This window comes from Nocardia bovistercoris (assembly GCF_015674855.1).
GTDB classification, from domain to species: Bacteria; Actinomycetota; Actinomycetes; order Mycobacteriales; family Mycobacteriaceae; genus Nocardia; species Nocardia bovistercoris.
The window spans coordinates 806303-863973 of record NZ_JADMLG010000002.1; the positions used below are offsets into that span (position 1 = coordinate 806303).

The 57671-nt window shown below is 68.4% G+C and carries 51 protein-coding genes and 1 pseudogene (2 of these 52 running past the window's edge); 30 read left to right on the forward strand and 22 right to left on the reverse strand.

The features are described 5' to 3' along the window. The 4 genes from IT779_RS07790 to sucC all read right to left on the reverse strand — a co-directional run. Positions 1-936, reverse strand: the 5' portion of a protein-coding gene (locus IT779_RS07790; protein ID WP_196148442.1) for a cell division protein PerM. Its footprint begins 909 nt before the window's first position; 936 of the gene's 1845 nt are visible here — the first part of the coding sequence; it begins with the start codon at positions 934-936; the stop codon falls past the left edge of the window. A gap of 404 nt (positions 937-1340) precedes the next feature. Further along, a complete protein-coding gene (locus tag IT779_RS07795; RefSeq protein WP_196148443.1) occupies positions 1341-2438 on the reverse strand; it encodes a DUF5336 domain-containing protein in 1098 nt (365 codons plus the stop codon). Positions 2439-2614: 176 nt separating this feature from the next. After that, positions 2615-3529: a succinate--CoA ligase subunit alpha gene (sucD, locus tag IT779_RS07800; protein WP_196148444.1), complete on the reverse strand. Its 915-nt coding sequence runs from the start codon at positions 3527-3529 to the stop codon at positions 2615-2617. Positions 3530-3542: 13 nt separating this feature from the next. Continuing rightward, on the reverse strand, positions 3543-4709 hold the full coding sequence (sucC, locus tag IT779_RS07805) for an ADP-forming succinate--CoA ligase subunit beta (protein ID WP_196148445.1): 1167 nt from the start codon (positions 4707-4709) through the stop codon (positions 3543-3545). Positions 4710-5787: 1078 nt separating this feature from the next. Between sucC and IT779_RS07810 the strand changes: the two genes are divergently transcribed. From IT779_RS07810 to IT779_RS07820, 3 genes and pseudogenes are all read left to right on the forward strand, one after another. Continuing rightward, positions 5788-6714 carry a M23 family metallopeptidase gene (locus IT779_RS07810; protein ID WP_232541557.1) on the forward strand — a complete coding sequence of 309 codons (927 nt, stop codon included), beginning with the start codon at positions 5788-5790 and terminating at the stop codon, positions 6712-6714. A gap of 648 nt (positions 6715-7362) precedes the next feature. Further along, positions 7363-8070: pseudogene (locus IT779_RS07815) on the forward strand (M23 family metallopeptidase); the annotation flags it as partial. Positions 8071-8129: 59 nt separating this feature from the next. Beyond that, complete coding sequence (locus tag IT779_RS07820; protein ID WP_196148447.1) at positions 8130-9512, forward strand: DUF1731 domain-containing protein; 1383 nt, start codon at positions 8130-8132, stop codon at positions 9510-9512. Between the two features lie 164 nt (positions 9513-9676). On the opposite strand, the gene IT779_RS07825 is transcribed toward IT779_RS07820, so the two are convergent. From IT779_RS07825 to pcrA, 4 genes are read right to left on the reverse strand one after another with little or no spacing between them, the layout of a single operon-like run. Further along, a complete protein-coding gene (locus IT779_RS07825; protein WP_196148448.1) occupies positions 9677-9820 on the reverse strand; it encodes a hypothetical protein in 144 nt (47 codons plus the stop codon). Next, positions 9820-10395 (reverse strand): ADP-ribosyltransferase, encoded by a 576-nt coding sequence (locus tag IT779_RS07830; protein ID WP_196148449.1) that lies wholly within the window; start codon positions 10393-10395, stop codon positions 9820-9822. Before IT779_RS07830 ends, IT779_RS07825 begins: the two co-directional genes overlap by 1 nt. Positions 10396-10447: 52 nt before the next feature. Further along, positions 10448-10873 (reverse strand): hypothetical protein, encoded by a 426-nt coding sequence (locus tag IT779_RS07835; RefSeq protein WP_196148450.1) that lies wholly within the window; start codon positions 10871-10873, stop codon positions 10448-10450. A gap of 58 nt (positions 10874-10931) precedes the next feature. Continuing rightward, on the reverse strand, positions 10932-13595 hold the full coding sequence (pcrA, locus tag IT779_RS07840; protein ID WP_196148451.1) for a DNA helicase PcrA: 2664 nt from the start codon (positions 13593-13595) through the stop codon (positions 10932-10934). Positions 13596-13978: 383 nt separating this feature from the next. Here pcrA and IT779_RS07845 point away from each other — a divergent pair, with 383 nt between their 5' ends. Next, positions 13979-14272 (forward strand): chorismate mutase, encoded by a 294-nt coding sequence (locus IT779_RS07845; RefSeq protein WP_196148452.1) that lies wholly within the window; start codon positions 13979-13981, stop codon positions 14270-14272. Positions 14273-14387: 115 nt separating this feature from the next. Here IT779_RS07845 and IT779_RS07850 read toward each other — a convergent pair whose 3' ends face one another. Continuing rightward, the gene (locus IT779_RS07850) at positions 14388-15842 is read right to left on the reverse strand and encodes an NAD-dependent succinate-semialdehyde dehydrogenase (RefSeq protein WP_196148453.1); all 1455 of its coding nucleotides are present in this window, start codon (positions 15840-15842) and stop codon (positions 14388-14390) included. A gap of 180 nt (positions 15843-16022) precedes the next feature. On the opposite strand from IT779_RS07850, the gene pgi reads away from it, so the two are divergent. Continuing rightward, positions 16023-17660: a glucose-6-phosphate isomerase gene (gene pgi, locus IT779_RS07855; protein ID WP_196148454.1), complete on the forward strand. Its 1638-nt coding sequence runs from the start codon at positions 16023-16025 to the stop codon at positions 17658-17660. Here pgi and IT779_RS07860 read toward each other — a convergent pair. Continuing rightward, the gene (locus tag IT779_RS07860) at positions 17632-18198 is read right to left on the reverse strand and encodes a potassium channel family protein (protein ID WP_196148455.1); all 567 of its coding nucleotides are present in this window, start codon (positions 18196-18198) and stop codon (positions 17632-17634) included. The two genes, pgi and IT779_RS07860, sit on opposite strands and share 29 nt — an antisense overlap. A 269-nt stretch (positions 18199-18467) precedes the next feature. Here IT779_RS07860 and IT779_RS07865 point away from each other — a divergent pair, with 269 nt between their 5' ends. After that, the gene (locus IT779_RS07865; protein ID WP_196148456.1) at positions 18468-18767 is read left to right on the forward strand and encodes a hypothetical protein; all 300 of its coding nucleotides are present in this window, start codon (positions 18468-18470) and stop codon (positions 18765-18767) included. 20 nt (positions 18768-18787) lie between these two features. Here IT779_RS07865 and IT779_RS07870 read toward each other — a convergent pair whose 3' ends face one another. Together IT779_RS07870 and IT779_RS07875 are read right to left on the reverse strand one after the other, a co-directional pair. Beyond that, positions 18788-20410: an acyl-CoA dehydrogenase family protein gene (locus IT779_RS07870; RefSeq protein ID WP_196148457.1), complete on the reverse strand. Its 1623-nt coding sequence runs from the start codon at positions 20408-20410 to the stop codon at positions 18788-18790. After that, a complete protein-coding gene (locus tag IT779_RS07875) occupies positions 20397-21029 on the reverse strand; it encodes a TetR/AcrR family transcriptional regulator (RefSeq protein ID WP_196148458.1) in 633 nt (210 codons plus the stop codon). The genes IT779_RS07870 and IT779_RS07875 overlap by 14 nt, the downstream gene beginning before the upstream one ends. 242 nt (positions 21030-21271) lie before the next feature. On the opposite strand from IT779_RS07875, the gene IT779_RS07880 reads away from it, so the two are divergent. The 4 genes from IT779_RS07880 to IT779_RS39040 are packed head-to-tail and all read left to right on the forward strand — an operon-like array spanning position 21272 to position 24188. Continuing rightward, entirely contained in the window at positions 21272-22021 is a 750-nt protein-coding gene (locus IT779_RS07880; protein ID WP_332838703.1) for a crotonase/enoyl-CoA hydratase family protein, read from the forward strand. Positions 22022-22026: 5 nt separating this feature from the next. Continuing rightward, positions 22027-23493 (forward strand): condensation domain-containing protein, encoded by a 1467-nt coding sequence (locus IT779_RS07885; RefSeq protein WP_196148460.1) that lies wholly within the window; start codon positions 22027-22029, stop codon positions 23491-23493. A 57-nt stretch (positions 23494-23550) separates the two neighbouring features. Continuing rightward, entirely contained in the window at positions 23551-23871 is a 321-nt protein-coding gene (locus IT779_RS07890) for a hypothetical protein (protein WP_196148461.1), read from the forward strand. Further along, positions 23868-24188 (forward strand): CopG family ribbon-helix-helix protein, encoded by a 321-nt coding sequence (locus IT779_RS39040; protein ID WP_408637730.1) that lies wholly within the window; start codon positions 23868-23870, stop codon positions 24186-24188. Before IT779_RS07890 ends, IT779_RS39040 begins: the two co-directional genes overlap by 4 nt. A gap of 44 nt (positions 24189-24232) precedes the next feature. Here the strand turns inward: IT779_RS39040 and IT779_RS07895 are convergent, their stop codons facing one another. Beyond that, a complete protein-coding gene (locus IT779_RS07895; protein WP_196148589.1) occupies positions 24233-24916 on the reverse strand; it encodes a pyridoxamine 5'-phosphate oxidase family protein in 684 nt (227 codons plus the stop codon). Positions 24917-25007: 91 nt separating this feature from the next. On the opposite strand from IT779_RS07895, the gene IT779_RS07900 reads away from it, so the two are divergent. From IT779_RS07900 to IT779_RS07915, 4 genes are read left to right on the forward strand one after another with little or no spacing between them, the layout of a single operon-like run. After that, positions 25008-26417: an aminotransferase-like domain-containing protein gene (locus IT779_RS07900; protein ID WP_196148462.1), complete on the forward strand. Its 1410-nt coding sequence runs from the start codon at positions 25008-25010 to the stop codon at positions 26415-26417. A gap of 10 nt (positions 26418-26427) precedes the next feature. Further along, positions 26428-26673, forward strand: a complete 246-nt coding sequence (locus IT779_RS07905) for a DUF2630 family protein (RefSeq protein ID WP_196148463.1) — start codon at positions 26428-26430, stop codon at positions 26671-26673. Next, positions 26670-28103: a dihydrolipoyl dehydrogenase family protein gene (locus tag IT779_RS07910; protein WP_196148464.1), complete on the forward strand. Its 1434-nt coding sequence runs from the start codon at positions 26670-26672 to the stop codon at positions 28101-28103. The genes IT779_RS07905 and IT779_RS07910 overlap by 4 nt, the downstream gene beginning before the upstream one ends. A 13-nt stretch (positions 28104-28116) precedes the next feature. Further along, complete coding sequence (locus IT779_RS07915) at positions 28117-29628, forward strand: carboxylesterase/lipase family protein (protein WP_196148465.1); 1512 nt, start codon at positions 28117-28119, stop codon at positions 29626-29628. Between the two features lie 4 nt (positions 29629-29632). On the opposite strand, the gene IT779_RS07920 is transcribed toward IT779_RS07915, so the two are convergent. Together IT779_RS07920 and cobF are read right to left on the reverse strand one after the other, a co-directional pair. Continuing rightward, the gene (locus IT779_RS07920) at positions 29633-30502 is read right to left on the reverse strand and encodes an Fpg/Nei family DNA glycosylase (protein WP_196148466.1); all 870 of its coding nucleotides are present in this window, start codon (positions 30500-30502) and stop codon (positions 29633-29635) included. A gap of 51 nt (positions 30503-30553) precedes the next feature. Continuing rightward, complete coding sequence (gene cobF, locus IT779_RS07925) at positions 30554-31291, reverse strand: precorrin-6A synthase (deacetylating) (RefSeq protein ID WP_196148467.1); 738 nt, start codon at positions 31289-31291, stop codon at positions 30554-30556. Between the two features lie 138 nt (positions 31292-31429). On the opposite strand from cobF, the gene IT779_RS07930 reads away from it, so the two are divergent. The 7 genes from IT779_RS07930 (at position 31430) to IT779_RS07960 (ending at position 37230) form a co-directional block, all read left to right on the forward strand. Then, positions 31430-32230, forward strand: a complete 801-nt coding sequence (locus IT779_RS07930; RefSeq protein WP_196148590.1) for a thymidylate synthase — start codon at positions 31430-31432, stop codon at positions 32228-32230. Further along, positions 32227-32712, forward strand: a complete 486-nt coding sequence (locus IT779_RS07935) for a dihydrofolate reductase (RefSeq protein WP_196148468.1) — start codon at positions 32227-32229, stop codon at positions 32710-32712. Before IT779_RS07930 ends, IT779_RS07935 begins: the two co-directional genes overlap by 4 nt. 122 nt (positions 32713-32834) lie before the next feature. After that, positions 32835-33161 (forward strand): cupin domain-containing protein, encoded by a 327-nt coding sequence (locus tag IT779_RS07940; protein ID WP_196148469.1) that lies wholly within the window; start codon positions 32835-32837, stop codon positions 33159-33161. An 85-nt stretch (positions 33162-33246) separates the two neighbouring features. Next, a complete protein-coding gene (locus tag IT779_RS07945; RefSeq protein ID WP_196148470.1) occupies positions 33247-34311 on the forward strand; it encodes a Dyp-type peroxidase in 1065 nt (354 codons plus the stop codon). Then, on the forward strand, positions 34308-35108 hold the full coding sequence (locus tag IT779_RS07950) for a family 1 encapsulin nanocompartment shell protein (RefSeq protein ID WP_196148471.1): 801 nt from the start codon (positions 34308-34310) through the stop codon (positions 35106-35108). The genes IT779_RS07945 and IT779_RS07950 overlap by 4 nt, the downstream gene beginning before the upstream one ends. Positions 35109-35161: 53 nt before the next feature. Further along, positions 35162-35692, forward strand: coding sequence for a hypothetical protein (locus tag IT779_RS07955; protein WP_196148472.1), 531 nt, complete (start codon positions 35162-35164; stop codon positions 35690-35692). A gap of 80 nt (positions 35693-35772) precedes the next feature. Further along, positions 35773-37230: a TerD family protein gene (locus tag IT779_RS07960; RefSeq protein ID WP_196148591.1), complete on the forward strand. Its 1458-nt coding sequence runs from the start codon at positions 35773-35775 to the stop codon at positions 37228-37230. A gap of 7 nt (positions 37231-37237) precedes the next feature. Here IT779_RS07960 and IT779_RS07965 read toward each other — a convergent pair whose 3' ends face one another. Next, the gene (locus tag IT779_RS07965) at positions 37238-37921 is read right to left on the reverse strand and encodes a TetR/AcrR family transcriptional regulator (RefSeq protein WP_332838704.1); all 684 of its coding nucleotides are present in this window, start codon (positions 37919-37921) and stop codon (positions 37238-37240) included. A gap of 184 nt (positions 37922-38105) precedes the next feature. Here IT779_RS07965 and IT779_RS07970 point away from each other — a divergent pair, with 184 nt between their 5' ends. The 4 genes from IT779_RS07970 (at position 38106) to IT779_RS07985 (ending at position 43459) form a co-directional block, all read left to right on the forward strand. After that, positions 38106-39635: an amino acid permease gene (locus tag IT779_RS07970; protein WP_196148474.1), complete on the forward strand. Its 1530-nt coding sequence runs from the start codon at positions 38106-38108 to the stop codon at positions 39633-39635. 268 nt (positions 39636-39903) lie between these two features. After that, positions 39904-40662, forward strand: coding sequence for a DUF1989 domain-containing protein (locus IT779_RS07975; protein ID WP_196148475.1), 759 nt, complete (start codon positions 39904-39906; stop codon positions 40660-40662). After that, a complete protein-coding gene (locus IT779_RS07980) occupies positions 40659-41279 on the forward strand; it encodes an urea amidolyase associated protein UAAP2 (protein WP_196148476.1) in 621 nt (206 codons plus the stop codon). The genes IT779_RS07975 and IT779_RS07980 overlap by 4 nt, the downstream gene beginning before the upstream one ends. Then, the gene (locus tag IT779_RS07985) at positions 41276-43459 is read left to right on the forward strand and encodes a 5-oxoprolinase/urea amidolyase family protein (RefSeq protein ID WP_269781539.1); all 2184 of its coding nucleotides are present in this window, start codon (positions 41276-41278) and stop codon (positions 43457-43459) included. Before IT779_RS07980 ends, IT779_RS07985 begins: the two co-directional genes overlap by 4 nt. Here IT779_RS07985 and IT779_RS07990 read toward each other — a convergent pair whose 3' ends face one another. Beyond that, positions 43460-44611 carry an epoxide hydrolase family protein gene (locus IT779_RS07990; protein ID WP_196148477.1) on the reverse strand — a complete coding sequence of 384 codons (1152 nt, stop codon included), beginning with the start codon at positions 44609-44611 and terminating at the stop codon, positions 43460-43462. It lies immediately after the preceding gene. Between the two features lie 61 nt (positions 44612-44672). Here IT779_RS07990 and IT779_RS07995 point away from each other — a divergent pair, with 61 nt between their 5' ends. After that, positions 44673-45620 (forward strand): helix-turn-helix transcriptional regulator, encoded by a 948-nt coding sequence (locus IT779_RS07995; RefSeq protein WP_196148478.1) that lies wholly within the window; start codon positions 44673-44675, stop codon positions 45618-45620. 21 nt (positions 45621-45641) lie between these two features. Here the strand turns inward: IT779_RS07995 and IT779_RS08000 are convergent, their stop codons facing one another. Further along, entirely contained in the window at positions 45642-46289 is a 648-nt protein-coding gene (locus IT779_RS08000; RefSeq protein WP_196148479.1) for a TetR/AcrR family transcriptional regulator C-terminal domain-containing protein, read from the reverse strand. Between the two features lie 71 nt (positions 46290-46360). Here IT779_RS08000 and IT779_RS08005 point away from each other — a divergent pair, with 71 nt between their 5' ends. Next, positions 46361-46936, forward strand: a complete 576-nt coding sequence (locus IT779_RS08005; protein WP_196148480.1) for a peroxiredoxin-like family protein — start codon at positions 46361-46363, stop codon at positions 46934-46936. A gap of 203 nt (positions 46937-47139) precedes the next feature. Then, the gene (locus tag IT779_RS08010; protein ID WP_196148481.1) at positions 47140-47880 is read left to right on the forward strand and encodes a DUF3800 domain-containing protein; all 741 of its coding nucleotides are present in this window, start codon (positions 47140-47142) and stop codon (positions 47878-47880) included. Positions 47881-47958: 78 nt separating this feature from the next. Here IT779_RS08010 and IT779_RS08015 read toward each other — a convergent pair whose 3' ends face one another. Further along, positions 47959-49161 carry an RNA polymerase sigma factor gene (locus IT779_RS08015; RefSeq protein WP_196148482.1) on the reverse strand — a complete coding sequence of 401 codons (1203 nt, stop codon included), beginning with the start codon at positions 49159-49161 and terminating at the stop codon, positions 47959-47961. After that, positions 49158-49565 (reverse strand): YciI family protein, encoded by a 408-nt coding sequence (locus IT779_RS08020; RefSeq protein ID WP_196148483.1) that lies wholly within the window; start codon positions 49563-49565, stop codon positions 49158-49160. Before IT779_RS08020 ends, IT779_RS08015 begins: the two co-directional genes overlap by 4 nt. Before the next feature lie 240 nt (positions 49566-49805). On the opposite strand from IT779_RS08020, the gene IT779_RS08025 reads away from it, so the two are divergent. Together IT779_RS08025 and IT779_RS08030 are read left to right on the forward strand one after the other, a co-directional pair. Further along, on the forward strand, positions 49806-50045 hold the full coding sequence (locus IT779_RS08025; protein WP_196148484.1) for a hypothetical protein: 240 nt from the start codon (positions 49806-49808) through the stop codon (positions 50043-50045). Further along, a complete protein-coding gene (locus tag IT779_RS08030) occupies positions 50042-50392 on the forward strand; it encodes a type II toxin-antitoxin system PemK/MazF family toxin (RefSeq protein WP_196148485.1) in 351 nt (116 codons plus the stop codon). The genes IT779_RS08025 and IT779_RS08030 overlap by 4 nt, the downstream gene beginning before the upstream one ends. 109 nt (positions 50393-50501) lie before the next feature. On the opposite strand, the gene IT779_RS08035 is transcribed toward IT779_RS08030, so the two are convergent. Then, positions 50502-51077, reverse strand: a complete 576-nt coding sequence (locus IT779_RS08035; RefSeq protein WP_196148486.1) for a Uma2 family endonuclease — start codon at positions 51075-51077, stop codon at positions 50502-50504. A 94-nt stretch (positions 51078-51171) separates the two neighbouring features. Continuing rightward, on the reverse strand, positions 51172-57671 hold part of the coding region annotated (locus tag IT779_RS08040) for a non-ribosomal peptide synthase/polyketide synthase (protein WP_196148487.1) (this coding region is incomplete at its 5' end). Its footprint extends 18976 nt past the window's final position; 6500 of 25476 annotated nt are visible.

A 57671-nucleotide genomic window follows, 5' to 3' on the forward strand; every position in this document is an offset into this window, starting at 1 on the left:
GGGGATCGGTCCGCCCGTTACCGCGAAGATGTTGACGGAGGCGTCGCCGAATTCGACGCCGGACCCGACAAGCACGCCGACCGTGCCGAGCACCGCGTTCGGCAGGTACGCCACCGACAGCAGGGTCAGGCCGAGGGCGCCGACGGCGTTGCCCGAGGTCGCGTAGGTGTCGCCGAGCCGCGACCAGTGCGCGAGGAACGAGATCAGCGTCACCGCCGCCGCGCAGCCGAGCAGCCGCGCCACCGTGCGGCCCGCGGTGTAGGCGCCCGCCACCGCCCACTCGGGTGCGCGCAGCGCGACGGCTACCGCGCGTGGGTCACGGCTCGCGATACCGGCGACGGCCGCGACCAGGTACAGGCCGCTCACCCACGCGAAGGCCGCGAAGGTGTTCGGCGGCTGCAGGGCGATCACCGCCGAAGCGTCCTCGGCGACCGCGAGGCAGACCGCGGTCACCAACAGCGGACCCGAGAGCGCGGCGGCGGCGATCCGGCCCAGGTCGGCGCGGGTGCTGTCGGGTTCGACCGCGCGGGCGCAGTCGCGGGCGGTCAGCCACAGCAGCAACGCGGTCGGCAGCAGGGGTAGCAGCCCGAGCGAGGTCTTCCCGATGACCAGCGGAACCTGGTGCACGGCAAGCCAACTCGCGGCGATGGCGCCGGAGAAGCCGTCGAGTCCGCTGTTCGCGCTCAACAGCACGACCAGTACCGTCGCCGTGCCGAGCGCGAGCGCGATGGTCGGAGTGCGCGCCGCGACGAACAGCAGCGCCCGCGCGCGTTCGGGGGTCAGCCACAGGAAACCGGCGTCGTCGCCGTCGGTATCGCGTCCGCTCCGCCGCGTCCCCCGGCGCGATTCCCGCGCGGTACGTCCCCGCACCCCGTCCGCCGCGGCGCGACGTCCTCCCGCGGCCCGGCGGACAAGGGAATTCCTCGTGGAGCTCATGACATTCGAGCGTGTCAGCTCGGCCCCCGCCGGTGGTGAAGGCGCGCCGTGACCGGCCGGGGATGACCGGGACACGCCGCAAATCACGCCTCACCAGCCGCGACTGCCCGCTCCTTCGCGCAGCCCGCCCGCGACACAGAACGACTCCGGCCACGCAACACCGACACACAGCCCACGAAGCCGATCCCGGTTCAGTAGACCGCCGCCCCCTTACTCAGCGGCAACTCGACCCACGAGCGGCAACTCGACCCACGAGCGGCAACTCGACCCACGAGCGGCAACTCGACCCACGAGCGGCAACTCGACCCACGAGCGGCAACTCGACCCACGAGCGGCAACTCGACCCACGAGCGCCCGGAATCGCTGCGGATTCCGGGCGCTCGTGGGTCGTTGTCGAGTTACGACTACTTGTTGTCCTCGGAGGGACGGAACGCGCGTGTGGCGTCGGCGGACGGGTCTTGACCCTGCTCACCGCCGAAGGGCTGGGCCTGCTGACCGCCCTGCTGGGCGGGACTCTGACCGTAGCCCTGCTGGGGCGCGCCGTACTGCTGTCCTTGGCCGCCGGTGCCGAAGTGCTGGGTGGCGCTCTCGTCGGGACGCGGCTGGGCGGAGGGGCCGCTCGCGTACGGCGAGCCCTGCTGCGGCGCGCCGTACCCGGGCTGCTGACCGTAGGACGGCTGCTGGCCGAACGGCGACTGCGACTGCGGCGGCTGACCGTAGCCGGACTGGCTCGGCTGACCCTGACCGTACGGCTGTTGACCGTAGGGCTGCTGCTGCACCGGGTACTGCGGCGCGGACTGCTGACCGCCGTAGGAGGGCTGGCCGTACTGCCCTTGCGGCTGGCCGTAGGAGCCGCCGGGCTGGCTCTGGCCGTAGGGCTGTTGACCGCCGAATCCGCCCTGGTTGTATCCGCCCGTCGGCGGCGCTTGCGGGGTGGCAGGTTTCGGCGCGGGCGGTTTGAGGATGCCCGCCTCGAACAGCACCGCCGCGACGGCGAGCCCGGCCTGCACGAGGGAGAGCAGGATCAGCAGGTAGGCGCCCCACTTCAGCTCGAAGCCCTCGGGCAGGTAGAAGGAGGTGAACAGCACGCCGAGGAATCCGGCGAGCGCGGCGGCGGCCGCGACGCCCTTCCAGTTCTGCTTGGGCAGCAGTGAGAGACCCGCGAGCACGCCCGCGAACAGCAGGACCGTCAGCAGTCCGGTGATCACCTCGAAGCCGGAGGCGTTATCGCCCGAGATGGTCTCCCCGTTGACGGGATTGACGAATTCACGCGCCGCGTAGGGCAGGAATCCGATCAGGAAGTTGATCGCACCGAGCGCCGCGACCGCGACCACCAGGATGAAGGGCAGTCCGCCCTTCGGGGTCGAATCGGCGGTGGAACCAGCGTCGGAACCCGAAGCACTCGCCCCGGAGGTGGCACCACCCGGCGTCTGGCCGGGGTTCGATGCTGCGGGGGGCGTCGCGGGCGTGTTGTACCCGGATCCCCCGGTCGGGTAGGACATGTCGTCGTCTCCTACTAGGTCGAGTCGTACGTCGTGTTCGGCTGGATCACTTCTGACGCTACTGCACGTCACCGTTCGGGTCACCCTCGACGAACTGGCCGTACGACCACGGGCCTCGAACGCAAGAGACCGCCGCGGACGCAGCCGCGACGGCCTCCGGTATCCGACCGCTGGGATCAGGCGCTGATGCTCGCCTTCTCCAGGATCTCGCGCGCGAGCGCGGCGGTCTCGGACGGGGTCTTGCCGACCTTGACGCCCGCCGCCTCCAGCGCGTCCTTCTTGGCCTGCGCGGTGCCGGCGGAACCGGACACGATGGCGCCCGCGTGGCCCATGGTCTTGCCCTCGGGGGCGGTGAAGCCCGCGACGTAGCCGACGACCGGCTTGGTGACGTTGGCCTTGATGTAGGCCGCGGCCCGCTCCTCGGCGTCGCCGCCGATCTCGCCGATCATCACGATCAGCTTGGTCTCGGGATCCTTCTCGAACGCCTCGATGGCGTCGATGTGGGTGGTGCCGATGACCGGGTCGCCGCCGATGCCGATGGCGGTGGAGAAGCCGAAATCACGCAGCTCGTACATCATCTGGTAGGTCAGGGTGCCGGACTTGGACACCAGGCCGACCGGGCCCTTGCCGGTGATGTTGGCCGGGGTGATGCCGACCAGCGACTCGCCGGGGGTGATGATGCCGGGGCAGTTAGGGCCGATGATCCGGGTCTTGTTGCCCTTCTCGACGTTGTAGGCCCACGCGTAGGCGGTGTCCTGCACCGGGATGCCCTCGGTGATGACCACGAGCAGCGGGATCTCGGCGTCGATCGCCTCGATGATCGCGTCCTTGGAGAACTTCGGCGGCACGAAGGCGATGGAGACATCGGCGCCGGTGGCCTTGATGGCCTCGGCGACGGTGCCGAAGACCGGCAGCTCGACCGCGTTGCCGTCCTTGTCGGTGTGCGCCACGGTGGTGCCCGCCTTGCGCGCGTTCACGCCGCCGACGACCTGCGTGCCCGCCTTCAGCATCAGCGCGGTGTGCTTGGTGCCCTCGCCGCCGGTGATGCCCTGGACGATGACCTTGGAATCCTTGTTGAGGAAGATTGACATTTCAGGGTTTCCTTTACTTGGCCGCGGCGAGTTCGGCGGCCTTGTCGGCGCCTTCGTCCATTGTCTGCGCGAGGGTGATCAGCGGGTGCGCGGCGTCTACGAGGATCTGGCGACCCTCGTCCACTTTATTGCCGTCGAGGCGAACGACGAGCGGCTTGTTGGCTTCGTCACCGAGGATCTCCAGGGCCTTGACGATGCCGTTGGCGACCGCGTCGCAGGCGGTGATGCCGCCGAAGACGTTCACGAACACGCTCTTGACCTGCGCGTCGTTCAGGATGACGTCGAGACCGTTGGCCATCACCTCGGCCGAGGCGCCGCCACCGATGTCGAGGAAGTTGGCGGGCTTGACGCCGCCGTGGTTCTCACCGGCGTAGGCGACCACGTCGAGGGTGGACATGACAAGGCCCGCGCCGTTGCCGATGATGCCGACCTCGCCGTCGAGCTTGACGTAGTTGAGGTCGTTCTCCTTGGCCTTGAGCTCGAGCGGGTCGGTGGCGTCGACGTCGGCGAAGGCGGCGTGGTCGGCGTGCCGGAATTCGGCGTTCTCGTCCAGGGTGACCTTGCCGTCGAGCGCGAGGATCTCGTCCTGCGGGGTGCGCACCAGCGGGTTGACCTCGACCAGGGTGGCGTCCTCGGCGATGAAGACCTCCCACAGCTTCTGGATGGTCACGGCCGCGGCGTCGAGCACGTCGGCGGGCAGGTGGCCCTGTTCGGCGATGGAGCGCGCGAACGCGAGGTCGACTCCGGTGACGGCGTCGACGGGGACCTTGGCGAGGCGCTCGGGCTTGGTCGCGGCGACCTCTTCGATCTCCATGCCGCCTTCGACCGAACACATGGCCAAGTAGGTGCGGTTGGAGCGGTCGAGCAGGAAGGAGATGTAGTACTCCTCCGCGATGTCCTTGGCTTCGGCGACAAGGATCTTCTTGGTGATGTGGCCCTTGATGTCGAGGCCGATGATGTTCTGCGCGTGGGTGAACGCGTCGTCCGGGGTGGCGGCGTACTTGACGCCACCGGCCTTGCCGCGGCCACCGACCTTCACCTGGGACTTGATCATCACCGGCTTGCCGATTTCCGCCGCGATGGCGCGGGCGTCCTCGGCCGTGTCCGTGACGCGGCCCTCGGACGAAGGCACTCCGTGCTTTACGAAGAGCTCCTTCGCCTGATATTCGAAGAGATCCATGTACTCACCGTCTCGTCTGCGTTGTCATGACAACGTCTTTGTTGGCGGCCCGACGTCGGAAGCGGGTCGGGTCGGACTCTAACCAGTCACATGGAGGGCCAATCGGCCACGTTCATCCTAAGTGGCGCAGGTCACGGGCCGATACTCGAGCGCGGAAAAACCCCCGGTCATCACTACCGGCGAGTAGCTTGTGCGCGTGCGGCAGGTCGGACCGGATAACGCCGCACGGCCCACACCTCTACTACGAGACGTCGTCGCCGAACCTCACCCGAACACCCGAATCACGGTGAGAAATTCCGTTCCCCTATCGTGATCAATGTCACATGTTTGAATACAGCGAGTGCAGCGCTTGCGGGCGGCTCAATCGTTTCGTTACCGTCATTGCGGTCGATGTCACAACTAGATCACGCTCCGTTGTCCCAAAGACTCCGTTGTTCCCAGAAGGAGGACGGCAAGCCTTGATGCAGCACCGCAAAGCTCCGCAGGTGGTGAGCCGTTTCTCTGTGGATCAGCCGACATCGCTCTCATGCCGGATCCCCTCGTGCCGGATCTCCGGCGCCCCGACCGCCCGGTCCCTCAGCTTCACGATGTGGCACAGCCGATGAACAATCGCTCCACCCTCGCCGCCGGTAGTCGCGCCAAGCGGGGACATCGCTATCGCGATGACGACGAACCCTTCGCCCACGCCGATCACACCGGAACGCGGTCGAATTCGTCAGGTCATCACTACGCCCAAGGCGCTGTCGGCGCCGCCGGTGCCGTAGCCGGATTCGAGGCCGCACCGGGCTTCGATGCCACGCCGCAGGGCGGTCACCACGCCGATGCGGTCGAGAACACCGGTTCGTGGGCCGTGAACACCGATTGGTCACAGCAGGCAGCCTGGTCCGATGGCGCCGCGTGGTCCGACGGACCGGCCTGGAACAACTCCGCCGAAGCGTGGACCCCCGACGCCGACGGCTCCTGGAACGACGCGAACCCCACCTGGAGCGCCGACACCGACGATTCCTGGACTCCGGAATCGAACGCGTCATGGGCGCCCGAGACCGACGGCTCGTGGACACCGGGCGACAACAACCCGTTGACCCCCAACGCGCAGGGCTGCTGGGCCCCTCCCCAGCAGTCGTGGACCTCCGACGCCGACGGCTCGTGGACCTCCGAAGCCGAAGTTCCGTGGGCCCCCGACGCCGACGGCTCCTGGACCGAGAGCGCCGCCGATTCCGACAAGGTCACCCCGACCATCATCCCGGCGCGCGACCCGCACCGCCGCGGCGGCGCGCACCGGATGCCGGCACCGCCCGCCTCGTTCAAGGGCCGCGCCGCGGTCGTCGCGGTGGCCGCGGGCGCGGTCGTCGCCGCCGGGCAGGCCGCCTTCGCCTCGCCGGAGCTGCCGACCTCCTCCAACACCATCGACTACGAGGCCGCCGGGCAGGTCCACGAGATCGCCGCGCAGTCCATGAGCGTCGCCGACCCCTCGATCGAGCCGGGATCGCCGCAGGTGCTCAACGTCTCGTCACCGGCGAATCTCGGCCAGTTCAACGACATGTTGCAGAAGGGCCAGAAGTACGCCAACGACCTGGCCGCCCAGGAAGCCGCCAAACTGCGGCCGCTGTTCACCAAATTCGCGGCGGGCACCTTCACCTCCGGCTACGGCGCCCGGTGGGGCGTGCAGCATCTCGGCGTCGACATCGCGGGCCCCATCGGCACCCCGATCTACGCGGTCGCCGACGGCACCGTCATCGAAGCGGGTCCGGCTGCCGGATTCGGCATGTGGGTGCGCCTGCTGCACGACGACGGCACGATCACCATCTACGGCCACATCGACACCTCGACGGTCTCCCAGGGCCAGCGCGTCACAGCGGGCGACCAGATCGCCACCATCGGCAACCGCGGCTTCTCCACCGGCCCGCACTGCCACTTCGAGGTGTGGCAGAACGGCACCGACAAAGTCGATCCGCTTCCGTGGCTCGCCAGTCGCGGTATCAGCCTCGGTCCGCGCGGAGACTAGGAATCCGGGCGGACACCGGGGATACGGCTCACGGGATACCGAGAGCCGTCCGGTCGAGCAGGCTGCGATCCGCGTTCCGACCGTACAGCGCCCTTCCGGCGTGAGCCGCGCTCACAGGTGACTCCCGGCCATGCGACCGTCGATTCGCCTGGCGCACAGCTCGACTCACCACCGATCAGCGCCGGCGACACGCCGCTATCGAACGTGCCCATCGCGCACTTTCGTGCCGTCGCACCCGTCGAGACGTAGATGATCCGCAAGCCGCCACGTGTCCTCGTGGGCGCCATGTCTCAACTCGCTTGCACCGAATCCGATTCTCCGTGCATTCCAAGGAGATTCACAGCCGGCGCGCATTGATATCGAGCAATTCGATCGTTACCGTCGATTTCTCGACAGGTCGATGAACGGTCACACTCGGAGGACGAAAAGCTCGATGCGCGTGGCGAATACCGCACTGATCGCGATACTCGAACGAAGACCAGCACGTATCGGACGATATGCAGGTTACCGACATTCCGGACATAACGCGCGAACAGTGCGGTCGGCGCTATGACAGGGTTCGCAGACTGGGAAGCAGACGCGTGGGCGCACGAGGAGCCCTGGGATCAGCAATATTTCAGTTACCCAGAGGAGCCGCGCCGACCCCGCCGCCGCGGCGCGCATCGCACACCCCCGCCCCCGCACTCTCTACGCGGCCGGATCGTCGCTTTCGCACTCGCGGCGGGTGCGTTCACCGCGGCCGGACAACAGCTGTGGCCCTCCGCCGAAGAGCCCGCTCCGACAGTGGAATACGAAGCGCTCGGACAGGCGGACGCCCCCGCGCCGCTGCCGCCCGACAGCCCGGAACTCCTGGACACCGTGCGGCCGACCGATCCCGACCGGTACGCCGACCTGATCGACAGCGGCGCCCGCTACGCGGAAGAACTCGCCGCCGAACAGGCCGCGAAACTGCGTCCGCTCTTCATGAAGTTCACCTCGGGAACCTTCACCTCCGGATACGGCGCGCGGTGGGGCACCCTGCATCCCGGCGTCGACGTGGCGGCCCCCATCGGCACGCCCATCTACGCCGTCGAGGACGGTACGGTCATCGACGCGGGTCCGGCCAGCGGTTTCGGCATGTGGGTGCGGCTGCGCGGCGACGACGGCACCGTCACCGTGTACGGGCACATCAACACCGCACTCGTGGCGGTCGGCGACCACGTGACCGCGGGCGACGAGATCGCCACCGTCGGCAATCGGGGCGAATCCACCGGTCCGCACTGCCATTTCGAGGTCTGGCTCAACGGCACCGACCGCATCGATCCGATCCCGTGGCTCGCCACCCGAGGCATCAGCCTCGGCCCGGAACGCGACTGACCGGCGAGGTGAGCAAGCGCACGCTGTGCCGTGTCACCGCACCCGATTAGCGTGAGGGCATGGCCCGTACATCGACGTACACCCAGTTCATCGCACTGCCGCCGGAAACGCTGTGGCAGGTGGTCGGCAATCCGGGGCATTGGTCACGGTGGAATCCGGCGGTCACCTCGGCGGTGCTCGACGGGCCGGTCGCGGTGGGCGCCGGCGGGCGGTACATGCCGCGCGGGCCGGTGGCGGAACGGGTGCACCGGTGGACGAGCACGCCATTCCGAATCACCGAGGTGACGCCCGGCCGCAGCCTCACTCTCGAACAGCCCGAACCGCCGTCCGGCGTGATGCGTGTGACGTGGATGCTGGAACCGCACGGCACGGGCACCCTGGTCACCCAGGCGCTCACCTTCACCGGCGTCGCGGGTCCCGCGGCGCGAGCGGTGGCCGGGGCGCGACTCGAGGCCGACGGCCGCGTCATGTTCGCCCGCCTCGCCCTCGCCGCGGGCATCACCCCCGACGCCGACGCGCTCGCCGTCGTGATCGCGGGCGGCAGCGGCGCACTCGGCCGCAACCTCGCCGCCGACCTGGTCTGCCGCGGCCTCGGTGTCACCGTCCTCACCCGCCGCCACGATCCGAAACTGCCCTTCGCGCAGGTGGAATGGGACGGAAGGACCGTCGGCGACTGGGCCCGCGCGCTCGACGATCCGACCGAGACCGCGATCGTGAACCTCGCGGGCAGAATCGTCGACTGCCGCCCAACCCCGCGCAATATCGCCCGATTGCGCGACAGCCGAGTCGAATCCACCCGTGCGCTGGTCACCGCCGTAGCCGCCCAACCGGAGCCCGTGGCCCGCTGGATACAGGCGAGCACCACGGCCATCTGGTCGGACGCGGGCGAACTCCGCTGCACCGAGACAACCCCGCTGCCGGAAGGACTTCCGCAGATGACGGGCGTCGCGCGACCGTGGGAGGAAGCTTTCGACGGCGCGAAGGCCGACCACTCGACCATCCTGCGCACCTCGATAGTGCTGGACAGGCACGCCCCCGCCTTGCGACGGCTCGTCCAACTGACCAAGGCCGGACTCGGCGGCCGAGTCGGCAGCGGCGCCCAATGGTTCAGCTGGATCCACATCGAAGACTGGCTGGCCATAGTCCGCGCCGCCCTCGGCCTCGACCCCGACATCACCCTCCCGAACGGAATCCTGGTAGCCGCCACCGACTCCCCCGTCCGCAATCACGAACTCATGTCCACCCTGCGCCACCACCTCCACCGTCCCCCCGCACCACCGACCCCAACCCTCGCCCTCACCCTCGGTGCGATCCTCCTCCGCACCGACCCAGCCCTTGCCCTCACCGGCAGACACACAACCTCCCCCGCCCTCCGCGACGCAGGCTTCACCTTCCGCTACCCAACCCTGCCCGAAGCCCTCACCGACCTCATCCCCCGATGACCGAAACTCCCAGCATGGCTCGAGCGCCGGGTGCCTTTGGATGATCGGTGACCGGCGAAGACATCGAGCGGGCCAGTTGTAGATCGAAGACACAGATACGCTGGCTCTTCGCACTCGAGCGGGCACGTCTCTCGCCGGTATCGCGCCCCCACGGCATACGGCTACTACTTGGGCACGTTGGATTGCGTGGGGCGTGGTGGGAGGCGGCGCCCGAGGATCTTCTCAGCCTCCCGGCGACGCTCGGCGATCTGCTCGGGGGTGAGTTTCACCCGGGTAACGCGCATGGTTCCCCGTGTCAACGCACTCATCACTCGCCTCCTCGTACGATCGCCTTGATTCGCCATATGCTACGCGCTGCGTCCCACTCGACGCCAACGACGAACAGGGTACGAGCGTCGATCACCAGGACTTCCTTTTCGGCGGGCTCCTCGGCGAGGTCTCCCAATCGCAGGGCCGGGACTCCCGCCTGAACGATCAGATCCAAGATCACCGGATTGACGCGCGTGTAGGAGTGCGGTGGGTTCGCCGCGCCGGAGGTCGACAGAAACCCGTGGTGGATGATGTCTTCATCGATCAACTCGTACAACGAATCATCATCGACGATGCCCAAGTCCGCAGCCTCGGCCTCACGGGTAACCCGCACCGCAGTTTCGAGGGGGTATTTGGCGAGCCCCGATCTGATCAGGCGTACACGACGCTCGTTCGCGGGTGTCATCTCGATATGGCCCCACAACGACTTGTTGATCATCTCGTGCGCGTTGTACGTATAGGCACGAATAACATCGGCTTCGCTCGCGGTGAGCCGGTCGGGCCGCTGTCCCGCCAATGCTGTTTCCGCAAGCGGAATCTCATCGAAGCCGAACCGGTCGCCGTCATCCGTCACTCCCGGATTCTGACGTACTGCCCTGCTCGTACCGCAAACAGACAGGAAAGGCTTATGGGGCGGCGGCGATGGCCAGGCCGATTAGGGTTGCCACCTTGGTGATCTCCAAGCCGACGTACCAGAGGTGGGCGTGGGAGCGGGGGAGGTCCTCGCCTGCCAGGACGCGGTTGGAGCGGCGGGTCAGCGGGGGGCGTATCGCGAGGATTTGGATGGCGAGGACGGCGATGGTGGCGCCGAGCCATGCCCAGTTCGCTCCCGATGGGGTGAGTACGAGGAAGGCTGCGAGCAGGAGGAGCGCGAGGACGGACTCGACGGTGTTGAGGGCGCGGAATACCAGGCGGCCGATGCCGAGGCCGAGGGGGACGGTGATGCCGGGGGCGCGGAATTTGAGGGGCGCCTCGAGGAAGGAGATGGCCAGCACCATCCCGAGCCAGAGCATCGGGAGGAACCACACCACATGTTGTGCGAGATTCTCCATACCTCGGGACCATACAGACCGATGGGTCCGTACAGCAGGGCCGTTTGACCCGAAAAGTTCAGAGTTTCACCAGTGTCCTGCTGTATTGCGGGATGAGCCGGATCTTGCCCGCGGTGCCGAAATCGATGGTGACCGTGGCCAGCGGGCCGAAACCTTCGGCGGCGATCACCCGGCCGAGGCCGTACTTGTCGTCGCTGACCCTGTCGCCGACCGCCAACACCAGATCGGTGTTGTTGCGGGTGGCGCCACCGGGCGCGGGACGGCGCGGCCCTCGACCCTGGACGCCGGGTCGCTGCGGTTGCGCCCAGCCGTCGCCGCGGGTCCAGTCGCGTTCGAGTCCCTCGTCCTCGCCGCGCCGCCGCATCCCGCGCGGCGCCGACGAATTCGCGGGCTCCAGCCTGCGCCAGTCCATGAGATGTCCGGGAATCTCCTGGAGGAAACGGGATTCCGGATTGGAGACCGGTTGCCCCCACCCCGACCTGACCACCGCGCGCGTGAGATACAGCCGCTGCCGAGCGCGGGTGATGCCAACGTAGGCGAGGCGCCGTTCCTCGGCCAGTTCGGTGGGATCGCCGAGGGCGCGCATATGCGGGAATTGGCCGTCTTCCCAACCGGTCACGAAGACCACCGGGAACTCGAGCCCTTTCGCCGTGTGCAAAGTCATCATGGTGACCACGCCCGAACCCTCGTCGGGAAGTTGATCGGTGTCGGCGACCAGTGACACCCGTTCCAGGAACGCCGCGAGCGAACCCGGTTCGGGTTCGCCTTCGCCCGCCTCGGGCACCAGGCCCTCCTCCCGGGCCGCCTCCGCGTTGTTGTGCGCCTCTGAGCTGAATTCCCGCGCCACGCTGACCAATTCGTTGAGGTTGTCCAGCCGCGCGCCGTCTTGCGGGTCGTCGGAGGATTCGAGTTCGGCGCGATAGCCGGTGCGATCCAGTACCGCCTCGACCACATTGCCGACGTCGGGATAGGCGGTGTCGGCGCGCTCGCCCGCGGCCCTGATCTGTTCGAGCAGGTCGAGGAATCCGGCGATGGCCCGCTGCGCCCTGGTGTTGAGCAGGGCCACCTTGCCGTCGGCCGCGTCGCGCAACGCGGCGGCGAAACCGATATCGCGCTGTTCGGCGTGCACCGCGACGCAGGCCTCGGCGCGGTCGCCGATGCCGCGGCGCGGGGTGTTCAGGATGCGGCGCAGGCTGACCGCGTCGTCGGGATTCTCCAGCACGCGCAGGTAGGCGACGATATCGCGGACCTCCTTGCGCTCGTAGAACCGCACGCCGCCGACCACCTTGTACGGCAGTCCCATGCGGATGAAGATCTCTTCCAGCGCGCGGGAATTGTTGTTGGTGCGGTAGAAGACCGCGACATCGGCGTAGTTCGCCTCGCCGTGATCGACCAGCTTGTCGATCTCCTTCGCCACGAAGGACGCCTCGTCGTGTTCGTTGTCGGCGACGTAACCGACGATCAGTTCACCCTCCCCCGAATCCGTCCACAGCCGTTTGTCGCGCCTGCCTTCGTTGCGGGAGATGACGGCATTGGCCGCGGACAGGATGTGCTGGGTGGAGCGGTAGTTCTGTTCGAGCAGGATGGTCTCGGCGTCGGGGAAGTCGCGCTCGAATTCCTCGATATTGCGGATGGTGGCGCCGCGGAAGGCGTAGATCGATTGGTCCGCGTCGCCGACCACGCACAGTTCGCTCGGCGCCACCGCGTCGGCCCGCTCGGCCTCGGCGAATTCGGGATCGGCCGCGGCCGCGCCCTCGGCGGCGTCGTCGGCCTCCCGCGGCGCCGCGTGATGCCCGACCAGTTCCCTGACCAGGATGTACTGGGCGTGATTGGTGTCCTGGTATTCGTCGACGAGCACGTGGCGGAACCGGCGGCGGTAGTACTCGGCGACCTGGGGATGCCGTTGCAGCAGCGCCACCGTCTCGCCGATCAGGTCGTCGAAGTCGAAGGCGTTCGCCCCGCGCAACCTGCGCTGGTACTCGGTGTAGACGCGGGCGACCAGCACGGGCAGTTCGGTGTCGTCGGTTTCGGCGTCGGCGGCGGCCTGCTCGGGACCGACGAGTTCGTTCTTCAGATTGGATATCGCGGTGGCGAGCAGGCGCGCGGGATATTTCTTGGTGTCGATGTCCAGGTCGCGGCTGATCATGGTGAGCAAACGCCGCGAATCGTCGGCGTCGTAGATCGAGAAATTCGAATTCATTCCGGGCAGCAGCGCGGCCTGCATTCGCAGGATGCGCACGCAGCTGGAGTGGAACGTGGACACCCACATGCTGTTCGCGCGCGGACCGACGAGCCCGGTGACCCGTTCCCGCATCTCGGCGGCGGCCTTGTTGGTGAAGGTGATGGCCAGGATCTGCCCCGGTGTGACGCCGCGCGCGGCGAGCAGATACGCGATGCGCCGCGTGAGCACGGCTGTCTTGCCGGAGCCCGCGCCCGCGACGATCAGCAGCGGGGCGCCCGCGTGCGTGACGGCCGCGCGCTGCTGGGGGTTGAGCCCTTCCAGCAGACGTTCGGACTCCTCGGCGCGCCGCTGTTCGTGTTCGAGACGGCGGCGCTGCTGATCGTCGGCCCGACGCTGGGCCTGTTCGAGCAACGACGGCGACGCGGACGCGCCAGGAACCTCGCCCGACCCGCTACCACCCGGATCGACCTGCGGTTTCGTGGATGCGTCCGTGCGCCGGTCCCGACCGGCCTGCGTCTGGGGAGCCACCGTGATGTCCATTGTCCGTCCACGCTACCGGCGCCCACCGACAGAGTTGAAGCAGGCGATGACGGTCACCACCCGCCGAGCCCGGCGGCAAACACCCGGTGAACTGCGCGTGCAGCGAGGTCGGGCGCATATCACGGCGCGCTTCTCAGGTAATTCATAAAATCAATCGTTTTGCAGACCTTCGGGCCCGTGGCAGACTGACGTCATGATCAGCGCTGCCGCGATATGTCGGATTCGGCTATCCGCCGGATACCGTAGATCGCGATCCCGCAGCTGAGCGCACTTCTCTGGGGGACCATGGAAGAGCCCCACCAGGTCTGTTTCACGGTGAAAGAACGGACGGTAACGAGCGTGCCTCGCTTCCCGATCCAAGTTCTGACACGAGGAGATGAATGATGAGCACCCCTGCGACGACCACCGGTTCCGATGCGGCTCTGCCGCAGACCGAGGCGGAGATCGACACCCTTCGCAAGGAGATCGACCAGCTCGATGCCGAGATCCTCGCCGCGATCAAGCGTCGTACCGAGATCTCGCGCATGATCGGCCGGACCCGCATGGCCTCCGGCGGCCCGCGTCTGGTGCACAGCCGGGAAATGAAGGTACTCGAGCGTTTCAGCGAGCTCGGTCAGGAAGGTCACACCCTCGCCATGCTGCTGCTGCGCCTCGGTCGCGGGCGCCTCGGTCACTGAACTTCCGGCGACGCCCCGCCGACAGTCTTCGCGGTGATCTCGCGACCACCGCTTTCCACCGGCCGCCCCGTGGTGTTCACACCCCGCGGGGCGGCCGTCGTCTTCGGTGTCCCGCTCAGGTCAGGGCGATGTATTTGGTCGAGAGGTACTCCTCGATCCCCTCGCTGCCGCCCTCACGCCCGAAACCCGACTCCTTGACGCCGCCGAACGGCGCGGCCGGATCGGATATCACCCCGCGGTTGACGCCGACCATGCCGGATTCGAGTCCTTCGGCGACGCGCAGCGCCCGGTCCAGATCGCGGGTGTAGACGTAGCTGACCAGGCCGTAGCGGGTGTCGTTGGCGGCGGCGAGGCCCTCCTCCTCGGTGTCGAAGCCGATCACCGGCGCCACCGGGCCGAACACCTCCTCGGTGCGGATGCGCGCGTTCGGCGGCACATCGGAAAGGATCGTCGCCGGATAGAACCAGCCGGGGCCGCCGGGCGCCTTGCCGCCGAGCCGCACCGTCGCGCCCGCGGAGACGGCATCCTCCACCAGTTCCGACACGGTGTTCAGCTGGTCCTCGTTGATGAGCGGGCCGAGCGTGGTCGACGGATCGGTGCCGGGGCCGAGGGTGACCGAATCGCTCATCGCCGTCACCAGTTTCGCAGTGAACTCCTCGAGCACCCCGCGCTGCACGTGGAAGCGGTTGGCCGCGGTGCACGCCTCGCCGCCGTTGCGCAGTTTCGCCAGCATCGCGCCCTGCACCGCCGCATCGACGTCGGCGTCGTCGAAGACCACGAACGGCGCGTTGCCGCCGAGTTCCATGGACGTGCGAAGCAGGCGGTTCGCCGAGGACGCGACGAGTCGCTTGCCGACCTCCGTGGATCCGGTGAAGGTGAGCTTGCGCAGTCGAGGATCGTCGATCAGCGGGCCGGTGACGGCGCCGGAACGCGAGGTCGTGATCACCGAGAGCACCCCGTCGGGTAGGCCCGCCCGACTGCACAGTTCGGCGAGCAACAGCATGGTCAGCGGGGTCTCGGACGCCGGTTTCACGATCATCGTGCACCCCGCGGCGAGCGCGGGACCGATCTTGCGGGTGCCCATCGCCAGCGGGAAATTCCACGGTGTGATGGCCAGACACGGTCCGACGGGCTGTTTGTGCACGACGATGCGGCCGGTGCCGGACGGCGCGTGCAGGTAGCGGCCGTGCACGCGCACCGCCTCCTCGCTGAACCAGCGGAAGAATTCGGCGCCGTAGCGCACCTCGTTGCGGCTCTCGGGCAGTGCCTTGCCCATTTCCAGGGTCATCAACAGCGCGAACTCCTCGGCGCGCGCGGTGATGCTTTCGAAGACGGCGCGCAGGATCTCGCCGCGCTCGCGTGCGGGCGTCGCGGCCCAACTCTCCTGGGCCGCGACGGCCGCGTCCAGCGCGCGCATCGCGTCCTCCGGCGAAGCGTCGGCGACCCGCGTCAACACCTCCCCGGTCGCCGGATCGTGCACCGGGAAGGTGGCGCCTCCGGTCGCCTCGACCGGGCCGCCGATCCACAGCGCGGTTGGTACGGATTGCAGGATTTCGCTTTCGGACGCCATGCGGTCAGCCTAATCCGACGCTGCCGGGGGGAGAACCACGTTTCCGTGTGCTCGAGACCGCATCTGTCGCGGTTCGCGCAGGTCGGCGCTATGAGAATGGGGAAACTAAACCGATCTGCCCGCGCTTCGGGGTGGTGTCGCCCGTGCGGGCGCGGCGATGCCCTTGTAATCTCGGCGGACGTGAGCAGCGACATCACCGCGACGGCGGCATGGCGAAAACTGCACGAGCACTTCGGCGATGTCTCCCGCCTGCACCTCAGGGAGATCTTCGCCGCCGACCCGTCGCGCGGCGGTGAGTTGACGCTTTCCGTCGGCGATCTGCACATCGACTACAGCAAGCACCGCGTCACGCGGGAAACCCTCGGCCTGCTGGTCGAATTGGCGCGCACCGCCGGTGTCGCCGAACACCGGGACGCGATGTTCGCGGGCGCGCACATCAACACCTCCGAGGACCGCGCGGTCGGCCATGTCGCGCTGCGGCTGCCCGAGAGCGAGTCCATGGTGATCGACGGCGCCGAAGCGAGTGTCGAGGTGCACGAGGTGCTGCGCCGGATGGGCGAATTCAGCGACGCCGTGCGCTCGGGCGCGTGGCGCGGGGCCACCGGTGAGCGCATCACGACGGTGGTCAATATCGGGATCGGCGGATCGGATCTCGGTCCGGTGATGGTGCATCAGGCACTGCGCCACTACGCCGACGCCGGAATCGCCGCGCGTTTCGTCTCCAATGTCGACCCGGCCGACCTGGTCGCGAAACTCGACGGCCTCGACCCGGCGACCACGCTGTTCATCATCGCCTCCAAGACCTTCTCGACCCTGGAGACGCTCACCAACGCCACCGCCGCCCGGCGCTGGCTGGTGGCCGCGCTCGGCGAGGACGCGGTGGCAAAGCATTTCGTCGCGGTCTCCACCAACGCCGAACGGGTGGCGGGCTTCGGCATCGACACCGCGAACATGTTCGGCTTCTGGGACTGGGTCGGCGGACGCTACTCGGTGGATTCCGCGATCGGCCTTTCGGTGATGGTCACCATCGGCCGGGAACGCTTCGCGGAATTCCTCGCCGGAATGCACGCCGTCGACACCCATTTCGCCACGGCGCCGTTGGAATCGAACGCGCCGGTGCTGCTCGCTCTGCTCGGCGTCTGGTACTCGAACTTCTTCGGCGCGGAATCCCGTGCGGTACTGCCGTATTCGAATGATCTGGCGCGCTTCCCGGCGTATCTGCAGCAGCTCACCATGGAGTCCAACGGCAAATCGGTGCGCGCCGACGGCACTCCCGTCACCACCTCGACCGGCGAGATCTTCTGGGGCGAGCCAGGCACCAACGGCCAGCACGCCTTCTACCAGCTGCTGCACCAGGGCACCCGGTTGATCCCCGCCGACTTCCTCGGATTCGCCCGCCCCACCGACGATCTCGCGACCATCGACGGCAGCGGCAGCATGCACGACATCCTGATGAGCAACCTGTTCGCCCAGACCAAGGTGCTCGCGTTCGGCAAGACCGCCGAGGAGATCGCGGCCGAGGGCACCCACCCGGCGGTGGTGCCGCACAAGGTGATGCCTGGCAACCGCCCCAGCACCACGATCCTGGCGCCGCTGCTCACCCCCTCGGTGGTCGGCCAGCTCATCGCGCTCTACGAACACCAGGTGTTCGTGGAGGGCGCGATCTGGGGTATCGACTGTTTCGACCAGTGGGGCGTCGAACTCGGCAAACAGCAGGCGCTGGCCTTGGAACCGCTGCTGACCTCGGCCGAGGAGCCCGCGCCGCAAGACGATTCGTCCACCGACGCGCTCATTCGCTGGTATCGCGCGCACCGTTGACAGCGCGACCCTCGCCCGCGGCGGCCTCCAGCCTGCGGGTGACGCCACTGCTGACGATGGCGAGCAAGGTGCCGATGACGATCAGGTCGAACACGATCTGGACCATGGTGGCGATCCGCGCGGCCTGACCGGTCGCGTGGATGTCGCCGTAACCCACGGTGCCGAGGGTGACCACGGTGTAGTAGAGGGCGTCGGTGCGGGTGACCAGCCCGTCGAACTGATCCGGATAGCTGACCGCGAGACGGTAGTAGTAGATCGCGAAGAACATCGCGACCACGCAGAGCAGCAGTAGGACGCCGTCCACCCGCCCGCCGGTCGCCGCCGGATTCGCCATCAGGCGGCCGAGCCGTCGCCAGGTCAGCCAGATCAGACCGCCGACGCCGACCAGGAACAGGATCAGTCCGACGACCCTGCTCGCCGTCGAATCGTCGGCATTCCAGTTCAGCGGTATGCCGTAGAAGATGAGCAGCGCGCATCCCACGCTGAGCAGGTTGTGCTGAGCGTGGACGCGACCGGTGGTTCGCCGAGGCTCTCTCATCCGTCCATGATCACCCCGCGCAGGCGCCGCGCTCGTGTCGCACGCGCCGAAGCGGTCGCGGAATTCCCTTCCGCACACCGCGCGATGACCGCATATGTTGATGGCTGTTCCAGCAGTCGGCACCAGATGGACCGGCCCGAACAGATGCGACCCTCAGCCCGCAAGGCCGAATCCGCCTATATGGCATAGAGAGACGTTCACATATCCAACACAACGAGACGATCGCGCCTATTATGTTAATACTGATTCACAACTAGAGGAGCGCAACGATGCGTACACCCCTCCGCCTGACCGCCGCCACGATCGCAGCCGCCACCCTCATCGGCGCCGCCGCAGCCGCGACAGCCGAACCCGCGACCCCATCCCCGATCGCCGACGGAACCGGCTCGTCAGCCCTGGACTCCGGATCAACAGCCGCAGGCACAGCGGTCTGGTACGCCCAACACGGCGACATCATCGGCCTGCTCGTCCTCCTCGCAAGCACCCCCTTCGGAATCCTCACCAGCGGAATCTGCGACCTCGCCAGCATCTCGGGCCTCAGAAACCCCTGCTCGACGGCGACACGATGACATATCCTCGCGATCCGCGATCAGGCTACGAAAGCGCGTTGCAGGATGGGGGCGGTGTGCACGCCGGTGGGTAGGGTGCCGAAGGCTATGCCCCAGTCGTCGCCGAGTCTGGTGGCGCAGAAGGCGTCCGCTATCGCGGGGTGTCCGTGGCGGACCAGTTGTGCGCCTTGTAGGACGAGGGCCATCAGTTCGACTACGCGTCGGGCGCGGTATTCGATGTCTGCGAGGTCGGCTAGTTCCTTACCTAGTTTCGCGATGGCGTCGTCCAGGCGCGGGTTCCCGCCTTTCGCGCGGCCGACCTCATCGAAATAGGCTTCCACCGTTTCGGGTTGGCGGCCCATGGCGCGCAGTGCGTCGAGTGCGGCGACGTTGCCCGAGCCTTCCCAGATGGACATGAGCGGGGCCTCGCGGTACAGGCGCGGCATGCCGGATTCTTCGGCGTAGCCGTTGCCGCCGAAGCATTCCAGCGCTTCGGCGGCGTGGGCGGGTGCGCGTTTGCACACCCAGTATTTGGTGACCGCCAACGCGATTCGACGCAGGGCGGCCTCGGCCGGGTCGGCGCCCGCGCGGTCGGTGGCGCCCGCGAGACGCATCATCACCGTGGTCGCGGCGTCGGATTCGATGATCAAGTCGGCCAGCACATTACGCATGGCGGGCTGGTCGATCAGCTTGGCGCCGAAGGCTTCTCGATGGCGCGCGTGATGGGTGGCGAGCACCGCGCCCGCGCGCATGCCGGTGGTGGAGCCGATGACGCAGTCGAGGCGGGTCATGTTGACCATTTCGATGATGGTCTTGACGCCCGCGCCTTCCGCGCCGACCAACCAACCGGTGGCGTCCTCGTATTCGATCTCCGAGGAGGCGTTCGACTTGTTGCCGAGTTTGTCCTTGAGACGTTGGATGCGGATCGGGTTGCGGGCGCCGTCGGGCAGTACGCGGGGCAGCAGGAAACAGGACAGGCCGCCCGGCGCCTGCGCGAGGGTCAGAAACAGGTCCGACATGGGTGCGGAGGTGAACCATTTGTGCCCGACGACGCGGTAGCTGCCGTCGGACCGCGGGGTGGCGCGGGTGGTGTTGGCCCGCACGTCGGAGCCGCCCTGCTTCTCCGTCATCGACATGCCCGCGATGAGACCGGATTTGGTGGACGGTTCGCGCAGGCCGAAATCGTAGGACCGGCTCGCCAGCAGGGGTTCGTAGGCGGCCGCGAGATCCGGATTGTGGCGCAGAGCGGGAATCACCGCGTAGGTCATGGAGATCGGGCACATGTGGCCCGCGTCGGCGAAGCCCCATGTGGCGAATTTTGCGGCGCGTGCGGTGTGCGCGCCGGGGCGCTCGTCCGTCCACGGCGCGCCGTGCAGACCGTTCGCGACCGCGACGCGCATCAGTTCATGCCAGTACGGGTGGAATTCGACCTCGTCCACGCGGCTGCCGTAGCGGTCATGGGTGCGCAAGACCGGTGGGTACTCGTTGGCGAGACGGCCCCAGTCCTGCGCGCGCGCCGCACCCGCCAGCGCGCCGAGGGCACGCACTTCGGGCTCGGCCCAGCCTGCGCCTTCCCGGTGCAGGCCCTCGATCATGGCCGGGTTGCGGGAGAAGTCGAACGGGACGATATCGGGGACCTGGTTGAACACGTCATGCGTCGACATCGGGAGCTCCTGGATTCCGTGCGTCCTCGCGCCCGCCGAGGGCGCGCAGGGCGAACGAGATGAGTTCGGGGATAACGGATTCGCCGTGCGGCGCGGTGACGAGCGGGCCGACGAGCACCTCGCCGATGGCGCCGACCAGCGCCGCCGCGGTGGTGCGCGGATCCTGGGCGGGCAGTTCGCCGCCTGCGACGCCGTGCGACACGGCCGCTTCGAAGGATTCGGCGAAGGCGACCCGGAAGCGCAGGCGTTCCGCGTCGACCGCGGCGTCGACGGGTTCGGCGAGCAGGACGTAGGCGAGTTTCGGATTCTTCAGCGCACGGCCCGCGAAGGTCTCCACGGCGGCGACGACCCGCTCGACCGCGCCGCCCGTCGCCACGGCCGCCGACACCGCGGCGACCTCGCGCGCCACCACCGTGCGGAAGACCGCGGTGACCAGGTCCGCCTTGCCGACGTAGTGCTTGTAGACGGTGCCGGTGGCGACGCCGGCCTCCTGCGCGACGGCCGCCATGGACAGACCGGCGAAGCCGTGGCGCGACAGCACCGCGGTGGCCGCGTGCACCAGTTGCGCGGCTTGGGCGTCGAGGCGGGCTTGTACGGCCGGTGTCCTCCGGTAGACCATGCAAGAAGTGAATCACGATTCATTTCTTCACGCAAGGGGCGTTACGGCGTAAGGTCGGGTCGAACGCTGCGAGGTACGGCACGGCTGAGGTGCGACGATGCGGCGGCGCGGTCCAGTGCGGCAGTGCGGCAGTGCGGCAGTGCGGCAGTGCGGCAGTGCGGCAGTGCGGCAGTGCGGCAGTGCGGCAGTGCGGCAGTGGATGATCACAGGTCGGCGGGGTGAACGCCGAGCGGAGACTAGGAGTGAGCATGTCCGTGCGAGTCGAGCGATCCGGTGCGGTCACCACCGTGATCCTGCACCGACCCGAAGCGCGCAACGCCGTCGACGGTCCGACCGCCGCGGCGCTCGCCGATGCCTTCCGCGCCTTCGACGCCGATCCGGATGCGTCGGTGGCGGTGCTCTGGGGCGAAGGCGGCACTTTCTGCGCGGGGGCCGATCTCAAAGCGCTCGGGACCGAGCGGTCGAACCGGGTGACCGAGGACGGCGACGGTCCGATGGGGCCGACCAGGATGACATTGAGCAAACCGGTGATCGCCGCTGTCGCGGGTTACGCGGTGGCGGGCGGGCTCGAACTGGCGCTGTGGTGTGATTTGCGAGTTGCCGAACAGGACAGCACATTCGGGGTCTTCTGTCGGCGCTGGGGTGTGCCGCTCATCGACGGCGGCACCGTTCGGTTGCCGAGGATCATCGGGCACGGTCGGGCCATGGATCTGATACTCACCGGTCGCGCGGTCGGCGCGCCGGAGGCATCGCGGATCGGGCTGGTCGACCGCGTGGTGCCGACCGGAGACGCGCGTCGTGCCGCCGAGGAACTCGCCGCGCAACTCGCGACCCTGCCGCAGACCTGTCTGCGCAGCGACCGCATGTCGGTGCTCCAACAGCACGACATGGACGAATCCGCCGCTCTGGCAAACGAACTGCGGCACGGGATGGCGGCGCTCGCCGACGGCGCGGCCCGTTTCGCGGCGGGTGCGGGCCGCCACGGGAGTTGAGCGCCGTGCACGGGTACGAACGGCACCCGAGTCGGGTAAGTGAGTCTCGGCGGAAACCGAGCACCACGAACGAATCCGCGCACCAACCGAACGGCACGAACGAGACCGAGCCCCGACCGAACACGTCCGATCGACTCACGGTCGTCGATGAGATCTTCCTGCGCACCCATCGTGGTTACGGCATTCCGATCGCGCTGCAAGGGCTGTGGCGTACCGCCGATCGAGTGGACCGGGATCTGCTCGAAGCCGTGCACGCGGCGCTGCGGGCAGGGCCGCTCGGGCGCAGGGTGGTTCGTCCCTCGGTGCCCGGCGCGCGCCGACGCTGGCAGTCCAGCACTCGCGCGCATCCGCTGGAATACGGCGATCAGGTGATCCCGGTGTCCGGGTTGCTCGACTGGGCCGAGACCACCGGCGACGACCTCGACCCCGAGTTCGGGCCGGGCTGGCGACTCGCGGCGGTCCCGCTCGATGACGGCGGTTCGGTTGTGTCCCTTACCTGTTCGCACGTACTCGCGGACGGGCGGGCTCTGGCGATCGCGGTCGACGACGCCCTCCGCGTCGCCGCGAACGGTGACCGGAGTCGCGTCCGCGCCGACCACCTGCGGCCCACCTCCGACTGGGCCGACGCACGTCGACAATGGACCACCGTCCTCGGCGGTACCGCACGCGCGGCGCTCGACGGGATTCCGCACGGCCTTCCCGACAAGATCTTGCGCAAGCTTTCCGACACGTCTCCGCGTGCGACTGCACCCCGACCTATGAACCAATCCGCTTCGAAGCCTTCATCGCAGCGCTCCGGACCATCAACCCGGGAGCATTCATCGGCACGTAAGATCACTAATCATGCTGCGGTAGTGCAAATTCCAGTCGACGCATGGAACCTGACCGCGCAGGAACACGGCAGCACCCCGAACAGCCTGTTCATCTGGACGATCGCACGAATACTGTGGGACGCAGGCTTTCCCGAGCCTAGGATCGAAGCCAGCCTCCCGGTCGACACCCGCGCCGAACCCCGCGTGAACAATGACCTCGCCGTGACCTCGGTGACCCTCACCCGCACCGATACCCCTGCCACGATCCGCGAAAAGTCGCGCGCCGCATACGAATACCGCATGACAAGCCCGGCGGGACTCCCCGAGGAAATCCTCCAGGTCATCCCGGACCGCTTGGCCGCGACCCTCTCGGCGGGCGCGGGCGAACGAGACATCCTGTGTTCCAATATCGGCCAGCTCCCACTCACCCTGAACAACCTCGGCCCACACCACTGCACCGGCGTAGCCGCCCGAGCCATCCACCCCGGCCTGACAACCCTCCCCCGCACCCGCCTGTCCGCCTACCTCTGCACCACCGGATCCCTGCACACCCTCGCCCTAACCGCCCTGGACCACACCCACTTCCCCACGCCCTATGAACTGCACAAACACCTGAAATCGGCAACGGCGCTCCTGAGCCTCCCGACCCACTTCTGGTGACCCGGAGTCCCGGCTCAACGGGAGATCGACTACGTCCAAAAAATGTAATACACTTTCTTGGCGCGAATCACCATCGTCGAATCCGCGAGAAAGCACGGTATATCCGACGACGAGATTCGGGCCGTGGTGTCATACCCGATGCTGCGCACGCGATTGACCCAACGCCTACCAGAGACCTTGCCGTACCCCTTCATCGGCAACTTCGACCAGGACGAACCGCCGATAGAGGTGATCGCAGACTTGGTCGACCCAGCCGAATGGGTGGTCTTCCATGCGATGATGCTACGACCTCAGATGATCAGACAGCTTCAGCTCGAAGAATTGTTCGAGTTCGGAGATCTTGCCTACCAGCGGCCCGGAAAGGAGAGCTGGTCATGAGTACAAACAGACGCGGGACTCCCGAAGGCTCTGACCGTAAGCGGCCGAGCGTCGCCGACTACGAGCGCTTGGCCGAAGACTACGCGGCCAATCCTGTGCGAGATACCGAGATTGTCGGCCCGATAGAGATAGGTACGACCGTCCTGCGAAAAGGGCGTCCCGCCGGGGTGCGAAAGGGGAATACGCCGGGACACTCGGTACGGCTTCCCGATGCATTGCGGGAACGCTTGGTCGCTCAGGCCGAGCGAGAAGCAGCACCTCCCAGTGAGCTGATCCGCCGGGCGGTCTCGGAGTACCTGGATCGGCACTCCGCGTAATCGACTCGTGCCCAATGGTTGTCGGCCTTTTGGCACGTTGTCGGTTAATGGGTGGCGATCACCGTTGCGGCGCGGGTGAGTACGTCGGTGGGGGTTTCGATTCCGGGTTCGAGGTCCTCGGAGGGGATGGGGGTGTCCCATACCTGGCGTAGGGGGAGGACGCCCGCCCATGTGCCGCCGGTTTCGATGTCGGCGGGGTCGTCTTTCGGGCCGCCCGTGCGGATTTTCACGGAGGCTTCGGTGAGGTCGAGGGCGAGGACCATGGTCGCGGCCATTTCCTTCTTGTCCGGTGCGCGGACCCTGGTCCATGCGCCGGGGGCGGAGTGTTCGACGACGACCCGGAGGCCGTGTAGGCGGTGGTCGGGGTCGGTGATCTCGATGGCGCGGCCGCGTATCACCGCGGAGCGGAAGTTCATCGAGAAATGCATGGCGGAGCGGGCGTAGACGAGGCCGTCGACGTGGGTGACCGCGACCGAGATGTCGCTGGTGACTGCGGCGCGCAGGTTGCCCGCGCCGGTGGATCCGTGCAGGTAGAGGGTGTCGCCGTCGCGGCCGTACACGGTGGGGATGACGACCGGGGTGCCGCCGAGCAGCACGCCGAGATGGCAGATCAGGCCCGCGTCGAGGACCGCGTCGAGTTCGGCGCGGTCGGCGCGGCCGCGTTCCTTGCTGCGGTTCAGCGTCGACCTGGGGGTCGGCGACAGTGGCGGGCGGTGGCTCGTGGTCATATTCTCAGCTTCGGCCATGAAGTGGCATTATCGAAGAGCCAATTCGAGTGAATTCGTACAGTCCACTTTCGCCAGGTGAGGAGCGGGTGCCGTGCTCGACGATCTTCCGCTCGCCCTCGATCGCGACCTCGCCGTCCCGCTGTCGGTGCAAGTCGCCGACGGCCTGCGCGCGGCCGCGGCCACGGGGATGCTGCGCGCCCGCGACCGCCTGCCCGCCACCCGGGCCCTCGCGCTGCGGCTCGGCGTGAGCCGCACGGTGATCACCGCCGCTTACGATCAACTGCACGCCGAGGGCTGGATCGCGGGCCGCCGCGGCTCCGGCACCTACCTCACCACCGCGCCCGCCACCGTCCCCGCGCCGCTGCCGGCTCGGCACGGCGTCGACGAATACTCTGGGCTTTACGACCTGCTGCCGGGCGCGCCGTGCGTCGAGGCCATCGACCGCCCCGCGTGGCGACGCGCTTGGCGGGCGGCCGCCGATTCCGCGCCGCTGGTGCGCAAGGATCGCGCGGGCGACCGGGAGTTCCGCGCCGCCGTCGCCGAACATCTGCTGCGCCACCGCGGACTGGCCGCGAGCAGCACAACCACGGTCCTCGCGACCGCCGGAACCAGTTCCGCGGTAGGCGAACTCGCGGCCGCGCTGATGCGGCCCGGTGACGCGGTCGCGATCGAGGATCCGGGCTATCAGCGGGCCGCGGGCGCTTTTCGCGCGGCGGGCATCGCGGTGCGGCCCATCCCGGTGGACGCCGACGGGCTGCGGGTCGATCTGCTGCCGCGCGATATCGCCGCGGTGTATTGCACTCCGGCGCACCAGTATCCGATCGGTTCGCGAATGCAGGCCGAACGCCGGGTGCGGCTGATCGAATTCGCCAGGGAAGCGGGCATTCCGATCTTCGAAGACGACTATGACGGCGAATTGCGTTACGACACCGCGCCGTTGCCGTTGTTGGCCGCCATGGCGCCCGATGTGGTGGTCCATCTCGGCACCACGAGCAAGATCCTCACGCCCGCACTCGGCGTCGGCTGGCTGGTCGCCGCGCCGTGGATCGCCGAAGCCGTTCTCGCGCACCGAGATCGCACCGGAACCGGCCCTGGGCCCGCCGGGCAGCGGGTGGTGACCGAACTCGCGCGCACCGGCGACCTGTCGCGGCACCTGCGCAGGCTCCGCCGCATCCTGCCGCCACGCCGGGAACTGGCCGTGCGCACGCTGCGCGCGAGCGGACTCGCGGTACTCGGTGACGACGCGGGCTCCCACGTGGTGGTCCCGCTGCCGAACGCCGAGACCGAAGCGCGCGCGATAGCGGCGGGCCGCGTCGCCGGTGTCGCGCTGGACGGACTGGCCCGCCACCACCTCGACGTCCCCGGCCACCGCCCGCACACCTTCGGCATCACCCTCGGCTACACCGCATTGGATCGGTCCGATCTGGCGGTCGCGATGCCGTTGGCGGCCCGATGCCTGGCCGAGCAGGATCACGCCGACTCCGGGACCGCGCGGTCGTAGCATGGTCCGCATGACCGAACAGGACATCCTGGCACGCATCAAGCAATTGGTCGACGACGAGCACGCCCTACGGTCCAAGGCGACCTCCGGTGAGGTGGATCCCGTCACCGAACGCCAACGACTGGCCGAGTTGGAGGTCATGCTCGATCAGTGCTGGGATCTGCTGCGCAGGCGGCGGGCCCGCATCGGCGCGGGCGAATCCCCCGACGACGCGCAGGTCAGTTCGCCGCGCCAGGTCGAGGGCTATCTCCAGTGACGACACCCGCCGCCGAATACGACGTGATCGTGATCGGCGGTGGTCCGGCGGGCGAGAACGCCGCCGACTACGCCATCGCGAACAGCACGCGCACCGCGGCCATCATCGAACAGGAACTCGTCGGCGGCGAATGCTCGTATTGGGCCTGTATGCCGAGCAAGGCGCTGCTGCGGCCAGGGCACGTGCTCGCCGCGGCGAAGAATATGCCGGGGGTCACCGCGCACGGCCTCGATGTCGAAGCGGTGCTGCGTCGCCGCGATGGGTTCGTCCACGATCACGACGACAGTTCGCAGGTCGAGTGGGCACGCGACAATCGCATCGAGGTGATCCGAGGGCGCGGCCGTCTCGCGGGTGAACGCCTGGTCGAGGTCGGCGGCCGCACGCTGCGCGCCCGCCACGCCGTCGTGCTCGCCACCGGCACCCGCGCCGCGATCCCCGACGTGCCGGGTTTGCGCGCGGCGCGGCCGTGGATCTCGCGCGACGCGACGAATCTGCACGAGGTGCCGGCGCGGGTGGTGATCGTCGGCGGCGGTGTTGTGGCCTGCGAGGCCGCGACCTGGCTGCGCTCGCTCGGCGCCGAGGTCACCATGCTGGTGCGCGGACCGGCGCTGTTGGCCGCCTCGGAACCCTTCGCGCGCGATCGGGTCGCCGAGGGACTGACCGCGGCGGGTGTGCCGATCCTGTTCGGATGTGAGCCCGCTGCGGTGCACAGGCCGGAGGTCGCCGACACCGGTGAGGGACGCGTCCACGGCGGTCCGGTGACGATCGAGGTGCGGGGCGCCAAGCCTGGCACGCTCGAAGCCGACGAGATCGTGGTCGCCGCCGGACGTGCGCCCGCCACCGAGGAACTCGGCCTGGATTCGGTGGGTCTGCCGCCCGGCTATGTCGAGGTCGACGACCAGCTCACGGTGCGTGGCGTCGAGGGTGATTGGCTCTACGCGGTGGGTGATGTGAATCACCGTGTCGCGCTCACCCACATGGGCAAGTACCAGGCGCGGGTCTGCGGCGACGTGATCGCGGCGCGCGCGGAGGACCGGCCGCTGGACGGTCCGCGATTCGCCGCCTCCGCCGATCACGCGAAGGTGCCGCAGGTGATCTTCACCGATCCCGAAGTCGCCTCGGTCGGGCTCACCGCGGCGGCGGCGCGCAAGGCCGGATACCCGGTCGACACAGTCGAACTCGATATCGCGGTGGCCGGTTCGGCACTGGCCCGCGACGACTACGCGGGGCGCGCGGCGCTGGTGATCGACACCGCCTCCGACATCCTGCTCGGCGCGACCTTCGTCGGTCCCGATGTCGGCGAACAACTGCATGCCGCGACCGTCGCCGTCGTGGCCGGGCTGTCGCTGGAGACGCTGTGGCACGCGGTGCCCGCCTATCCGACTGTCAGTGAATTCTGGTTACGTCTGTTGGAGGCGCGGCGCGGATAAGTACCATTGATTGATGGTGGCAACGATCGATGTTCCGACCGCCGACGGAGTTGTCCGCGGTCGCCGAGGCCGCCGCGTGCTGCGCTGGCGATCCCTCCCCTATGCCGCCGCACCCGTCGGCGACCTGCGCTTTCGCGCTCCCCAGCCGGTGCGTCCCTGGACCGGGGTCAGGGAGGCCACGGCCTTCCGATTCGCTTCGGTGCAACATCGCGGCGGCGCGCGGATCGGGCCGACACAGTTCCAGCCGATGAGCGAGGACTGCCTGACACTCAATGTCACCGCGTCCGCGCAACCCTCCTCGACACCGCGCCCGGTGCTGGTGTTCGTGCACGGCGGCGGCTATGTGATGGGCACCTCGGCGCTCGGGCTGTATTCCGGCGCCCGCCTCGCGATCCGCGGTGATGTCGTCGTGGTGTCGCTGAACTACCGTCTCGGCGCCTTCGGTTACGTGGACTTCAGCGAATTCGGCACCCCCGACCGCCCGATCGACTCCAATCTGGGCCTGCGCGATCAGGTGGCCGCGCTGCGTTGGGTGCGCGAGAACATCGCGGCCTTCGGCGGCGACCCGGGCAATGTGACCGTCTTCGGCGAGTCCGCGGGCGCGCACGCGGTGCTGTCGCTGATGACCGCGCCCGCCGCGCGCGGCCTGTTCCACCGGGCGATCGCGCAGAGTCCGCCCGCCGACTGGGGTATGCCCGCCGACGACGCCCGCGCCTTCGCCCGCCGCTGTGTCGAAGCGCTCGACGCGGACACCGACGACGCCGTACGGGCACTGTCGGACGCCTCGGCCAACGACATCGGCCGCGCGGTGAGCCGCGTGCTCAATCGCGTGCTCCGCGAACGCCCCGGCGTGTTCCCCGCGGCCCCCGTGATCGACGGCGACTATCTGCCCGTGTCCCCGCTCGAGGCACTCACCTCGGGGACCGCGCAACGGGTTCCGCTGATCATCGGCACCTGTCGCAACGAAGGCGCGCTGTTCGCGCGATTCCTCGACCAGCTGCCCACCCGTCCCGAACGACTACGGGCCGCGCTGGCCGAATTCGGCGAGGAGGCCACTGGCCGCGTCATCGACGCCTACCCCGGCTTCCCTGAACCGCGCACGGCGATCCGCGCGGGCGGCGACTTCGTGTTCTGGCGGCCGTCGATCACCGCCATGGAGGGCCACAGCAAGCACGCTCCCACCTACGCCTACCGCTACGATTTCGCCCCGCGCGCACTGCATCTCGCCGGCGTCGGCGCCACGCACGCCACCGACCTCATCCCGGTCTTCGGCGCGGGCGACACACCGCTCGGCCGTGCCATGACCGCGGCGGGCGGGCGACGCGGACTGGCTGCGGTGACCAGGCAGTTCCAGGACAACTGGATCGAATTCGCCCGCACCGGAACACCTTTGCCGTCCTGGCCCGCCTACACCGAGGCGCGGAGGACCACCCTCGTCATCGACAGCCCGACCCGGCTGGAGAACGACCCGGACCAGGCCGCGCGACTGGCCTGGCAACCCATCGGGGTGCCGAGCGCGGCCTGACCGGCTATTTCAGCAGTCGTGACATCCGGCGGTCGGCCAACACCTTGCCGCCGGTCTGGCACGCGGCGCAGTACTGGAAGGACCGCTCGGCGTAGGAGACCTCGCGGACCGTGTCGCCGCAGACCGGGCACGGCAGACCGGTGCGCGCGTGCACGCGCATCCCGGAACGCTTCTCGCCCTTGAGCCGCGCCGCGTCCTGGCCGACCGACCTGGTGACCGCGTCGGTGAGGATCATGCGCATGGCCTCGTACAGTTCGGCCACCTTCGCCGCGGGCATGGTGGCGGTATTGGCGAACGGCGAGATCTTCGCCGCGTGCAGGATCTCGTCGGAGTACGCGTTGCCGACGCCGGCGAGCAGACTCTGGTCGACGATGGCGGTCTTGACGCGCTGGGAGACGCCGCGCAGGAGTTCGGCGAACTGCTCCTCGGTGACCTCGAGCGCGTCCGGGCCGAGCCTGGCGATACCGGGCACGGCCCGCGGATCTGCCACGATATAGACGGCGAGGCGTTTCTTGGTGCCCGCCTCGGTGAGGTCGAAGGCCGGTGTGGCGCCTTCCGGTGTGAAGAAGTGCACGCGCAGCGCCAGCGGGCTCTTACCGCCCGGACGCGGCGGCGTCGGACTCGGCTCGTCGATCCAGCGCAGCCAGCCGCCGCGCGACAGATGCGTGATCAGCCACAGCCCACCGCAATCCATCCCCAGGAATTTGCCCCAGCGGCCCGCGCCGGTGACATCGCGCCCCGACAGCGCCGTGACCGGCGGATCGAAGGTCTTGACCGCGCTCAACGCCCCAACATCGACGCGCCCGACCACCGCGCCGACCGCATGTTCCCGGAGGAACTGCGCCAACGCCTCCACTTCCGGTAGCTCGGGCACGTGAGTCAGGCTACCCGCGACCACCGACAACCGGCTCGGCGAACGCGCACCTCACCCGCGTCGGAGCAGGTAGATATCCATGATCCAGCCCTTCGCCGCGCGCAGTTCGGCGCGAGTGGACAGGATCCGGCGCTCGACCGCGCGCAGCGGCCCCTCGATCAGGACCTCGTCGGGCATCCCGAGGTAGGCGCCCCACCAGATGTGGATGTCATCGCCGCCCACCTCCGTGAACGAGCATTCCCCGTCCAGCATGACCAGCGCCGATTCGCCGAGCCCCGACTCGCGCAGCTTGCGTCCGGTGGTTATGTGCACGGGTTCGCCGATGCGGTGCAACACCATGCGGTGCCGCGCGGCGAGGGCCTGCGCGCTGGTGATGCCGGGGATGACCTCGTATTCGAAGGTGACGATGCGGCGTTCGAGCACCCGCTCGATCATGCGCAGGGTGCTGTCGTAGAGCGAAGGGTCGCCCCAGACCAGGATGCCGCCGACACCGTCGACTCGCGCGAACGCGGATTCCAGCAGCGCCGAACGGCGGTCGTGCCAGTCCAGGATGGTGCCGGTGTAGTCGGCGGGCGCGCGGTCACGCGGCGGATCGGCGATCTCGACCACCTCGAAGGGGTGGTTCATGTGTTCGTCGAGAACGGCGGTGCGCACGTCGAGCAGTTCCCGCTTCTCCGCGCCTTTGCCGATGACGAAAAAGACATCGACCTGCCGTATGGCCTTGACCGCCTGCATCGTCACGTGATCGGGGTCGCCCGCGCCGATGCCGACGATGTAGAGCTTGCGCATCGCCCCAGCTTGCCACGCTCGAACCGGCGGTCCACCCGCAGGCCCCGCACCTCGCGTGAACCTTCTGAACTGCGGAAACAGTCCCCCTGGCAGACACATCCGACGGCATCGTAAGCTGCAAACGTGACGACCACCGATATCGCGACCGATACGCAGTACGAGGATCTGCTTCGACTCGTCACGGAGTCCGGTACCGCGAAAGCGGACCGCACGGGCACCGGGACGCGCAGCGTATTCGGCCATCAGCTGCGCTACGACCTGTCCTCGGGTTTCCCGCTGGTCACCACCAAACGGGTGCACCTGAAATCGGTCGCCTACGAACTGCTGTGGTTCCTGCGCGGCGATTCCAACGTGAAGTGGCTGCGCGACCACGGCGTCACCATCTGGGACGAATGGGCCGACGCCGACGGCGAACTCGGTCCGGTGTACGGAGTCCAGTGGCGGTCGTGGCCGACGCCCGACGGCGCGCACATCGACCAGATCGCCCAGGTCATGCACACCCTGCGCACCGATCCGGATTCGCGGCGGATGCTGGTCTCGGCGTGGAATGTGGCCGACCTGGACAAGATGGCGCTCGCGCCTTGTCACGCGTTCTTCCAGTTCTACGTGGCCGACGGAAAGCTGTCCTGCCAGCTGTATCAACGCAGCGCCGACCTGTTCCTCGGCGTGCCGTTCAATATCGCGAGTTACGCGCTGCTCACCGCCATGGTCGCCCAGCAGGTCGATCTCGAGCCCGGCGATTTCGTGTGGACCGGCGGCGACTGCCATATCTACGACAATCACGTCGATCAGGTGGCCGAACAACTCGGCCGCGCACCGTACCCGTTCCCGAAGCTGAATCTGCGCCGGGCCCCGAGTCTTTTCGAGTACGGCTACGACGATATCGAGGTGGTCGATTACCGGCATCACCCCGCGATCAAAGCGCCGGTGGCCGTGTGAAATTCGTCGGAATCATCTGGGCGCAGGCGCACGGGGGCGTGATCGGACACCGGAATACCATTCCGTGGCGGGTGCCCGAGGATATGGCCTATTTCAAATCGGTGACGATGGGCCATCCGGTGATCATGGGCAGGCGGACCTGGGATTCGCTGCATCCGCGATTCCGTCCGCTGGCGGGTCGGCGCAATATCGTGGTGACCCGGGACCGGACGTGGGCGGCCGAGGGCGCCGAACGCGCCGGGTCGCTCGCCGAGGCGCTGGAGCGCACCGGCACGGATCCGGTGTGGATCACCGGCGGCGGCGAAATCTACAGTGCCGCTATGGAATCAGCAACCGAGTTGCGGGTCACCGAGATCGATGTCGCGGTCGACGGCGACTCGTACGCACCGGCCATCGACGCGCGCTGGCGGGCCGAGACCGAACAGGACTGGACCGCCTCGCGCACCGGGCCGAAATTCCGCATCCTGCGTTACACCCGCTGACACGCCCCCGACGGGGCAGGCCCGCGCAAACGGGTCCGCGACCAACGCCGGTCGGGCATACTCGACGCATATCGGCCGGTGACCCAGCCCCGCACCGGCGGATGTGATCCGAAAGGCGATCAATGGACAAGAAATCGCTGACCGCGGTCGCTCGGCAACAGCTGAAATTGGCCGCGACCGCCACGAGCGGACGCAGTTCCCAAACTTTGTTCGGCGGACACGCGCACGCGCTCCGACAGACCGTCGTCGGCCTGTCGGCCGGGCAGAGTCTGGCCGAACACGACAACGCAGGCGATGCGACGCTGCTGGTGATCAGCGGCACACTGACCCTGATCAGCGGCACCAACGAATGGAAGGGTTCGGCGGGTGACCTACTCGTCGTCCCCAAGGCGCGCCACAGCGTGAAAGCCATCGATGACGTGGCATTTCTGCTGACCGTCGCGAAATAGCCCGAATCGCGCCGGGCCCGCCGCCCCGACATCGACACGCGGCGGCGTGCGCTCGGCGCGCCGGACAACCTCTAGGCTGTCGATCATGGGTGAGCCGCAGCCGATCCTCGAACCGCTCACGCCCGCCGCGATCTTCCTCGTCGCCACCATCGACGAGGGTGGGGAGCAGACGGTGCGCGACCTGCTCGCCGATCTTCCCGGCCTGCGGCGTTCGGTCGGATTCCGGATGCCAGGCGCCGGACTCGTGTGCAACACCTCGATCGGCAGCGCGGCCTGGGATCGGCTGTTCGGCGGACCTCGCCCGGCCGAACTGCACGTGCTGCCCGAATTCGTCGGCGCGCACCATCGGGCACCGTCGACGCCCGGTGATCTGCTGTTCCACATCAAGTCCGAATTCCAGGACATCTGTTTCGAATTGGCGATGACCATCGGCGACCGGCTCGCGGGCGCGGTGACGATCGTCGACCAGACCGTCGGCTTCCGGTACTTCGAGCAGCGCGACCTGCTCGGCTTCGTCGACGGCACCGAGAATCCGGAGGGCGCGGCGGCGGCGTCGGCGGCGCTCATCGGCGACGAGGACCCGGAATTCGCGGGCGGGAGTTATGTCATCGTGCAGAAGTACCTGCACACGATGGCACGGTGGCGGGCGCTGTCGGTCGAGGAGCAGGAAAAGGTCATCGGCCGCACCAAACTCGACGATTACGAACTCTCCGACGAAGACAAGCCCGCCGACTCCCACGTCGCGGTGAACACCGTCGTGGACGCGGACGGCGACGAACGCCGGATCGTGCGCGCCAACATGCCGTTCGGCAGTGTGCGCGACAGCGAGTACGGCACCTACTACATCGCGTACGCGGCCACACCGAGCGTGACCGAGACCATGCTCTCGCGCATGTTCGAGGGGACCGAGGACGCCGCCTACGACCGCATCCTCGACTTCTCCATCGCGGTCACCGGCACCCTGTTCTTCACACCGCCCGTCGACTTCTTCGACGACCTTCCCGAGGCGCCGAGCGCGGCGGCGGTCACGGACGCCGCGTCCGCGGACCCGGTCGGTGGCGTTTCCTCCGACCCGGTCGGCAGCGTTGATCCCGACCCGGTCGGCAGCGGGTCACTCGGCATCGGCACCCTGAAAAGGAGTAGGCAATGAACAACCTCTATCGCGAGCTAGCTCCGATCACCGAGGAAGCCTGGGCGGCGATCGAGGAGGAGGCGACCCGCACCTTCAAGCGGCATATCGCGGGCCGTCGTGTGGTCGATCTCTCGGGGCCGCACGGCACCGATTACTCCGCCGTCGGCCTCGGCCGCACCGAGCCCATCGCCGCGCCCGACCAGGGCGTGCAGGCCAGGCAGCGCGCGGTCGCGCCGCTGGTGGAACTGCGGGTGCCGTTCTCGCTGTCGCGCGAGGAACTCGACAATGTGGAGCGCGGGGCGAAGGACACCGATCTGGACGCGGTCAAGGACGCCGCGCGCAAGATCGCCTTCGCCGAGGACCGGGCGATCTTCGAGGGCTACGCGGCGGCGGGCATCACCGGGGTGCGGGCGAGTTCGTCGAACGCGCCGATCACGGTGCCCTCCGATCCGAAGCTGGTGCCGGAGGCCGTCACCCAGGCGCTGTCGGCGCTGCGGCTCGCGGGTGTGGACGGGCCGTATTCGGTGCTGCTCAGCGCCGATCTCTACACCGCGGTCAGCGAGACCTCCGATCACGGACACCCGATCCGCACCCATATCGAGCGGTTGATCCCGGACGGCGAGATCATCTGGGCGCCCGCCATCGACGGCGCGTTCGTGCTCACCACCCGTGGCGGCGACTTCGACCTGCAGATCGGGCAGGACGTGTCCATCGGGTACCTCGCGCACAATGCCGATACCGTCGACCTGTACTTCCAGCAGAGCCTGCAATTCCTGGTCTACACGGCGGAGGCCGCGGTCGCGCTGCGGGCCTGATCGAGTCCGCGCGGGTACGCGGTACGGTGAGTCCGCGATACACGGGAGGCGTAATGACCATGGTGCGCGCGGGTGTGGTGCCCGTCGGGCGGGCGGCGCTGTACGGCGGGATCGGGGTCGCGGTCACGGCCGCGGTGTGCGCCGCGGTCACGGTGGGCTTCGGGATGAACCGGATCGTCACCGGGCTGCTCGCCGGTGCGGTCGCGGGGGTCGCGGTGCTGGTCGCGCTGTTCGGGCGCGACGCCGTCGTGCTCACCGACGGCGCGATCTACCGGCGTACCCCGTGGTCGGAGGCCAGCATCGACTGGGAGCGCGTGGTCGCGGGGCGGTTCGCGCTCGACGATCGCGCGCGCTGGTCGCTGGCGCTCGACCTGTCCGGCGGTGACGAGCGGCACGGCGAGTTGGTGCTGCTGTCCATCCCGCCGGTGCTCGGACCTGTTACGGGCGCCTATGACCTGCGCAAACGCGAGCAGGTGCATGAAATACGGGAGATCCTGCGGCGCAAGCGAGTTCCGATCACGGTGTTGCCGGAGATCGCGGGCGCGCTGAGCGCGCACTGGCGGATCGCGCCGCCGACCCGCTGACGCCGCGCCGCGACTGCCCGCCGATCGCGGGGGACGGATGACGCGCGGCGCGGTGTTCATATACGTTGGCATCTGTGTCGATGATGAAGGGCGCCAATGTGCCGGTGCCGATGTCCGCGGTCCGCATCGAACTGGGGTGGCAATCCGGGCCGGGAGTCCCCGATGCGGATGCCTCTGCCCTGTTGCTCGTCGGCGGCAAGGTCAGATCCGACGCCGACTTCGTTTTCTACAACCAGCCGCAACATCCGTCCGGTGCGGTGCGCCACGAGGGCAAGCAGCAGGGCCCGACGGTCCTGGATACCCTTTCGGTGAATCTCGCCGCCGTTGAGCCGCAGATCGAGACGGTGGTCATCGCGGCCTCGTCGGATGGCGGCACCTTCGGCCAGTTCCACGGCCTATACGTGCGCGTACTCGACGCGGGCAACGGCGCCGAGGTGGCGCGGTTCGACACCACGGGCGGCAGTGAGACAGCCTTCGTCCTCGGCGAGTTGTACCGCCGTCAGGGCGCGTGGAAGTTCCGCGCGGTCGGTCAGGGTTATGCCTCGGGTCTGGGTGGATTGGCCACCGATTTCGGCATCTCCGTCGACGACGCCCCCGCCGCGGCGCCTCAGCAGCAGCAGTTCACGCCGCCACCTGCCCAGCAGCAGTACGCGCCGCCGCCACCGCAACAGCAGTACGCGCCGCCCCCGCCGCAACAGCAGTACGCGCCTCCGCCACCTCAGCAGCAGTACGCGCCACTGCCGCCCCAGCAGTACGCGCCGCCGCAGCAGGATCCGTACGCGCAGCAGCCGCAGCAGTACGCGCCTCCGCCGCCGCCCCAGCAGCAGTACGCGCCACCGCCCCCGCCGCAACAGCAGCCTTACGGGCAGCCGCAAGCGGGCGGCGCGCCGGTGAACCTGAGCAAGATCTCGCTCACCAAGGAAGCTCCGGCGGTGTCGCTCACCAAGCAAGGTGCGACCGGCGGCACCATGCGGGTGAACCTGAACTGGACCACACCGCAGTCCAATCGTGGCGGCGGGTTGTTCGGCAGGCGGCGCGGCGGTGGCGGCGGCCTCGATCTCGACCTGAGCTGCTTCTTCGAACTGGCCGACGGGCGCATCGGTTCGGTGCGCGCGCTCGACCGCTCCTTCGGCGATCTGCATCAGCCGCCGTTCATCCGGCTCGACCAGGACGACCGCACCGGCGCCAGCGCCACCGGCGAGAACCTGGACATCAACCTGGATTTCACCGCCCACTTCCGCCGCATCCTGGTGTTCACCTCGATCTACGAGGGCGCCAACGACTTCCGGGGCGTGCACGCCACCGTCACGCTGTATCCGCTGAACTCGCCGCCGATCGAGATGACCCTCGACGGCTGCATGGACGATTCCCGCGACGCGGTGCTCGCCCATATCGAGAACATCAACGGTGAACTCGTCGTCCGCCGCGACGGCACCTTCATCCGCCCGCCCGCAGGACGCCCCGGCGCCGGTGTCATGGAGATCGCGCAGCGCTACAACTGGGACTTCGGTTTCAAGGCCGGTCGCGGCAAGGGCTGACGGGCGCTCAACCGAGCGGGAGCGGTGCGGCGAGTCGATCGAGCAGATCGCCCGCCGCGCCGCGGACCTCGTCGAGGTCGCCGGTCCAGCCGAGCATGCGCAGGGTGCTGTCGGGGATGGTCCGCTCGGCGTATTCGGGGGCGCCGCCGCCCGCGTCGGATCGGATGCTGATCACCGTCTCCACCAGGCGGAACGGCAGCATCTGAGCGCCGGGCACGCCGTCCTCCCCCGCGGCCGCCACCGTGTCGGCGGCCAGGCGCTCGTAGTGTTCGCGCAGTTCGTCGCGGCGCAGCCGGAAGGGCGCGAAGCGTTCGGTGCGCACCTCGGGCAGCAGGTAGAGAGCGCCGAGATTCCAACGCGCGGCGCATAATTGACGTACGTCGAACCGGGCGAGGGCGTAGAGCCTGATGTGCGCGGGCTCTTCGATTTCGCGCAGTCGCTCGGCGAGTTCCAGTGGCGCGGCGATGGTTTCGGACAGCAGCGCGTCGAGGATGTCGTCCTTGGCGCCGAAGTGGTGGTACAGCGACGCCTGTCTGATGCCGACGGCGTCGGCCACCGCGCGGGTCGAGGTGTTGGCGTAGCCGTTGGTGGTGAACAGTTCGCCCGCAGCGTCGAGGATCTCCGCGCGGGGTGTGCGCCCGCGCCGGGTTCGCTGTTCAAGACGGGGACGGCCCGGGCCCGGATTTGCCACGTCCCCCATTGTTCCATCGCGCCAGCGGACTCCGTCGGAGAGGTTTCTGTCACTTGATAGAAATCGAGGCAACGCAGAAGTTACCGGCGTTGCCACAAGCGATACACGCAGGTCACCGAATCCGCGATCGACAACGCAAAACTGTCATTCGATAGGTATTGGCCGCTCGCCGAAGGACCCGCCCATGGCCACGACAGTTTCCCCGACCGCACAACCCGAACTCAGCCGCGACAGCGCCGACCTGGAAAGCTTCGGCTACCAGCCGGTCCTACACCGCAAACTCGGCCGCTACGCCTCGTTCGCGGCGGGTTTCTCGTTCGTCTCCATCCTCACCACGATCTTCCAGTTCTTCGGACTCGGCTACTCCTTCGGCGGCGCCGCGTTCTTCTGGACCTGGCCGATCGTGTTCGCGGGCCAGTTGCTGGTCGCGCTGAACTTCGCCGAACTGGCCGCCCGCTACCCCATCTCGGGTTGTATCTACCAGTGGTCGCGGCGACTCGGCGGCGAACTGGTCGGCTGGTTCGCGGGCTGGATGATGGTGATCGCGCAGATCGTGACCGCCGCGGCCGCCGCCATCGCACTGCAGGTGGTGCTGCCATCGATCTGGAGCGGCTTCCAGATCATCGGCGAGGACAGCGCGCTCACCTCCTCCTCCGGCGCCAGCAACGCGGTACTGCTCGGCAGCATCCTGCTCGTGATCACCACCGCCATCAACGTGATCGGCATCGACCTGATGGCGCGGATCAACTCGATCGGCGTCACCGTCGAGATCATCGGCGTCGCGGCGATCGTCGCGCTGTTCTTCGTCAACACCGAACGCGGACCCGGCGTGGTGTTCCAGACCGAACACGCCGCGCCAGGTCCCTACTGGTCGGCCTTCCTCATCTCCGGGCTCATGGCCGCCTACGTGATGGTCGGATTCGACTCCGCCGGTGAGCTTTCCGAGGAGACCAAGAATCCGCGCCGGGTCGCGCCGCGCACCATCCTCACCGCGCTGTCGGTGTCGGCGCTCGGCGGCGGGCTCATGCTGCTCGGTGCGCTCATGGCGGCGCCGAGCCTGGACGACGGATCGCTGGCCACCGAGGGACTGGCCTACGTGCTGACCGCCAAACTCGACAGCGCGCCGGGAAAGGTGCTGCTCGGCTGCGTCGCGGTCGCCATCGTGGTGTGCACGCTCGCGATCCAGACCGCGGGCTCGCGACTGATGTTCTCGATGGCGCGCGACGGCAAACTGCCCTTCGCCGCCCGGCTCGCCGCCGTGCACCCGCGCTACGGCACTCCCGCGCTGCCCGCCATCGTGATCGGCGTCCTCGGCATCGGGCTGCTCGTGCTCAACCTCGGCAATGCCGCGATCTTCGCGACACTGGCCAGTGTCTGCATCGTCACGCTGTATCTGGCGTACCTGCTGGTCACAGTGCCGCTGCTGATCCGACGGGTCAAGGGCTGGGACGAGGAGCGCGACCCGTCGCTGTTCTCGTTGGGCCGCCTCGGAATTCCGATCAACGCGGTGGCCGTGCTGTGGGGTGTCGCGATGGTGGTCAACCTGGCCTGGCCGCGCGCCGAGGTCTACATCCCCAACGGCGGCGGCTGGTGGATGCAGTGGGCCGCACCGCTGTTCGTGCTCGTGGTGATCGCCGTCGGGCTGGTGGTGCACCGAACGGTGGTCGCGCCGCGTGCCGCCGAGACTCCGGAACCCGCGGTCGCCCCCGCGTGATCCGGCGCCCGTGGGGGCGGGCACGGGACCCGCTCGCCCCCACGTGGAACCTACTCGGGCGCCAGGTCCGACGCGGGCGCCCACGCCTTCAGCGCACGCACCGCCGCGCAAAGGAGAGGCCGATGACCTGCCAGGACACTGCATACGCCGACAGCGCGGCGACACACTCGCCACGCACGCGGCGCCGCACCCCACGACTCGCGCACAGCCTCGACCGCACAGCCGAATTCAGCCCGAACCACGCGGGACGTACGCAAAGGAGCTTTCGATGACCCGCCAGAACACCGCGTCCACCGATGGCGCTCGCGCCCACGCCAGAGCGCAGGCCGCCGACGCGACCATCGCGCGGCCGATCATGCCCGACGATGTCGCTGCCTCGGAAATCACCCTGGCGCAGCGCATCCCGTCGGGAGGATATGCCTGCTTCGTACTCGGACGTGGGACAAGGGTGCGGTTCGGTGATCCGGACGGTGCGGCCTGCGCCCATCTGCTGTTGCTGCGGGCCGAAGCGCCCTGGGAGCGGTTGAATGTCGCCGACACCGTGAAAGTGCCTTGGCAGGCGTATCTTTCGGCCGGACATCCGCTGCTGTCCGATCAGGGGCGGGTGCTGGCCACCGTACTGGCCGACAGTTCGGGGCAGCACGACACCCTGTGCGGGCCGTCCGACGCGGCGCGTGCGCTGTTGCGGATGGCGGGTGCGAAACAGGGGCTCGAGCCGCGGGATATCGGGCCATCGGTGTCGTTGTTCCGCGGTGTTCGTGTCGAATCCGACGGTGCGCTCACGCCCACCGGGGGCAGCGGCGCGGGGGCGGCGGTCGATCTGGTGGTGCATCTGCCCGTGGTGGTGCTCGTCGCCAATGCTTCGCATCCGCTGGACGCGCGGGTCACCACCGATCTCGACGTCGTCGCCTGGTCCGCCCCCGACGATCTCGCCGTCCGCACCGACGCGGACCCGGAATACCAACGGGCCGTGGAGAACACCGAAGCGGCGTGGCTCGCCGCGCGCAACCAGGAGGTATCGGCATGACCGCGCCCGCGATCCGCACCGTCGTACTCGACGAGACCGTTCCCGCCCGCGCCCCATGGTCGACCGTGGTGCGCGCCGGTGATCAACTCGAAATCATCGACCTGCACGGCAATCAGGCGGTGGACTGTCTGCTGTACTCGGCCGCCGACCACACCGAACGCTACAGCGCTCAGGCGACCGTGACCGCGCAGCGCAATATCTTCCTCACCACCGGCAGTGTGCTGCGCACCGACAGCGGCGGCGCGCTCATGACGGTGGTCGCCGACGAGGTCGGCAACCACGACACCATCGCGGGCGCGTGCTCGCAGGAATCCAACACCCTGCGCTACGGCCACCACACCCGCCATCAGCACGCGTGCGTGGAGAACTTCCTCGCCGAAGCCATGAAATGGGGGTTGGGCAAACGGGATCTGGTGTCGAATATCAACTGGTTCATGAACGTTCCGGTGGAGGCGGACGGCACCCTCGGCATCGTGGACGGGTTGTCCGCGCCCGGGAAGAAGGTCACCTTGCGAGCGGAGATCGACACGCTGGTCCTGGTGTCGAACTGCCCGCAGATCAACAACCCCTGCAACGGATTCGATCCGACGCCGGTGCGAATGGTGGTGTCGCGATGACCGTCGCCGAACTGTCGACATCCTCCGAAGGTGTGGCCGGCGAATCCCGCTATACCGCTGCGCAATCCGTGCGCGTCGAGTCCGCAGAGACCGGGAGCGTTCCGACGACGGTCCACCCTGCCGAGGTCGACTGTGCCTCCGGAGTTGTCACGGCTGCGCCCGCGTCGGTCGAATGCATCCCTGCCGAGCGGGATTCCGCCGCGACAGGTGAGGCGTCGCGGCACGCGGGCTACGTCGAGGTCGTGCGGCCGGGAATGCTGACCACCGTGCAGGATTGGCCTGGACGCGTCGGCTACTGGCATGTCGGGGTGCCACCGTCGGGACCTATGGACGACCTGTCGTTCCGGCTCGGCAATCGGTCGCTCGGCAACGACGAGGGCGCGGCCGGGCTGGAATGCACGCTCGGCGGGCCCGCGCTCACCTTCTCCGAGTCGACCCGCGTCTGTGTCACCGGCGCGCCCGCGCGGGTCAGCGTGGAGGGGAAACCTGTGCGCATGTGGCGGACGGTACTGGTGCCCGCGGGCGGCGTACTCGAGGTCGGAGCGGTGACAGGTCCGGGTATGCGCACCTACATCCTGGTCGAGGGCGGCATCTGTCTCCCCGAATATCTGGGCAGCACGGCGACTTTCACTCTCGGCAAGTTCGGCGGCGGTGCGGGCGCCGTCCTGCGGGCGGGCGAACGGCTCCCGTTGGGCGCACCCGGCGGGAACGGCGTCAGCGGGGTGCCGATGGAGGATCAGCCGGTGCTCACCCACCGCTGGGAACTGGCCGTCACCGAAGGACCGCACGGCGCACCGGAATTCTTCACCCGCGCCGATATCGACACCGTGCTCGGCACCGACTACACCGTGCATTTCAACTCCGACCGCACCGGTGTGCGCCTCGTCGGCCCCAAACCCGAATGGGCCAGATCCGACGGCGGCGAGGCCGGACTGCACCCGTCGAATATCCACGACACGCCCTATTCCGTCGGCGCGCTGGATTTCACGGGCGATACGCCGATCCTGCTCGGTCCGGACGGGCCGAGTCTCGGCGGCTTCGTGTGCCCGGTGACGGTGGTGGCCGCCGAGCGCTGGAAACTCGGTCAGCTCGCGCCCGGCGACACCGTGCGGTTCGTGCCCATTCGCGCCGACCGCGCCGCCTCGCCGCGGGAACTCGGGCAGGCGCGGCGTGCGGCATGGCCTTCGGTGCTTTCCACCGGCGGCGACGGCGACGACGGCGTGCTGCGGCGCGCCGACGTGGACGACGAGATCGGCGTCACCTATCGTCGCCAGGGCGATGACGGCGTCCTCGTCGAATACGGCGCCATGACCCTCGACCTCGGTCTGCGCGCGCGTGTGCACGCCCTGCACCGGCGCCTGCTCACCGAAGCCGTGCCGGGCGTGACGGAGCTGACCCCCGGTGTGCGATCCCTCCAGATCCGAGTGGACCGGCACATCCTGCCGGTGCCGCGCCTGCTCGATCTGCTCGCCGAAGCCGAGGCGGTGTTGCCCGCCGCCGCGGATCTGGTGGTGCCGAGCCGCACCGTGCATCTGCCGCTGTCCTGGGACGATCCGTCCACCCGCGAGGCCATCACCCGCTATATGCACGGGGTGCGGGCCGATGCTCCGTGGTGCCCGTGGAATATCGAGTTCATCCGCCGCATGAATGGGCTCGGCTCCGTCGATGACGTCTACGACACCGTGTTCGGGGCGGAGTACCTGGTACTCGGCCTCGGTGACGTGTACCTCGGCGCGCCGGTGGCCACTCCGATCGATCCGCGCCACCGCCTGGTCACCACCAAGTACAACCCGGCGAGGACGTGGACGCCGGAGAACGCGGTCGGCATCGGCGGCGCGTATCTGTGCGTGTACGGAATGGAAGGGCCGGGCGGATACCAGTTCGTCGGGCGGACCACGCAGGTGTGGAATCACCGTGCGACCGAAAGTCCATGGCTGTTGCGCTATTTCGATCGGATACGCTGGTATCCCGTCGAGGCCGACGAACTGCTCGACATGCGTGCCGATTTCGCCGCGGGCGCGGTGGAGGTGCGGGCCGAGGACGGCGAGTTCCGGCTCGCCGACTACCGTCGCTTCCTCGACGAGAACCATTCCGCCATCGAGGAATTCCGCACCGTGCAGGCCCGGGCGTTCGCCGCCGAGCGCGAATCGTGGCGGATGGCGGGCGAATTGAGCGACTGATCAGCGCAGGTCGCGGAAGAACGCGCGGATGTCGGTGGTGAGCAGTTCCGGCTCTTCGAGTGCGGCGAAATGTCCGCCGCGATCGGCGTCGGTCCAGCGGACGATGGTGTTGGACCGCTCGTCGTAGCGTCGGATGGCGACATCGTGGGCCAGCGCGAGCACCCCGGTCGGCACCCCCGAATCCTGTGGCACGGCGCCCCAATCGCCCGGCTGCGCGTAGCCGACGTAGGCCGCGGTGCCGGGGGTGGCGTCGAGCCAGTACAGCATCGCGTTGGTGAGCAGCCGGTCGCGGTCGATGATCTTGTCCGGAGTGACGGGACGCGGATGGGTCCATTCGCGGAATTTGTCCATGATCCAAGCCAGTTGCCCGACCGGTGAATCCGTCAGACCGTAGGCCAAGGTCTGCGGGCGGGTGGACTGGATGGCGATATAGCCGAACTCCTCGTTCATGAACGCTTCGATCCGGCGGACACTGTCCTTCTCGCGATCGGTCATGGTCGCGAGTTCGGCCTCCGGCACCGGGACCTGCGGAAAAGTGGTGCCGCCGTTGACATGTACGCCGATCACCCGATCCGGTGCGGCGCGGCCGACCTCGGGACTCACCGCCGCGCCGATGTCGCCGCCCTGCGCGCCGAAGCGTTCGTAGCCGAGCCGGGTCATCAGCTCCACCCAGGCCGCCGCGATCCGCGAAGTCGTCCAGCCCGCCTCGGCGACGGGACCGGAGAAACCGAATCCGGGCAGGGACGGGATGACCAGGTGGAAGGCGTCACGCGGGTCGCCGCCGTGCGCGCGTGGGTCGGTCAGCGGGCCGATGATGTCGAGGAATTCCACCACCGAACCCGGCCAGCCGTGGGTGAGCAGCAGCGGCATCGCGCCGGGTTCGGGTGAGCGGACGTGCAGGAAATGGATGCGCTGGCCGTCGATCTCGGTGGTGAACTGGTTGTGCGCGTTGAGTTCGGTTTCCGCTGCGCGCCAGTTGTATTCGGTTCGCCAGTACTCGACCATGTCGCGCAGCCATGCGGTGGGCACGCCGGTATCCCAGTCGTCGCCGGGCAGCGGGGCGGGCCAGCGGGTCTTGTCGAGCCGTTCGCGCAGGTCGTCGAGGTCGCGCTGCGGGATTTCGATGCGGAATCGCTGGATGTCGTTGCTCATGGGATCAGCGTAGGAAGCAGTTAGGACAGGTCCTGCCCTAACTCGCGGGCAGAATGGATTCATGTTGGAAACCTCAGCGCGGTTGCTGCGGCTGCTGTCGCTGCTACAGACGCCGCGGTCATGGACCGGGGCCGAATTGGCCGAACGGCTCGAGGTCGACGTCCGCACCGTGCGCCGCGACGTCGACAAACTGCGCACCCTCGGCTATCCGGTCGAGGCCAGTTCCGGGGTCGCCGGATACCGGCTCGGCGCGGGCGCCGAACTGCCGCCGCTGCTGCTCGAGGACGAGGAAGCGGTCGCGGTGGCGGTCGGATTGCGCACCGCGGCGGGCGGCACCATCGCCGGTATCGAGGACAGTTCGCTGCGCGCGCTCACCAAACTCGAACAGGTGCTGCCATCCCGGCTGCGGCACCGCGTGAACCTACTGCATTCGGTGACCGTCGCGGTACCCGCCGCACCCGCCACCGTCGATCCCGACACCCTCACCGCCATCGCGGGCGCCATCCGCGATAACCACCGCTTGCGCTTCGACTACCGCACGCACACCGGCGTCGACGCCGTGCGCACCACCGAACCGCATCGCCTCGTACACACCGGACGGCGCTGGTACCTACTCGGATGGGATGTGGACCGCGCGGACTGGCGGACCTACCGTGTCGATCGGATGCACCCACGCGTACCGACCGGTCCGCGGTTCACACCGCGCGAGGCGCCGTCCGATATCGCCGATTACGTCGGGCGCGGGGTGACGACCTCCCCCTACCGGTACGCGGCGCGCGTCACGCTGCTGGTGCCCGCCGAGGTCGCGGCCGATCGCATCGCGCCGACGGTCGGTGTGGTCGAGCCCATCGACGAGCGGAGCTGTCTGCTGACCACCGGCGCGAATTCGGTCGACGAACTCGCGTTCTACCTCGGCGCGTACGGATTTCCGTTCCGCGTGCACGAGCCGCCCGAACTCGTCGCGCGCATCGGGGAAATCGCCGACATGCTCCGCGCGGCCGTGGACTGAAGAAGTCGCGACGCGGATCGTTCACTCGTCCTGCTGCGCGACCCGAGTCCGTTCGAATCGCGGGTCGAGCCCGCGCAGCAGAATCCGCACCCCGCCGCTGAACTCCTCGGCGGGCGAGACCTCCCGCGCCTGGCTCGCGGTCTGGACCAGCAGCGGATACTCATGCGGTGAAAGCCGCGCCATGGCTTCGGTACCGGGTCCGCGCAGCGAGGCATGGTGTTCGTTCTGGAGGAATCCGAGTAGGAATCCGATGATGGCGCGCTGGGCGATGACTCGGTCGCGGCCGTCGAAGCCCGCATCGGTGAGGACCGCGAGGGTGGCCTCGATGTAGCGCAGGGTCGCCGTTGCGGACTGGCGGTGGCGCAGGAACAGCGGCACGGTCTCGGGGTGGGCGGACACCGCGTCGCGCATGCGGTGCATGAGCAAGTCGATGCGGGCGCGCCAGTCGGTGTCCGGCGGCAGGGTGAGGTCGACACCTTCCAGGACTCGGTCGACCACGAGGATTTCCAGGTGGTCGCGGTCGGTGACGTAGCGGTAGAGGGCCATGGTCGCGACCCGCAGTTCCTTGGCGACCGCGCGCATGGTCAGGGCGGGTAGGCCGTCCCGGTCTATCACCGCGATGGCGGCCGCGGCGAGGTCGGCGGTGGTCAGCGAGCGAGGGCGGGGCACGGGTTGACAGCGTACAAGGTACACGCATACTTGACGTAGGAGTACGTCGTACACCTACGAGAGGAAGCGCCATGCCACTGCCGAGCCATCTGCCACCCCGGACCCTGACCACGATCGCCGAAGTCGAAATACCCATCCCCGATCCCGACCGCCTCGTGCACCTGCAATTCCGCCGATTCGCCGGGTGCCCCGTGTGCGCGCTGCATCTGCGCTCGTTCGTACACAGGCACGACGAGATCGTCGCCACCGGAATCCGCGAAGTCGTCGTATTCCATTCCCACGCCGCGGAATTACGGAAGTACAGCGCCGAATTCCCGCTCGACTTCGTCGCCGACCCCACACGAGCGCTCTACCGGGAATTCGGGGTCGAATACGGACCACGCGCGCTCCTCGATCCACGCGCGTGGCCTGCCATCATCCGATCCGTATGGGCGGAGTTGCGGGCGAGTCGACGGCCCGGTTACCACGCTCCCCCTCGTAGCGCCGAAGGCGGCCGCCTCGGGCTGCCCGCGGACTTCCTGATAGCTCCCGATGGGCGCGTACTCGCCTCGAAACACGGTCGGCACGCGGACGACCAGTGGTCGGTCGACGAACTCCTGAGGTCCGCGCAGGTCACCGGCACTCCGCCACAGGTCGGCCGCGGCTGAGTGAAACCACCTGATCGCGGTATCCGACACTGCCCCTGGTAATTTCCTCGTGCCGTGTCGGGGATTTATTGCACGGCAGGGGAACTCACACCGAGGGTCTATGTTGGCCGACCAGACCTCGCGCCGACGACTTTGCAGACCCACGAACGCAACATCGAGCTGGTCAGTTGCCGCGGATCGGGACGGGAGGAGATGGACCCGCAGTGACGAACCAGACTGCGGTAGTTCATGATCGAGCAATGCCGCCGTCTCTCGATCGCATGATCTACGTCGACGACTCCGGTCATCCCCAATCCGGGCTGGCTGTCTACGGATGGATCGAGTTCCGCCCTGACCAATGGCGATCGGTGCTGCGAACATGGCTCGACACTCGCAAAGCGCTCTGGCGAGAGTTCAAGGTACCGGTCACCAAAGAACTGCATACCACCGAATACGTGAACGGTCGCGGCAGGATCTCCAAGAGCATCCCGGAGCGACATATCCACGATGGCCACGAATACTGGAAGGACTTCGGTCGAGAGGTGGCGCACGATTGCCTGGAGACGCTCCGATGCGTTGAGGGGCTGATCGTCGGTTCGGTGTACCGCAGGGGGCAACCGCAGGACTTCGCGTCGACCAAAAGGGAGCTCTACGCCGATCTCGTCACGCGCTTCGAACGGGAACTGGAGGCAGGCGACTCACTCGGCCTGATCTTCATGGATGGTGACGGCAGCGACAGCTCGTTCCGAACGACTCATCGCGGGCTCGCGTTGGCCCAGCGGCGGATGATCGAAGACGCCATCCACATCGATTCATCCGGCTCACAGCTGATACAGATGGCTGATCTCGTCGCATGGTCGGCCGCCGCCGCGATCGATCGGCATCCGAAGAACGAGTTCGCCGCTCAGTGGTACAGCAAATACATGTCTGAACGTGATCCCCTGCGCGAGCCTCAGGAAATGTAGGCATCCCCGGAAACAGCTAGACCCCCTTATCCACAGGTGTGGGGGGGTCTGCTCCATCATGTTAGCACCTTCTCTGCCCTATGGAAGAAGAGGTGGGTCACTGTCCCGATTTCGATCGCGGCCATCCGACAGCTGACGCGAGGTTGCGGCCTTGCGGGTGAGGTGGTTGCGTTCGGGGATGTTGTCGGCCTGTGCGGCGGCCTCGACGTAGAGGCGCGCGGCCTCGGCGTGATCGCCCGCGCGTTCGTGCAGGTAGGCGGCTGACGCGGTGTAGCGCGGGAGGTCAGGAGGGAGTTCGGCGAGGGCGGCGAGTCCGGCGCGGGGGCCGTCCGCCTCGCCGACGGCGACCGCGCGGTTGAGGCGCGCGATCGGGCTGTCGGTGAGACCGACGAGTTCGTCGTACCACTCGACGATCTGCACCCAGTCGGTTTCCTCCGCCGTGCGAGCGTCGGCGTGCAGGGCCGCGACGGCCGCTTGGGCCTGGTATTCGCCGAGGCGGTCGCGGGCCAGCGCGGCTTGCAGGATGTCGATACCCTCGGCGATCAGGTCGTGGCGCCACAGGGCGCGATCCTGTTCGGCCAGCGGCACGAGGCTGCCGTCGGCGCGGGTGCGGGCGGCGCGTCTGGCGTGGTGGAGCAGGAACAGCGCGAGCAGTCCCGCGACCTCGGGGTCATCGGTGCTCGCCGCGAGTTGCCTGGTCAGCCGGATCGCCTCGGCGGCCAGGTCGACGTCACCGCTGTAGCCTTCGTTGAAGACCAGATACAGCACGCGCAGCACGGTGCGCGGATCACCTGGACGGTCGAGCCGCACCTCGCCGACGGTGCGTTTGGCTCGGCTGATCCGTTGCGCCATAGTCGATTCGGGTACCAGGTAGGCGCGCGCGATCTGGCGGGTGGTGAGGCCGCCGACGGCGCGCAGGGTGAGTGCGACCGCGGAGGCGGGGGTGAGATCCGGGTGCGCGCACAGGAAATACAGCTGAAGCGTCTCGTCGACGGACGCGGCCGGGCCGGGTTCCGGCTCGTCGGACACGCGGAGTTCGCGGCGGCGGCGCGCGACATCGGAGCGCGTGAGGTCGAGGAATCGCCGCCACGCCGTGGTGATCAACCAGCCTTTGGGGTCATCGGGGCGACGGTCCTGCCACGTCTCGACGGCACGCAGCAACGCGTCCTGCACGGCGTCCTCGGCGGTCGCGAAATCCGCCCCGCGGTGGACGAGGGCGGCAAGCACGCCGGGAATCATTTCCCGCAGCCGCGTCTCGTCCACCGCGTCGGCGTCCGTCATTCGGTGACGGTCGGGGCGTGGGTCAGGAACGGTCGCAGTTCGAGCCATTCGTGGATCGGGTCGCCCCCGGCTCCCGGCGCCGCCGACAACTCCCCCGCCAGTTCGAGCGCGCGCTCGTAGGAGTCGACGTCGATGATCATCCAGCCCGCGATCAGATCCTTCGTCTCCGCGAACGGGCCATCCGTGACCGGCGGCTTACCCGCACCATCGGACCGCACCCACGTCCCACCCGGCGCGAGCGCCTGACTGCTCACGTACTCCCCACTCCCCTCCAACCGCGCCGCGAAATCGTTCATGTACTGAACATGCGCCTCGATCTCCTCGGGCGTCCACCGATCCATCGGCACATCGTTCACCGACGCGGGCGCACCACGGTAATGCTTGAGCAGCAGATACTTCGCCATCTCGTCCTCCTTGTCTCCAGCGCCCCAGCGGCGCTTCACCCAGGAAACGGAATCACACCCGCATTCTCGACATCCCCACCCGAAGTTTTCCGCACTTTCTTTTCATGAGCGTGCGAGACCGAACGCTGGACGGCAAGAGTCGATGACCTCCACGCACGGGTATCCACGATGGTATCCTTGGTAGGTATCCTGCTCGTATCTATGATCGGGATATGCTCCGCAACCGGGAAGGTGAGAAGCATGGCCGCCACAATGTCCTCGATGAAGGTCGAGCAATCGGTGCGCGAGCGGGTGAGTGCGCTGGCGCAGTCGGAGGGCCGCACCGTCTCCCAAACCATCGCGCACCTACTGGACGAGCACGACCGCCGAATGCGCTTCGCCGCCGTCGCGGCAGCGTACGCCGAAATGGACGACGACTACGTCACCGAGGCCGCCGCCTGGGACGACACGCTCGAGGACGGCCTGGACGACGAGCGGTGAGCGCCTCGTACCAGCCGGGTGACGTTGTCTGGATACAACTTTCGCCCACGAGAGGGCGCGAACAGGACGGCCGACGCCCCGCGGTCGTGATCTCCACCGCGGACTACCTCCGCAACGTCCGAGGTCTGGTCGTAGTCGTCCCGGTGACGACGACGGATCGCGGTTGGCCCCATCACGTCCGGTTGCGTGGCGACACCGTCGGGCTGTCCGAAATCTCCTTCGCGATGACAGAACAACCGCGCACGGTGAGCACCGACAGAATCAGCCGCGTCGCAGGCACGGTGAGCAAGCAGACCCTCGCCGTAATCCGACGCTGGATAAGCGATTTCATCGTGATGGAGGACTAGCGATCGACGCGGCACGTTCACGGACCGAAGTCCGGGTTCGCCGGCGGGACAGCGGCAGGATCGGGCGTGAGAAGAAGGGCGGGCCTTCGATCGCCAGGCTAGAGCTGGTTCACGGCAGGAGGGTGGCGGGGTCGAGAGTGAGAGGGAAAGGGGCGTGGAGGGTGGCCGCTTGACCGGCGGGGACTCGGTGGGTCAGTTCGTAGGCGCCGCTGGGGCCGAGGGTGTGGGCGAACAGGACCGGGAGGGGTTCGCCTGGGAGTTGGCCGTTGAAAGGGTTGATTTCAAAACGCCAGTAGTGGGGGATTCCCGCGTCCGCGTAAAGGGTCGGCTTGACCATGCGGTCCTGCAGGGTTGTGGAGGCGGAGACCACCTCGACGGCCAGGACCACCTGGGCTACGGGTATTCCGCGCGCGTCGGGGGGCACCTCGCCTGTCAGGACGATCAAATCCGGGATGGGCTCGTCTTGGCCGATGAGGACGCCGACACCGGTCATGACTTCGTGGTCGGCGGGGACCAACGTGTACAACGTTCGGTCCAGCCAATTGACCAGCCGCTGGTGGCGCGGCTTTGGAGCGGCGTTCACAACGAGCTGACCATTCAGAACCTCGTACCGTAGTCCATCCTCGGGCATGTGATCGAGATCCGCTGCGGTCCACCGATCGGCACGACGAATCGGCATTGCCATCGGGACACCTCCAACCTCCGGGTGGGATCTCGGAAAGTCTATCGCAGCAGGAGTATCACCATCCGGCCCGATTGGAGCCGGGCCGGACGGTGGGCTATTCGACGACGATGATGCGGGTAGTCGGGTCGGCGGGGGTGGTGGGTTCGTCGGGGGCTACGAACCAGTGGGTTACCTCTCCTTCAGCCAAATCTTCGCCGATGTCGCCGGTGGGGATCACCGAGAGGGCGCCCGCGGTGGCGGTGGCGAGGAATTCCAGGAGCGCGGGGCGGCCGGTGGGGGCGACGGTGTAGGTGGTGGATTCGTAGTCGATGTCGTTGGCGTCGCGGACCTCGATGGCCAGGTCGAGCGCCTCGGATTGGGTGAGGTCGGCTCGGGCGCCATCGACCAGTTGGACGAAGGCGGTGTGGTCCTCGCCGAGTGGGCGCAGGCGGTCCGCGTAGGAGACCGGATGTGCCGCGGCGGCGGACAATTCGGCGGCGGTCGCCGGATCGGCCGGTACCAGCCAGCGCATTTCGCCGGGAACCGGGGATTCGCCGATGCCGAAGGCCGCGCCCGCGGCGAGCATGTCGTCCTCGGTGAGTCCGTGGGCGAACAGGCAGGCCGCGCCCGCTTTCTGCACGGCCCATGCGGCCACCACCGCGTCCACCGAACGCGGCAGGGTCAGTGCGACGACATCGCCGGGGCCCGCGCCGTGCGCGATGAGTACGCGCGCCAGCTGGGAGGAGCGGCGGTCGAGCACGTGGTAGGCGATCTCGTCGCCGTCGGCGAGCAGCGCGGGCGCTTCGGGATCGGCTTCGACGACCTCGGCGAGCACCTTGGCGACGGTGCGCGCTCCGACCATGGTCGGTTCCGGCGTCGTGGCGGCCGCGATTCCGGAATCGGCGAGCAGGCGGGCGCGTTCGGCCTCATCGAGGATGTCGATGTCGCGGACCAGGCCCGCCGGGTCGCCGAGCAGGGCATCGAGGACGCGCACCAGGCGGGTCGCGAGGGTCTGCACGTCTTCGGCGGTGAACCGGCTGGTCAGGTATTCGATATCGATGCCGAGGGTGGATTCGGCGGCGACTTTCAGGGTCAGCGGGTAGTGCGTGGAGTTGCCGACGTCGACCCCGGTGACCGACATGCCATCGATGGAGCTCGCGGCCTCGATCGCCTCGCGGTCGATCGGGTACGACTCGAATACGAACAGCGTGTCGAACTGGGAACCGACGCCTGCGGCCCGCTGGATGTCGGCGAGCCCGACGTAGTGGTGGTCGAGCAGGTCGGCCTGGTCGCGCTGCAAACGCTGCAACTGCGCGCCGATGGTGGCGCCGTCGTCGACGCGGACCCGCACCGGCAGGGTGTTGATGAACAGGCCGACCATCGATTCGACGCCGGACAGTTCCGCCGGGCGACCCGATACGGTCGCGCCGAACACCACGTCGGAACGTCCGGTGAGCCTGCCGAGCAGGATGCCCCACGCCGCCTGCACCAGGGTGTTGACGGTGATGCCGAGTTCGGCGCAGTGCTTGGTGAGCCGCCTGGTGCGTTCCACGTCGAGTTCGGTGACCACGCGACCGGTCTCGTACTGCTCGGCCGCGCGCGCCTGCGGGGCGAGTTCGGTGGGTTCGGTGACGCCGTCGAAGGCGTGCGCCCAGGTGCGCAGCGAATCCTGCAGGTCGCGTCCGCGCAGCCATTCGAGGAAAGTGCGGTAGGAGGCGACCTCGGGCAGCAGCGACAGTTCGCCGCGCACCGCGTACAGCACGAGCAGGTCCTGCATGAGCAGCGGCATGGACCAGCCGTCCATCAGCACGTGGTGGGTGGTGATGGCCAGATGCCAACGCTGCTCGTCGGTGCGGAACAGCGTGAACCGCACCAGCGGCGCGGCCGACATGTCGAAACGGTTCGCCACGTCTGCGGCCAGTCGCTCGCGCAGCGCCGCGTCGCGTTCGGCGGCCGGTGTCGCGGTGAGGTCGACTTCCCGCCACGGCACCTCGAGCCGGTCGAGGACGATCTGCACCGGCTGCCCGGAGGAGTCGGTGACGAACGCGGTCCGCAGGTTCGGGTACCGGTCGAGCAGACCTTGCGCGGCGGTGTGCAGGCGTTCGGCGTCGACCTCGCCGCTGAGTTCGATGACGGCCTGCATGGTGTAGACGTCGACGGCGGCGGTGGTCATGAGCGCGTGGAACAGCAGACCCGACTGCAGCGGGGTGAGCGGCCAGATCTCGGTGAGGCCCTGGTATTCGCGTTCCCACTGTTCGATATCGCTCTGGCCGACACGCAGCAGCGGCATGTCCGACGGCGTGTAGCCGCCCGCGTCGGGCCGTGCGGCGTGCGCGGCGAGCGCGGTGAGCGCGGCGATCCAGTGGTCGGCGAGTTCGCGCACCCGGTCCTCGTCGAGGAGGCCGGTCGGGAAGGCGAACGACGCGAGCACGCGGCCGTCGACCACCGCGGTGTCGATGTCGAGCGTCGCGGCAGCGGGCATCCGCGGGTCTCGGACGGTGACGATCTGCGCGGGGACCGCGCCGCGATGGTGGAACGCGACCTGGCCGATCTCGGGCAGCAGGTGTCCGACGCCGGGTTCGAGCGCGGCGAGCACCTGTTCCTTGACGGCCTTGAGGACCCGGCCCGCCGCGGCGCCTCCGGTGGCGGCGTCGTCGAGGTCGATGCCCGCGAGGTCGATTCGCACCGGCAGGCTGCCGGTGAATCCGCCGACGGTGCGGTCGAGGTCGGCGCCCGCGACGGCGTCGGCCGCGCGTCCGTCGACGTCGAGGCGGATCGGGCCCGCCGGCGCGGAGCGCCAACGGGTCAGCGCCATGACCAGTGCGCCGAGCAGCGTGTCGGCGACGGTGCCGCGATACAGCGCGGGCAGGGTGTCGATGACGGCGGCGCCGACCTCGGGCGGTACGTCCACGCGCACTCGCAGCACGGTGTCGGCCGTGTCGATCGCCGGGTCGATGGCGCGAGCGCCGATCAACGGATCCGGTGTCGCCGAGAACTGTTCGGCGAGCGTTTCGCCGACCTCGGCGTCGACCACGCTGTGCGCCCAGCGCCGGAATGTGGTTCCGGTTTCGGGCAATTCGAGCGTCGCGTCCACACCGAGGCGGTCCGCCGCGAGGGTCAGCTCGGCGAGCAGGATCTGCCATGAACGGTCATCGACCACGAATCCGTGTGCGACGACCAGCAATTCGTCGTCCCGATTGTCGGCGAAGGTGAACAGCACGAACTGTGTCATCACGCCCGCGGCGGGGTCGAGCCGTTCGGCGGCGGCCCGGCGTTCGGACTCGACGAGTTGCGCGAGATCGGTCTTCTTCTCGACTCGCGCCTCCTGCACCATGGCTTCGACGTCGAAGTCGTCCGGTACGAGCGCTTCGAAGACGCCGTCGCGCAGGCGGGTGCGCAGCGCGTCGTGCCGGTTCAGGATGAGCGCGATGGCCTCGAGCAGGGTGTCCCAGTCCAGCGCGGCGGGCAGGGGCAGCAGCGCCGCCTGCGCGAAGTGCTGGGTCGGGGTGTCCGCGGGCAACGCCGAAAGCAGGGTGCTCATCGCCGGGGTCAGCGGCAGTTCGCCGACGCCGCGACCCGGCAGTTCCCGAATCCCCATCAGCGACGGGTCGGGCGCGGTCTCGGCGACCGCGGCCAACGCGGCGACGCTGCGCTGGTCGAAGACGTCGCGGACGCTGAACACCGCGCCGAGCGCCTTGGCCCGCGACACCAGTTGGATGGACAGGATGCTGTTGCCGCCGAGTGCGAAGAAGTCGTCGTCGGCGCCGATGTGCTCGGCCTCGAGCACGTCGGCGAAGACGCCCGCGATCAGCTTCTCCGCCTTGGTGGCGGGCGCGCGGAACTCGGCCTTCTCGAAGGTCGGCTCGGGCAGGGCGTTGCGGTCGAGTTTGCCGTTGGCGTTGAGCGGCAACGCTTCCAGCGCGACGAACGCGTTCGGCACCATATACGAGGGCAGTTCGGCGGCGAGCGCGGAATGCAGTGCGCGGCGGTCGAGTTCACCGGTCTCGGGGTCGAGTCCGGTGGCCGAGGGCACCACGTAGGCGACCAGCCGGTCGCCGAGACCGGGATCGGTCCTGGCGAGTACGGCCGCGGCGGCGATGGTCGACTGGCGCAGCAGCGCCGCCTCGATATCGCCGAGTTCGATGCGGAAGCCGCGGATCTTGACCTGGAAGTCGGTGCGGCCACGGTATTCCAGTTCGCCGTCGGCGTTCCAGGCCACCAGGTCGCCGGTGCGGTACATGCGTTCGCCCGCGCCACCGAACGGGTCGGCGACGAAGCGTTCGGCGGTGAGGTCGGGTCGCGCGAAGTAGCCGCGCGCCAATTGTGTTCCGGCCAGGTACAACTCACCGGAGACGCCGACCGGCACCGGCCGCAGCCGGGCATCGAGGACGTAGACCCGACTGTTCCATTCCGGGGCGCCGATCGAGACCGACACCCGGTCGGCGTCGGTGACCCGGTGGTTGGTGATGGACACCGCGGCCTCGGTCGGACCGTAGAGGTTGAACAGCGACGCGGCAGTGGTGCGGCGCATCCGCTGCGCGGTGTCCGCGGGCAGCGCCTCGCCGATGGCGAGCACCCGGCGCAGCGAATCCGGCAGTCGCCCGTCGGATTCGGTGAGCAGCGCGTCGAGCATGGACGGCACGACGTGCAGGGTGGTGACGCCGGTGGCCCGCATCAGTTCGTTGAGGTAGACCGGGTCGCGGTGGCCGTCGGCGGTGGCGATGACGAGTCGCCCGCCGCTCACGGCCGCCGACCAGAACTCCCAGACCGAGAGGTCGAAGGTGGCGGCGGTCTTGAGCAGCACCGCGTCCTCGCTGCCGAGACCGAATTCGGCGGTCTTCCACAGCAACTGGTTGACGATGGCGCCGTGCGGCACCGCGACGCCCTTCGGCTTGCCGGTGGAGCCGGAGGTGAAGATGACGTAGGCGGTGTGCCGCGCGGTCAACGCGCCGCGCCGCTCGGTCGCGGTGATCGGACCGACCGGGAATGCCGACAGGTCGATGGCGTCGACCACGACGGATTCGGCCGCCGGGGTGGCGAACGACTCCCGGCTCGTGGTGAGCACGCAGACCGGCGCCGCCGTGCCGAGGATGTAGTCGACGCGGTCGGCGGGCTGGTCGGGATCGACCGGCACGTAGGCCGCGCCCGCCTTGGCCACCGCGTACATGGCGACGACCAGGTCGGTGGAGCGGCGGATGGCCAGCGCCACCCGGTCCTCGGGGCCGACGCCGCGCTGGATCAGGTAGCGGGCCAACCGGTTCACGCGCGCGTCGAGTTCGGCGTAGGTGAGGGTGGACCGTGCGCCGAAGGCCTGGTCGGCGACGATGGCCACGGTACCCGGCGCGGCGTTCGCCACCGCCGCCTCGAACAGCGAGACCAGGGTGGCCTCGGTGTCCGTCTCGTGCGCGGTGTCGTTCCACTCGGCGAGGATGCGGTGCTGCTCGTCGGCGGTGAGCAGGTCGATCTCGCCCACCGGCACCGTGACGTCGGCGACCACCGCATCCAGCACCCGCACGAACCGGTCGGCGAAGCCCTGGACCGTCGACTCGTCGAACAGGTCGGTGGCATAACCGAATTCGGTCATGATCTCGGCGGGCGTGCCGTCCTCGTTGTAACGGTCGTAGACGGTGACCTGCAGGTCGGTCTTGGCCAGCTGCGAGTTGAAGTTGACCGCGCTCACGGTCAGGCCGGGCAGGGTCAGCGCGGTCTCGGCCAGGTTCTGGAAGGACAGACCGATCTGGAACAGCGGGTTGCGCGCGGTGGACCGCTCCGGGTTGAGCACCTCGACGAGCCGTTCGAACGGCACATCGGCGTGGGCGAAGGCTTCGAGGTCGCGTTCGCGCACGTCGGCGAGCAGATCCACGAACCGATCGCCGGAGTTCACGCAGGTGCGGAACACCAGGGTGTTGACGAACATGCCGATCAGGTCGTCGAGTTCGCGTTCGCCGCGGCCCGCGATGGGCGTGCCGACCGCGATGTCCTCGGTGCCCGAGAGCCGCGCCAGCAGCACGGCGAGCGCCGCGTGCACGACCATGAACAGCGACGCCTGGTTGGCGCGCGCGAGTTCGTGCAGTCCGGCGTGGCGCCGCGGGGAGATCTCGAAGCGAATGGCCTTGCCGTGGAAGGACTGCGCCGGTGGGCGCGGCCGATCCGCGGGCAGTTCCAGCTGATCCGGCAGTCCGGCAAGCGCGTTGCGCCAGTAGGCGACCTGGCGCGCGGCCAACGATTCGGGATCGTCCTCGGAACCGAGCACCTCGCGCTGCCACAGCGCGTAGTCGGCGTACTGCACCGCCAGCGGAACCCACTGCGGCGCTTCACCTTCCACGCGCGCTGCGTAGGCGGCCATGAGGTCACGGGCCAGCGGGCCCATGGACGCGCCGTCGGCGGCGACGTGATGCACCACGAAGGCGATCACGTGCTCGTCGGCCGCGCCGGTTCCGGTGAGGCGGAACAGCGCGACCTTCAGCGGGACCTCGCGGGTGACGTCGAAGGTGGTGAGCGCGAACCGGATGACGGTCTCGACCACCTCGTCCTCGGACACCTCGACCGCGACCAGCTCCGGCGGCGTCGCCGCGACCGGCAGGATCACCTGGCGCGGGCCTTCCTCGGCGCTCG

Coding starts and splice junctions, on each gene's coding strand:
- IT779_RS07845 (WP_196148452.1), top strand. CDS start 13,979: ATGAGCACCCCTGCGACGACCACCGGTTCCGATGCGGCTCTGCCGCAG.
- IT779_RS07820 (WP_196148447.1), top strand. CDS start 8,130: ATGGCCCGTACATCGACGTACACCCAGTTCATCGCACTGCCGCCGGAA.
- IT779_RS07850 (WP_196148453.1), bottom strand. CDS start 15,842: ATGGCGTCCGAAAGCGAAATCCTGCAATCCGTACCAACCGCGCTGTGG.
- IT779_RS08025 (WP_196148484.1), top strand. CDS start 49,806: ATGGCCGCCACAATGTCCTCGATGAAGGTCGAGCAATCGGTGCGCGAG.
- IT779_RS07995 (WP_196148478.1), top strand. CDS start 44,673: ATGTTGGAAACCTCAGCGCGGTTGCTGCGGCTGCTGTCGCTGCTACAG.
- IT779_RS07960 (WP_196148591.1), top strand. CDS start 35,773: ATGATGAAGGGCGCCAATGTGCCGGTGCCGATGTCCGCGGTCCGCATC.
- sucC (WP_196148445.1), bottom strand. CDS start 4,709: ATGGATCTCTTCGAATATCAGGCGAAGGAGCTCTTCGTAAAGCACGGA.
- IT779_RS07970 (WP_196148474.1), top strand. CDS start 38,106: ATGGCCACGACAGTTTCCCCGACCGCACAACCCGAACTCAGCCGCGAC.
- IT779_RS07865 (WP_196148456.1), top strand. CDS start 18,468: ATGCGTACACCCCTCCGCCTGACCGCCGCCACGATCGCAGCCGCCACC.
- IT779_RS07825 (WP_196148448.1), bottom strand. CDS start 9,820: ATGAGTGCGTTGACACGGGGAACCATGCGCGTTACCCGGGTGAAACTC.
- IT779_RS07905 (WP_196148463.1), top strand. CDS start 26,428: ATGACCGAACAGGACATCCTGGCACGCATCAAGCAATTGGTCGACGAC.
- IT779_RS07915 (WP_196148465.1), top strand. CDS start 28,117: ATGGTGGCAACGATCGATGTTCCGACCGCCGACGGAGTTGTCCGCGGT.
- IT779_RS07895 (WP_196148589.1), bottom strand. CDS start 24,916: ATGACCACGAGCCACCGCCCGCCACTGTCGCCGACCCCCAGGTCGACG.
- IT779_RS07835 (WP_196148450.1), bottom strand. CDS start 10,873: ATGGAGAATCTCGCACAACATGTGGTGTGGTTCCTCCCGATGCTCTGG.
- IT779_RS08015 (WP_196148482.1), bottom strand. CDS start 49,161: ATGACGGACGCCGACGCGGTGGACGAGACGCGGCTGCGGGAAATGATT.
- IT779_RS07985 (WP_269781539.1), top strand. CDS start 41,276: ATGACCGTCGCCGAACTGTCGACATCCTCCGAAGGTGTGGCCGGCGAA.
- IT779_RS07860 (WP_196148455.1), bottom strand. CDS start 18,198: ATGAGAGAGCCTCGGCGAACCACCGGTCGCGTCCACGCTCAGCACAAC.
- IT779_RS08035 (WP_196148486.1), bottom strand. CDS start 51,077: ATGGCAATGCCGATTCGTCGTGCCGATCGGTGGACCGCAGCGGATCTC.
- IT779_RS07990 (WP_196148477.1), bottom strand. CDS start 44,611: ATGAGCAACGACATCCAGCGATTCCGCATCGAAATCCCGCAGCGCGAC.
- IT779_RS07945 (WP_196148470.1), top strand. CDS start 33,247: ATGGGTGAGCCGCAGCCGATCCTCGAACCGCTCACGCCCGCCGCGATC.
- IT779_RS07975 (WP_196148475.1), top strand. CDS start 39,904: ATGACCCGCCAGAACACCGCGTCCACCGATGGCGCTCGCGCCCACGCC.
- IT779_RS07940 (WP_196148469.1), top strand. CDS start 32,835: ATGGACAAGAAATCGCTGACCGCGGTCGCTCGGCAACAGCTGAAATTG.
- IT779_RS39040 (WP_408637730.1), top strand. CDS start 23,868: ATGAGTACAAACAGACGCGGGACTCCCGAAGGCTCTGACCGTAAGCGG.
- pcrA (WP_196148451.1), bottom strand. CDS start 13,595: ATGGACATCACGGTGGCTCCCCAGACGCAGGCCGGTCGGGACCGGCGC.
- sucD (WP_196148444.1), bottom strand. CDS start 3,529: ATGTCAATCTTCCTCAACAAGGATTCCAAGGTCATCGTCCAGGGCATC.
- IT779_RS08005 (WP_196148480.1), top strand. CDS start 46,361: ATGCCACTGCCGAGCCATCTGCCACCCCGGACCCTGACCACGATCGCC.
- IT779_RS08020 (WP_196148483.1), bottom strand. CDS start 49,565: ATGGCGAAGTATCTGCTGCTCAAGCATTACCGTGGTGCGCCCGCGTCG.
- IT779_RS07980 (WP_196148476.1), top strand. CDS start 40,659: ATGACCGCGCCCGCGATCCGCACCGTCGTACTCGACGAGACCGTTCCC.
- IT779_RS07955 (WP_196148472.1), top strand. CDS start 35,162: ATGACCATGGTGCGCGCGGGTGTGGTGCCCGTCGGGCGGGCGGCGCTG.
- IT779_RS07870 (WP_196148457.1), bottom strand. CDS start 20,410: ATGTCGACGCATGACGTGTTCAACCAGGTCCCCGATATCGTCCCGTTC.
- cobF (WP_196148467.1), bottom strand. CDS start 31,291: ATGCGCAAGCTCTACATCGTCGGCATCGGCGCGGGCGACCCCGATCAC.
- IT779_RS07950 (WP_196148471.1), top strand. CDS start 34,308: ATGAACAACCTCTATCGCGAGCTAGCTCCGATCACCGAGGAAGCCTGG.
- IT779_RS07875 (WP_196148458.1), bottom strand. CDS start 21,029: ATGGTCTACCGGAGGACACCGGCCGTACAAGCCCGCCTCGACGCCCAA.
- IT779_RS07795 (WP_196148443.1), bottom strand. CDS start 2,438: ATGTCCTACCCGACCGGGGGATCCGGGTACAACACGCCCGCGACGCCC.